General features: G+C 69.7%; 55 protein-coding genes and 2 tRNA genes (2 of these 57 cut by a window edge). 21 read left to right on the top strand and 36 right to left on the bottom strand.

Annotated elements, in window-relative coordinates; genetic code table 11:
* The 4 genes from obgE to ACZ63I_RS14690 all read right to left on the bottom strand — a co-directional run.
* On the bottom strand, positions 1 to 35 hold the 5' portion of the coding sequence (gene obgE, locus ACZ63I_RS14675) for a GTPase ObgE (RefSeq protein WP_469338693.1). It extends 1408 nt beyond the left edge of the window; only the first 35 of its 1443 coding nucleotides appear in the window; it begins with the start codon at positions 33 to 35; its stop codon lies off the left edge, out of view.
* Between the two features lie 139 nt (positions 36 to 174).
* A complete protein-coding gene (rpmA, locus tag ACZ63I_RS14680; protein ID WP_469338695.1) occupies positions 175 to 429 on the bottom strand; it encodes a 50S ribosomal protein L27 in 255 nt (84 codons plus the stop codon).
* 14 nt (positions 430 to 443) lie between these two features.
* Positions 444 to 767, bottom strand: coding sequence for a 50S ribosomal protein L21 (gene rplU / locus ACZ63I_RS14685; RefSeq protein ID WP_469338697.1), 324 nt, complete (start codon positions 765 to 767; stop codon positions 444 to 446).
* A gap of 239 nt (positions 768 to 1006) precedes the next feature.
* Positions 1007 to 1387 (bottom strand): hypothetical protein, encoded by a 381-nt coding sequence (locus ACZ63I_RS14690; RefSeq protein ID WP_469338699.1) that lies wholly within the window; start codon positions 1385 to 1387, stop codon positions 1007 to 1009.
* Between the two features lie 178 nt (positions 1388 to 1565).
* On the opposite strand from ACZ63I_RS14690, the gene ACZ63I_RS14695 reads away from it, so the two are divergent.
* From ACZ63I_RS14695 to ACZ63I_RS14715, 5 genes are all read left to right on the top strand, one after another.
* Positions 1566 to 2078 carry a protein-tyrosine phosphatase family protein gene (locus ACZ63I_RS14695; protein ID WP_469338700.1) on the top strand — a complete coding sequence of 171 codons (513 nt, stop codon included), beginning with the start codon at positions 1566 to 1568 and terminating at the stop codon, positions 2076 to 2078.
* A 157-nt stretch (positions 2079 to 2235) separates the two neighbouring features.
* A complete protein-coding gene (locus tag ACZ63I_RS14700; RefSeq protein WP_469338702.1) occupies positions 2236 to 3057 on the top strand; it encodes a helix-turn-helix domain-containing protein in 822 nt (273 codons plus the stop codon).
* A complete protein-coding gene (locus ACZ63I_RS14705; RefSeq protein WP_469338704.1) occupies positions 3054 to 3242 on the top strand; it encodes a DUF397 domain-containing protein in 189 nt (62 codons plus the stop codon). The genes ACZ63I_RS14700 and ACZ63I_RS14705 overlap by 4 nt, the downstream gene beginning before the upstream one ends.
* A complete protein-coding gene (locus ACZ63I_RS14710; protein WP_469338705.1) occupies positions 3239 to 3427 on the top strand; it encodes a DUF397 domain-containing protein in 189 nt (62 codons plus the stop codon). Before ACZ63I_RS14705 ends, ACZ63I_RS14710 begins: the two co-directional genes overlap by 4 nt.
* Positions 3424 to 3609, top strand: coding sequence for a DUF397 domain-containing protein (locus tag ACZ63I_RS14715; RefSeq protein WP_469338706.1), 186 nt, complete (start codon positions 3424 to 3426; stop codon positions 3607 to 3609). Before ACZ63I_RS14710 ends, ACZ63I_RS14715 begins: the two co-directional genes overlap by 4 nt.
* A gap of 27 nt (positions 3610 to 3636) precedes the next feature.
* On the opposite strand, the gene ACZ63I_RS14720 is transcribed toward ACZ63I_RS14715, so the two are convergent.
* Together ACZ63I_RS14720 and ACZ63I_RS14725 are read right to left on the bottom strand one after the other, a co-directional pair.
* Positions 3637 to 4038, bottom strand: a complete 402-nt coding sequence (locus tag ACZ63I_RS14720) for a hypothetical protein (RefSeq protein ID WP_469338708.1) — start codon at positions 4036 to 4038, stop codon at positions 3637 to 3639.
* Positions 4039 to 4124: 86 nt separating this feature from the next.
* Positions 4125 to 4643 (bottom strand): AAA family ATPase, encoded by a 519-nt coding sequence (locus ACZ63I_RS14725; protein WP_469338709.1) that lies wholly within the window; start codon positions 4641 to 4643, stop codon positions 4125 to 4127.
* A 112-nt stretch (positions 4644 to 4755) separates the two neighbouring features.
* Here ACZ63I_RS14725 and ACZ63I_RS14730 point away from each other — a divergent pair, with 112 nt between their 5' ends.
* Both ACZ63I_RS14730 and ACZ63I_RS14735 read left to right on the top strand, forming a co-directional pair.
* Positions 4756 to 5163 carry a YciI family protein gene (locus ACZ63I_RS14730; protein ID WP_469338711.1) on the top strand — a complete coding sequence of 136 codons (408 nt, stop codon included), beginning with the start codon at positions 4756 to 4758 and terminating at the stop codon, positions 5161 to 5163.
* A gap of 7 nt (positions 5164 to 5170) precedes the next feature.
* Entirely contained in the window at positions 5171 to 6322 is a 1152-nt protein-coding gene (locus tag ACZ63I_RS14735; protein ID WP_469338713.1) for an RNA polymerase sigma factor, read from the top strand.
* Here the strand turns inward: ACZ63I_RS14735 and ACZ63I_RS14740 are convergent.
* From ACZ63I_RS14740 to ACZ63I_RS14760, 5 genes are all read right to left on the bottom strand, one after another.
* A complete protein-coding gene (locus tag ACZ63I_RS14740) occupies positions 6319 to 6588 on the bottom strand; it encodes a hypothetical protein (RefSeq protein WP_469338715.1) in 270 nt (89 codons plus the stop codon). The two genes, ACZ63I_RS14735 and ACZ63I_RS14740, sit on opposite strands and share 4 nt — an antisense overlap.
* Positions 6589 to 6726: 138 nt before the next feature.
* Positions 6727 to 10839: an Rne/Rng family ribonuclease gene (locus ACZ63I_RS14745; protein WP_469338717.1), complete on the bottom strand. Its 4113-nt coding sequence runs from the start codon at positions 10837 to 10839 to the stop codon at positions 6727 to 6729.
* Positions 10840 to 11071: 232 nt separating this feature from the next.
* On the bottom strand, positions 11072 to 11866 hold the full coding sequence (locus ACZ63I_RS14750) for a TIGR03936 family radical SAM-associated protein (protein WP_469338719.1): 795 nt from the start codon (positions 11864 to 11866) through the stop codon (positions 11072 to 11074).
* Between the two features lie 65 nt (positions 11867 to 11931).
* Positions 11932 to 13089 carry a hypothetical protein gene (locus ACZ63I_RS14755; protein WP_469338720.1) on the bottom strand — a complete coding sequence of 386 codons (1158 nt, stop codon included), beginning with the start codon at positions 13087 to 13089 and terminating at the stop codon, positions 11932 to 11934.
* A 16-nt stretch (positions 13090 to 13105) separates the two neighbouring features.
* The gene (locus ACZ63I_RS14760; RefSeq protein WP_469338722.1) at positions 13106 to 13639 is read right to left on the bottom strand and encodes a GNAT family N-acetyltransferase; all 534 of its coding nucleotides are present in this window, start codon (positions 13637 to 13639) and stop codon (positions 13106 to 13108) included.
* Positions 13640 to 13727: 88 nt separating this feature from the next.
* Here ACZ63I_RS14760 and ACZ63I_RS14765 point away from each other — a divergent pair, with 88 nt between their 5' ends.
* Both ACZ63I_RS14765 and ACZ63I_RS14770 read left to right on the top strand, forming a co-directional pair.
* Positions 13728 to 14567: an alpha/beta fold hydrolase gene (locus ACZ63I_RS14765; protein WP_469338724.1), complete on the top strand. Its 840-nt coding sequence runs from the start codon at positions 13728 to 13730 to the stop codon at positions 14565 to 14567.
* Positions 14560 to 15114 (top strand): TetR/AcrR family transcriptional regulator, encoded by a 555-nt coding sequence (locus ACZ63I_RS14770; protein ID WP_469338725.1) that lies wholly within the window; start codon positions 14560 to 14562, stop codon positions 15112 to 15114. The genes ACZ63I_RS14765 and ACZ63I_RS14770 overlap by 8 nt, the downstream gene beginning before the upstream one ends.
* A 40-nt stretch (positions 15115 to 15154) precedes the next feature.
* On the opposite strand, the gene ACZ63I_RS14775 is transcribed toward ACZ63I_RS14770, so the two are convergent.
* From ACZ63I_RS14775 to ACZ63I_RS14785, 3 genes are read right to left on the bottom strand one after another with little or no spacing between them, the layout of a single operon-like run.
* On the bottom strand, positions 15155 to 16006 hold the full coding sequence (locus ACZ63I_RS14775) for a helix-turn-helix domain-containing protein (RefSeq protein WP_469338726.1): 852 nt from the start codon (positions 16004 to 16006) through the stop codon (positions 15155 to 15157).
* A gap of 7 nt (positions 16007 to 16013) precedes the next feature.
* Positions 16014 to 16538: a DUF6879 family protein gene (locus ACZ63I_RS14780; RefSeq protein WP_469338728.1), complete on the bottom strand. Its 525-nt coding sequence runs from the start codon at positions 16536 to 16538 to the stop codon at positions 16014 to 16016.
* On the bottom strand, positions 16498 to 16917 hold the full coding sequence (locus ACZ63I_RS14785) for a hypothetical protein (protein WP_469338729.1): 420 nt from the start codon (positions 16915 to 16917) through the stop codon (positions 16498 to 16500). The genes ACZ63I_RS14780 and ACZ63I_RS14785 overlap by 41 nt, the downstream gene beginning before the upstream one ends.
* A 193-nt stretch (positions 16918 to 17110) precedes the next feature.
* Between ACZ63I_RS14785 and tgmA the strand changes: the two genes are divergently transcribed.
* From tgmA to ACZ63I_RS14810, 5 genes are all read left to right on the top strand, one after another.
* A complete protein-coding gene (gene tgmA / locus ACZ63I_RS14790) occupies positions 17111 to 17395 on the top strand; it encodes a putative ATP-grasp-modified RiPP (RefSeq protein WP_469338731.1) in 285 nt (94 codons plus the stop codon).
* Entirely contained in the window at positions 17395 to 18360 is a 966-nt protein-coding gene (gene tgmB / locus ACZ63I_RS14795) for an ATP-grasp ribosomal peptide maturase (RefSeq protein ID WP_469338732.1), read from the top strand. The genes tgmA and tgmB overlap by 1 nt, the downstream gene beginning before the upstream one ends.
* Positions 18357 to 19535 carry an ATP-grasp peptide maturase system methyltransferase gene (gene tgmC / locus ACZ63I_RS14800; protein ID WP_469338734.1) on the top strand — a complete coding sequence of 393 codons (1179 nt, stop codon included), beginning with the start codon at positions 18357 to 18359 and terminating at the stop codon, positions 19533 to 19535. The genes tgmB and tgmC overlap by 4 nt, the downstream gene beginning before the upstream one ends.
* A gap of 120 nt (positions 19536 to 19655) precedes the next feature.
* Positions 19656 to 20072, top strand: coding sequence for a hypothetical protein (locus ACZ63I_RS14805; protein ID WP_469338735.1), 417 nt, complete (start codon positions 19656 to 19658; stop codon positions 20070 to 20072).
* A complete protein-coding gene (locus ACZ63I_RS14810; RefSeq protein WP_469338737.1) occupies positions 20069 to 22366 on the top strand; it encodes a tetratricopeptide repeat protein in 2298 nt (765 codons plus the stop codon). The genes ACZ63I_RS14805 and ACZ63I_RS14810 overlap by 4 nt, the downstream gene beginning before the upstream one ends.
* Before the next feature lie 31 nt (positions 22367 to 22397).
* Here ACZ63I_RS14810 and ACZ63I_RS14815 read toward each other — a convergent pair whose 3' ends face one another.
* From ACZ63I_RS14815 to ACZ63I_RS14865, 11 genes are all read right to left on the bottom strand, one after another.
* Positions 22398 to 24329, bottom strand: a complete 1932-nt coding sequence (locus ACZ63I_RS14815) for a TIGR03960 family B12-binding radical SAM protein (RefSeq protein WP_469338739.1) — start codon at positions 24327 to 24329, stop codon at positions 22398 to 22400.
* A gap of 65 nt (positions 24330 to 24394) precedes the next feature.
* A complete protein-coding gene (locus tag ACZ63I_RS14820) occupies positions 24395 to 25936 on the bottom strand; it encodes a CYTH and CHAD domain-containing protein (RefSeq protein ID WP_469338741.1) in 1542 nt (513 codons plus the stop codon).
* Between the two features lie 96 nt (positions 25937 to 26032).
* Entirely contained in the window at positions 26033 to 27226 is a 1194-nt protein-coding gene (gene rodA / locus ACZ63I_RS14825) for a rod shape-determining protein RodA (protein WP_469338743.1), read from the bottom strand.
* Positions 27227 to 27229: 3 nt separating this feature from the next.
* Positions 27230 to 29452: a penicillin-binding protein 2 gene (gene mrdA, locus ACZ63I_RS14830; RefSeq protein WP_469338745.1), complete on the bottom strand. Its 2223-nt coding sequence runs from the start codon at positions 29450 to 29452 to the stop codon at positions 27230 to 27232.
* Entirely contained in the window at positions 29449 to 30123 is a 675-nt protein-coding gene (gene mreD, locus ACZ63I_RS14835; RefSeq protein ID WP_041989773.1) for a rod shape-determining protein MreD, read from the bottom strand. Before mreD ends, mrdA begins: the two co-directional genes overlap by 4 nt.
* An 11-nt stretch (positions 30124 to 30134) precedes the next feature.
* The gene (gene mreC / locus ACZ63I_RS14840) at positions 30135 to 31190 is read right to left on the bottom strand and encodes a rod shape-determining protein MreC (RefSeq protein ID WP_469338747.1); all 1056 of its coding nucleotides are present in this window, start codon (positions 31188 to 31190) and stop codon (positions 30135 to 30137) included.
* Between the two features lie 103 nt (positions 31191 to 31293).
* A complete protein-coding gene (locus ACZ63I_RS14845) occupies positions 31294 to 32313 on the bottom strand; it encodes a rod shape-determining protein (RefSeq protein WP_041996374.1) in 1020 nt (339 codons plus the stop codon).
* A 251-nt stretch (positions 32314 to 32564) separates the two neighbouring features.
* Complete coding sequence (ndk, locus tag ACZ63I_RS14850; protein ID WP_469338748.1) at positions 32565 to 32975, bottom strand: nucleoside-diphosphate kinase; 411 nt, start codon at positions 32973 to 32975, stop codon at positions 32565 to 32567.
* Between the two features lie 79 nt (positions 32976 to 33054).
* Entirely contained in the window at positions 33055 to 33438 is a 384-nt protein-coding gene (locus ACZ63I_RS14855; protein ID WP_469338750.1) for a DUF4233 domain-containing protein, read from the bottom strand.
* 5 nt (positions 33439 to 33443) lie between these two features.
* Positions 33444 to 34949, bottom strand: a complete 1506-nt coding sequence (gene folC, locus ACZ63I_RS14860; protein WP_469338751.1) for a bifunctional tetrahydrofolate synthase/dihydrofolate synthase — start codon at positions 34947 to 34949, stop codon at positions 33444 to 33446.
* 82 nt (positions 34950 to 35031) lie between these two features.
* Positions 35032 to 37647 (bottom strand): valine--tRNA ligase, encoded by a 2616-nt coding sequence (locus ACZ63I_RS14865; protein ID WP_469338753.1) that lies wholly within the window; start codon positions 37645 to 37647, stop codon positions 35032 to 35034.
* A 136-nt stretch (positions 37648 to 37783) separates the two neighbouring features.
* On the opposite strand from ACZ63I_RS14865, the gene ACZ63I_RS14870 reads away from it, so the two are divergent.
* Entirely contained in the window at positions 37784 to 38770 is a 987-nt protein-coding gene (locus ACZ63I_RS14870) for a hypothetical protein (RefSeq protein WP_469338755.1), read from the top strand.
* 113 nt (positions 38771 to 38883) lie between these two features.
* On the opposite strand, the gene clpX is transcribed toward ACZ63I_RS14870, so the two are convergent.
* The 5 genes from clpX to ACZ63I_RS14895 all read right to left on the bottom strand — a co-directional run bounded on the left by clpX (position 38884) and on the right by ACZ63I_RS14895 (position 43698).
* Complete coding sequence (gene clpX, locus ACZ63I_RS14875; RefSeq protein WP_041989752.1) at positions 38884 to 40176, bottom strand: ATP-dependent Clp protease ATP-binding subunit ClpX; 1293 nt, start codon at positions 40174 to 40176, stop codon at positions 38884 to 38886.
* 168 nt (positions 40177 to 40344) lie between these two features.
* The gene (locus tag ACZ63I_RS14880; protein WP_041989749.1) at positions 40345 to 41019 is read right to left on the bottom strand and encodes an ATP-dependent Clp protease proteolytic subunit; all 675 of its coding nucleotides are present in this window, start codon (positions 41017 to 41019) and stop codon (positions 40345 to 40347) included.
* Between the two features lie 53 nt (positions 41020 to 41072).
* A complete protein-coding gene (locus ACZ63I_RS14885) occupies positions 41073 to 41678 on the bottom strand; it encodes an ATP-dependent Clp protease proteolytic subunit (RefSeq protein ID WP_031231653.1) in 606 nt (201 codons plus the stop codon).
* A gap of 348 nt (positions 41679 to 42026) precedes the next feature.
* Positions 42027 to 43442 (bottom strand): trigger factor, encoded by a 1416-nt coding sequence (gene tig / locus ACZ63I_RS14890; RefSeq protein ID WP_469338756.1) that lies wholly within the window; start codon positions 43440 to 43442, stop codon positions 42027 to 42029.
* A 179-nt stretch (positions 43443 to 43621) separates the two neighbouring features.
* Positions 43622 to 43698, bottom strand: a tRNA-Pro gene (locus ACZ63I_RS14895).
* A gap of 189 nt (positions 43699 to 43887) precedes the next feature.
* On the opposite strand from ACZ63I_RS14895, the gene ACZ63I_RS14900 reads away from it, so the two are divergent.
* Positions 43888 to 43958: transfer RNA gene (locus ACZ63I_RS14900), tRNA-Gly, on the top strand.
* 89 nt (positions 43959 to 44047) lie between these two features.
* Here ACZ63I_RS14900 and ACZ63I_RS14905 read toward each other — a convergent pair.
* Positions 44048 to 44242, bottom strand: coding sequence for a hypothetical protein (locus ACZ63I_RS14905; protein ID WP_041989743.1), 195 nt, complete (start codon positions 44240 to 44242; stop codon positions 44048 to 44050).
* A gap of 457 nt (positions 44243 to 44699) precedes the next feature.
* Between ACZ63I_RS14905 and ACZ63I_RS14910 the strand changes: the two genes are divergently transcribed.
* Positions 44700 to 45962, top strand: coding sequence for an acyltransferase family protein (locus ACZ63I_RS14910; RefSeq protein ID WP_469338758.1), 1263 nt, complete (start codon positions 44700 to 44702; stop codon positions 45960 to 45962).
* Here ACZ63I_RS14910 and ACZ63I_RS14915 read toward each other — a convergent pair.
* Together ACZ63I_RS14915 and ACZ63I_RS14920 are read right to left on the bottom strand one after the other, a co-directional pair.
* Complete coding sequence (locus ACZ63I_RS14915; protein WP_469338759.1) at positions 45916 to 46359, bottom strand: HD domain-containing protein; 444 nt, start codon at positions 46357 to 46359, stop codon at positions 45916 to 45918. The genes ACZ63I_RS14910 and ACZ63I_RS14915 overlap by 47 nt on opposite strands.
* Before the next feature lie 54 nt (positions 46360 to 46413).
* The gene (locus ACZ63I_RS14920; RefSeq protein ID WP_469338761.1) at positions 46414 to 47223 is read right to left on the bottom strand and encodes an ABC transporter ATP-binding protein; all 810 of its coding nucleotides are present in this window, start codon (positions 47221 to 47223) and stop codon (positions 46414 to 46416) included.
* Between the two features lie 268 nt (positions 47224 to 47491).
* Here ACZ63I_RS14920 and ACZ63I_RS14925 point away from each other — a divergent pair, with 268 nt between their 5' ends.
* Positions 47492 to 48715: a cation:proton antiporter gene (locus ACZ63I_RS14925; RefSeq protein ID WP_469338763.1), complete on the top strand. Its 1224-nt coding sequence runs from the start codon at positions 47492 to 47494 to the stop codon at positions 48713 to 48715.
* Positions 48716 to 48731: 16 nt separating this feature from the next.
* On the opposite strand, the gene ACZ63I_RS14930 is transcribed toward ACZ63I_RS14925, so the two are convergent.
* Positions 48732 to 49877 carry a SpoIIE family protein phosphatase gene (locus ACZ63I_RS14930; protein ID WP_469338765.1) on the bottom strand — a complete coding sequence of 382 codons (1146 nt, stop codon included), beginning with the start codon at positions 49875 to 49877 and terminating at the stop codon, positions 48732 to 48734.
* Positions 49878 to 49984: 107 nt separating this feature from the next.
* On the opposite strand from ACZ63I_RS14930, the gene ACZ63I_RS14935 reads away from it, so the two are divergent.
* Complete coding sequence (locus tag ACZ63I_RS14935) at positions 49985 to 51220, top strand: GNAT family N-acetyltransferase (protein ID WP_469338767.1); 1236 nt, start codon at positions 49985 to 49987, stop codon at positions 51218 to 51220.
* A 224-nt stretch (positions 51221 to 51444) separates the two neighbouring features.
* Entirely contained in the window at positions 51445 to 52239 is a 795-nt protein-coding gene (locus ACZ63I_RS14940) for a putative protein N(5)-glutamine methyltransferase (RefSeq protein ID WP_469338769.1), read from the top strand.
* 4 nt (positions 52240 to 52243) lie between these two features.
* Here the strand turns inward: ACZ63I_RS14940 and ACZ63I_RS14945 are convergent, their stop codons facing one another.
* Together ACZ63I_RS14945 and ACZ63I_RS14950 are read right to left on the bottom strand one after the other, a co-directional pair.
* Entirely contained in the window at positions 52244 to 53077 is an 834-nt protein-coding gene (locus tag ACZ63I_RS14945) for an Fpg/Nei family DNA glycosylase (RefSeq protein WP_469338771.1), read from the bottom strand.
* A gap of 278 nt (positions 53078 to 53355) precedes the next feature.
* The gene (locus ACZ63I_RS14950) at positions 53356 to 53844 is read right to left on the bottom strand and encodes a ribose-5-phosphate isomerase (protein ID WP_469338772.1); all 489 of its coding nucleotides are present in this window, start codon (positions 53842 to 53844) and stop codon (positions 53356 to 53358) included.
* Positions 53845 to 53947: 103 nt separating this feature from the next.
* On the opposite strand from ACZ63I_RS14950, the gene ACZ63I_RS14955 reads away from it, so the two are divergent.
* Positions 53948 to 55058: the 5' portion of an amino acid permease gene (locus tag ACZ63I_RS14955; protein WP_469338774.1), read on the top strand. 443 nt of this gene lie beyond the right edge of the window; 1111 of the gene's 1554 nt are visible here — the first part of the coding sequence; the start codon lies at positions 53948 to 53950; its stop codon lies off the right edge, out of view.

A 55058-nucleotide genomic window follows, 5' to 3' on the forward strand; every position in this document is an offset into this window, starting at 1 on the left:
ACATTCAGCTCGACGCGGTCCACGAAGGTGGTCATGGGGATTGCCTCCAGTACATACGGAAAATCTCATACCGAACAACACGCGAAAGGCGGACCCACTTCCTGTGCAGGAAGTGAGGTCCGCCCCAAGCGCAGAACGTTCCAGCGATACCTGGACCCGGCGTGAGCCGAGTGACTAGGCGACCGGAACGATGTTCACAACTTTGCGACCACGCGCGGTGCCGAACTCGACCGCACCGGGGTTGAGCGCGAACAGCGTGTCGTCGCCGCCGCGGCCGACGCCCGTGCCCGGGTGGAAGTGGGTGCCGCGCTGGCGGACGAGGATCTCACCGGCGTTGACGACCTGACCGCCGAAGCGCTTCACGCCGAGCCGCTGCGCATTCGAGTCGCGCCCGTTACGGGTGGACGATGCGCCCTTCTTGTGTGCCATGTCTCGTCAGTCCCTTACTTCTTCGCGGCGGTGGGGATACCGGTGACCTTGATCGCCGTGTACTGCTGGCGGTGACCCTGGCGACGGCGGTAGCCGGTCTTGTTCTTGTAGCGAAGGATGTCGATCTTGACGCCCTTGTGGTGGTCCACGACCTCGGCCGTGACCTTGATGCCGTCGAGCACCCAAGGGTCGCTGGTGACGGCGTCGCCGTCGACCACGAGCAGAGCGGTGAGCTCGATCGTGTCGCCAACCTTGGCGGTGGGAATCTTGTCAACCTCAACGATTTCGTCGACAGCAACCTTGTGCTGGCGACCACCGCTGCGCACGATGGCGTACACGGAAACTCACTCTCGCTCGATACGGAACCCCTGAAGCCAGCCGCCCGCACGGGCCGGGGCCCGAGACGATCCTGAAAGGGAGAGCGGCCTCCCCCAGAAGGTCCGGAAACCGAGGGCTCCGGAAATCCGGGAGGTAGGTGCTCAGGAGTGGACGTGCGTAGACACGCCGAAGGTTCAGGGTACGGGGCGCCGGTACGGGGGGTCAAACCAGCCCTCGGCGCCCTCGCCTCCCGCTCTTCTCAGCGCACCCAGCCCATGAGCGGCTCGGTGTCCAGCCGGATCCCGACGGGCGCGGGAAGCTCGACGGCCTTGCCGAACGGAACCCGGTCGGACCGCTCGTACCGGACGCCGTCCGGCACGCTGTGCACGATCACCTCGCGGCTATCCCTGTCGATCAGGGCATAGACCGGAATCCCGGTCTCGGCATGTCCCGTGCGGTAGGTCTCGACGCGCAGCCCCTGGTCATGGACCCACAGCTCAGGGCGCGCCTGGATGCAGATCCGGGTCAGCCACTGAATGATCCGCCCGTGATCGCCGTCCGGCACCGGCTTGACTCCCAGTCTTCCGGAGACCAGCTCCGGCCTGAGCTCTTCCGCCTCCCGCGCAAGCGATCGGGCCACGGCTGCGAACTGCTCCGACAGCAGGCGCGGCCGGTCTGCGATCGCGGTCCCGACGCCTCTCTGCTCCTGCGGCTCCGGGAACTCGGTCCGGGTCCCTCCGCTCTTCAGAATCCGGACCGGGAACGGGAACGGCGGATCGTGTCGTTACGTCGATGAGCCGGGCGGCGAAGGAGCATGAGTGAACACGCGCCAGAAGGACCACGTCCCCGCCCCCCGAACCCGCTGGGACGAGATCAGGCCGGGCCTCTGGATGGGCGGCCATGTCTGGACGGACACCACGGGCCTGCTGCGGCCCGTGGTGGTCACGGACGAGTTCGACCTGGTCGTCAGCGCCTTCACCCGCCCGGACCACGGCCCCGACCCGGGCGTGGACCACCTGGTCGGCGAGATCCCCGACGCCTCCCTCACCCCGCCCCAGATCCGCACGGTGCAGACCCTGGCCACGACGACGGCGGACGCGCTGCGCGACGGCAGGACCACCCTCGTCCGCTGCTACTCGGGCTACAACAGGTCGGGCCTGATCGTGGCCCAGACCCTGATGGAACTGGACGGCCTGGAGGCAGAGGAGGCCATCGACCTGATCCGCCGCCGCCGCTCACCGTGGGCGTTCAACAACGGCCTGTTCGAGCACTACCTGACGACGGGCCTGGACATCACGTACGTACTGACGGACCTGGACTTCCCGGACTGACCCCGGCCACCCCCGCCTCGCCCGGCGCGACGGGGCGGGTCACCAGGTAAGACACCAGTACAGCGGCGGCTGTATGGGTTCGGGCGGTGGACCGGGTGGGTAACTCCACGTGATGCTGCGTGTGTCGAGCGTTGCACAGGGACACGTCGGAGGCGGCATGAGCAGTGAACCCGAGATGTCGGACAGCCTCAAGACCTTCGGCGCGGTACTGAAGGCCCTGAGAACGGAAGCGGGCCTGACCCAGGAGGAGTTGGCCCCTCGGGTCCAGTACTCGGCCGCATACGTCGCCAAGATCGAGCAGGGCAAGCGCTACCCGCCGAAGGACCTGGTCGACAGAGCGGGCGAAGCCCTGGGGCCAACGGCGGCCCACGTACTGGAGGCGGCAGCCCGCAGCTTGACGCGAAAGGCGGGGCTGGCGTCGTGGTTCCGGCAGTGGGCGGGGGTGGAGGAGGAGGCGGTGTCGCTGTACGCGTACGAGTGCCGCGTCGTCCCTGGCCTGTTGCAACCGGAGGCGTACCTGCGCGAGGTTTTCGAACGTCGGCTCCCCTTGCTCACCGAGGAACAAATCGAGCGCCAGATGGCCGCCCGTCCGGCCCGACAGCAGCTCCTGGCTGAGCGGCCCAACACGACGTTCAGCTTCATCTTCGAACAGGCGCTCCTGGAGAGGCACTTGGGGGGCGCCGCAGTGTCCGGAGTCCTGCTCGACCACCTGCTTGAACAGGGAAGGCGACGCAACGTCGAGATCCAGATCATGCCCCTGCGGCAAGAGGATCACTCCGGTTTCGAAGGCCCCATGTATCTGGCCGAGACGCCGGACAACCGTTGGGTCGGGTACGTCGAAGGCCACGACACCAGCGCTCTCGTCGCCGACCCGGGAATGGCCGGTTCCATGCTCCAGCGCTATGGCAAGATGCGTTCACAGGCCCTGCGTTGCCAGGACTCGGTGTCCCCGCTGGAGCGGATACGAGGAGCGCTATGAGCACCACCGAACTCGACTGGTTCAAGAGCAGCTACAGCGGCGGCGGCGGCGACAACTGCGTCGAGATCACCACCGCGCCCGACGCCGTCCGCGTCCGCGACTCCAAGGACACCAGCGCGGGACGCCTCACCCTCTCCCCCACCGCCTGGGCAGCCTTCACCAATCACGCCCGAGAAGCGCTATGAGCAGCACTGAACCGCGCTGGTTCAAGAGCAGCTACAGCGGCAGCGGCGGCGACAACTGCGTCGAGATCGCCACCACCCCCGACGCCGTCCACGTCCGCGACACCAAAGACACCAGCGCGGGACGCCTCACCCTCACCCCCACCGCCTGGGCAGCCTTCACCAATCACGCCCGGAAAGCGCTATGAGCAGCTCGGCCGAACTCGACTGGCACAAGAGCAGTCACAGCGGCACCGAAGGCGACAACTGCGTCGAGGTGGCCACCACCCCCGACGCCGTCCACGTCCGCGACACCAAGGACACCAGCGCGGGACGACTCGCCCTCTCCCCCACCGCCTGGGCGGCCTTCACGAACTACGGGCTGGCCTAAGGGCGAAGTAGGAGCGAGGAGCCGGTCTCAGCGCTTATGCAGCCGGTGCCAGACGATCCCGGCGACGACGACACCCGCGGCGATATAGAGCCAGCGCAGTCCGGACGTGTCGGTGCTGTTGAGGGAGGACGCCGAGAGGGCGGCCGTGCTGGCCACAGTTACCGCCAGCGTCCGTGCGGAAACGCGCCGCCGCGTGCCCTGGCGCGTGCGGATGCCCGCGACCAGCGCGTAGGCGCCCAGGGCGAGGGCGAGGCCGATGAAGGGTGCCGTCAGGCCCGGCATGCCGTCATTCGGGGCTTGCAGGGCCACGGCAGCGCCGAACATGACCGCGCACACCGGCGGCGCCCAGAGAGGCAGGGGTGGGCGGGTCGAAGCGTGGTGGAACTGGCGGTCCTGGCCGAGGCTGCTCCCGGTTTGTGCTGCGTCCATGGCGGCCATTGTGGCAGCCGAACCCCTCGAGTGACCTGGGAGGGTGCCGCCAGCAGGTCCGTAACGAGGGACCCAGAGGTGGTCGGTCAGAGCGCCGCCAGCCACGCCGCCGTCTCGTCCGGGTGGCCGAAGCGGTGGACGGCGAGCGGGGCGAAGCGGGGGTCGGCGGCGCGGCGGGCGATTTCGGCGCGGCGCGGGGCGTGTTGGGACCAGGCCCACCACGCCGGGTGTTCGCGGCTCAGCCAGCCCGTCCACGTTTCGCGGTTGCCGCCGAAGATCCGCTCGCGCGTGACCGTACGCCGGAGCGACCGGCGCAGCACGCGGGGCATGATCACGCGCTTCGGGTAGTCCAGCCAGAGCACCGTGTCGGCCCGGTTCCACAGCAGGTCGCGGACCTCCGGGTAGCCGAGGGAGTCGACGATCCAGCGAGGCTCGGCGGTCAGCCGCGACATGTCGTCGGCCAGCGACGCGTTCGTCGCCCAGCCGGGGCCGGTGAAATGCAGCGCGTCCATCTCGTGGTAGGTCACGCCCAGCCGGCTGCCCACGGCGCGGGCGAGCGTGGACTTGCCCGCACCCGTGACACCCACCACCAAGATCCGTTCCACGAGCGCACCCTCAAACTTTCTCGCGCGACCATGTCGAGAACCCGTGGCCCGCTCCGTCCCCGCTGTGAACGTGACCAGAATGGGTCGCACACCGGCACCGAGGAGAACCATCATGGCCAAGTATCTGCTGCTCAAGCACTATCGCGGCGCCCCGGCCCCGGTCAACGACATCCCCATGGAGAAGTGGACGCCGGACGAGGTCGTCGCACACGTCAAGTACATGAACGACTTCGCGGCCCGCCTTGAGAAGACCGGCGAGTTCGTCGACAGCCAGGCGCTCTCCCCCAGGGGGACGTTCGTCCAGTACGGCGGCGAGGGGCGGCCGCCCGTCACCGACGGCCCGTTCGCCGAGACCAAGGACCTCATCGCCGGCTGGATGGTGATCGACGTCGACACCTACGAGCGCGCCGTCGAGCTGGCCGGGGAACTGTCCGCCGCGCCCGGCGCGGGCGGGAGGCCGATCCACGAGTGGCTCGAACTGCGTCCGTTCCTGGGCGCGCCGCCCATCGTCACGGAGTGACCTGCGAGTGAACGAGCTACTGCTCAGGAGCCTCACGCCGAGCGTGCTCGGCATCCTCGTCCGCCGCGGAGCCGACTTCGCGGCGGCCGAGGACGCCGTACAGGACGCCCTGGTCGAGGCGGTACGCGTCTGGCCGGCCGATCCGCCGCGCGACGCGAAGGGCTGGCTGGTCACCGTGGCGTGGCGCCGGTTCCTGGACGCGACGCGGGCGGACACCGCCCGCCGCCGGCGCGAGAGCGTCGTGGACGAGGAGCCGACGCCGGGTCCCGCGCCGACGGTGGACGACACGCTCCAGCTCTACTTCCTGTGCGCCCACCCGTCGCTGACCCCGTCGTCCGCCGTCGCCCTCACCCTGCGCGCCGTCGGCGGGCTCACCACGCGCCAGATCGCCCAGGCGTACCTCGTCCCCGAGGCGACCATGGCGCAGCGCATCAGCCGGGCCAAGCGCACGATCTCCGGCGTACGGTTCGACCAGCCCGGCGACGTGGCGACCGTGCTGCGTGTCCTGTACCTGGTGTTCAACGAGGGCTACTCGGGCGACATCGACCTCGCCGCCGAGGCCATCCGGCTCACCCGGCAGCTCGCGGCGGGGATCGACCACCCCGAGGTGGCGGGGCTGCTCGCCCTGATGCTGCTCCACCACGCCAGACGCGCCGCGCGGACCGCCGCCGACGGCAGCCTGGTGCCGCTGGCCGAGCAGGACCGTATCCGCTGGGACACCAGGTCGATCGCCGAGGGCGTCGAGATCCTGCAGACGGCCCTCGCCCGCGACCGGCTGGGCGAGTTCCAGGCCCAGGCCGCCATCGCGGCGCTGCACGCGGACGCGCAGACGGCTGCGGAGACAGACTGGGTGCAGATCGTCGAGTGGTACGACGAACTCGCCCGCCTGACCGACAGCCCGGTCGTCCGCCTCAACCGCGCGGTCGCGGTAGCCGAGGCCGACGGCCCCCGCGCGGGCCTGACGGCGCTCGCGGCCCTGGACGACACACTCCCCCGCCACACCGCGGTGGCCGCGTACCTCCACGAACGGGACGGCGACCTGACCACGGCGGCAAAGCTCTACGCGGAGGCCGCGAAGAAGGCCCCCAACCTGCCGGAACGCACCCACCTGACCCGCCAGGCAGCCCGCCTCAACTCCCGCCGCTCTGGTCAGGGCTAGGCCGCCATCAGGAAGAGGGCGAGCGATATCAGAAGCACTCCCACGAGCAGAAAAACGACCCCGAAGACGCGCACCTGACTCCGCTTCGGACGGACTTCCGGCGATACCTGCCCCGTCTTCATCGCCAGCTTGTGCCCGAACTCCGCCACCTGTCGGGCCCGCAGGGCAAAGGTGATCCCGGCCACAAGAAATCCCAGACCGCAGATCGCCGTGAACACCGTGGCGGCGACCGGCACTTCAGCGGCCACCACAGCCATGACCTGCATCAATTACCTTCCCTGGCCTGACGGACCGTTCGACCGGGAAACACCGAAAAGCGGCAGTGGTTCGACCTGTCGCCGCAAAGATAAGTGCCCCGCCCTGTATGTGACAGGGCGGGGCACCGGGGAGGTACTGCCGAAGGCTCAGTCCTTGGTGGGGGCTGACACGCTCGGTGACGATGTCTGCTCGGCCGCCGAGGTCTTCTTCGACGCCGACTTGGCCGTCTTCTTGACGGTCGTCTTCTTCGTCGCCGCCTTCTTGGCCGTCGTCGTCTTCTTGGCGGCGGCCTTCTTCGCCGGGGCCTTCTTCGCCGCTGCCTTGCGGGCCGTCTTCTTGGCCGGGACCGCGGCCGGGGCCTCGGACTCGGACTCGAACTCGGCTGCGGGCTCGGGCTCGGCTTCCGGGGTGGGTTCGGTCGGCGCCGCGACCACGACGACTGCCGCTTCCTCGGCGCCCGAAGGCGAGCCGGCGGGGGCGGTGGCCTTGCGGGTTGCGCGGCGGCGGGCCCTCGGCGGGGCTGCGACGGGCGCCTCTTCGGGCTCCGGAGCCGCCAGGGCGGGCTCCTCGGCCACGACCGGGACGACCACCTCGGCGGCCGTCTCGGCGTCCGCGGCCTTCGGCGAACCGGCGGGTGCCGTCGCCTTGCGGGTCGCCCTGCGGCGGCCACGGCCGCGCGGTGCCTGCTCCTCGGCGGGAGCCTCCGGCTCGACGTCCGCCACGGGGGCCACCGGGGCCGGGGGCTCGGTGACGACCTCGGCCTCCACCGGTTCGGCCGTCCTCGGCGAACCGGCCGGGGCCGACGCCTTGCGGGACGCCCTGCGGCGGCCACGGCCGCGCGCCGAGGCCTCCGCCTCGGCCACGCTGTTGAACAGCTCCTCGTCAGGCGCGAACTCGGGCTCGGCGAACGGGACCGGGGTCGCCACCTCGGCGGCCAGCTCGGCCTCGGACTCCGTCTCCAGCTCGGGCTCGGTCAGGACGTCCACGTACTCGTGCTCGTGGTCGTGGTCCGCACCCGAGGCACCGCCGCGGCCGCGCTTCTTGGAGCGCTTGCCGTTGCCGCCGCCACCGGACGCCGTCGGCATCTCCATGTGGACGATGACACCCCGGCCGTTGCAGTGCACGCAGGTCTCGGAGAACGACTCCAGCAGCCCCTGGCCGACCCGCTTGCGGGTCATCTGGACCAGGCCCAGCGAGGTCACCTCGGCGACCTGGTGCTTCGTACGGTCCCTGCCCAGGCATTCGAGCAGCCGGCGCAGCACGAGGTCCCTGTTGGACTCCAGCACCATGTCGATGAAGTCGATGACGACGATGCCGCCGAGGTCGCGCAGCCGGAGCTGGCGGACGATCTCCTCGGCCGCCTCCAGGTTGTTCCTGGTGACGGTCTCTTCGAGGTTGCCGCCCTGCCCGGTGAACTTGCCGGTGTTGACGTCGACCACGACCATCGCCTCGGTCTTGTCGATCACCAGCGAACCACCGCTCGGCAGCCAGACCTTGCGGTCGAGCGCCTTCATGAGCTGCTCGTCGATGCGGTACGTCGCGAAGACGTCCACCTCGCTCGTCCAGCGCGTCAGCCGGTCGGTGAGGTCGGGGGCGACATGCTCGACGTAGCCGTGGATGGTCTCCCACGCCTCGTCGCCGCTGACGATGACCTTGGTGAAGTCCTCGTTGAAGATGTCGCGGACGACCCGGACCGTCATGTCCGGCTCGCCGTAGAGCAGCGTGGGGGCGTTGCCGCCGCCCTTCGTCTTCTTCTTGATCTCTTCCCACTGGCCCTGCAGCCGCTCGACGTCGCGGCGCAGCTCGTCCTCGCTGGCGCCCTCGGCGGCGGTACGGACGATGACGCCCGCGTCCTCGGGGACGATCTTCTTGAGGATGGTCTTGAGCCGGGAACGCTCGGTGTCGGGCAGCTTGCGGCTGATCCCGGTCATCGAGCCCTCGGGCACGTAGACGAGGTAGCGGCCGGGCAGCGACACCTGGCTCGTCAGACGCGCGCCCTTGTGGCCGATCGGGTCCTTCGTCACCTGGACGAGGACCGACTGGCCCGACTTGAGCGCGGTCTCGATACGGCGCGGGCCGTTGGCCATGCCCAGCGCCTCGAAGTTGACCTCACCGGCGTACAGGACGGCGTTGCGCCCCTTGCCGATGTCGACGAAGGCGGCCTCCATGGACGGCAGTACGTTCTGCACCTTGCCCAGGTAGACGTTGCCGACGTAGCTGGTGGCCTGCTCCTTGTTGACGTAGTGCTCCACGAGCACGTTGTCCTCAAGGACGCCGATCTGGGTGCGCTCGCCGTTCTGGCGGACGACCATCACGCGCTCGACGGCCTCGCGGCGCGCGAGGAACTCCGCCTCGGTGATGATCGGCACCCGGCGGCGGCCCTGCTCGCGGCCTTCGCGGCGGCGCTGCTTCTTGGCCTCAAGGCGGGTCGAGCCCTTGATGGACTGCACCTCGTCCGAGCTGGTGCTGTGCTCCCGGTCGCGCTCGCGCTCTTCCTTCTTGCGCGGCTCGCGGACCTTGACGACGGTGCGCTCGGGGTCGTCGGCGCCGTTGCCGCTCTCGGCCTCGCCACCGCCGTCACCGCTGCGGCGCCGGCGCCGGCGCCTGCGCCTGCTGCTGGACGAGCCGCCACCGGACGACTCGGTGTCGTGGTCGTCGTGGTCGTCGTTCTCGTCGTGGTCGTCCGCGTCGTCGGACTGCTCGGCGCGGTCGGAACGTCCGCCGTCGTCGGCGTGGTCCGCGCGGTCCGAGTGGTCCGCGTGGTCGTCCGACTGCTCGTCCTGCGGCTCGTCCGTGTCGGCGGCCTCACCGCGGCGGCGGCGACGGCCACCCCTGCGGCGGCGGCGCGACGGGCGGTCCTCGTACTCGTCGGTGTCGTCAGCGTCAGCGCCGTCGGCGTCGTGGGACTGCTCGCCCTCGTCGACCGCTTCGTCCACGGGCTCCTGCGGCGTCTCCTGGACGGGCTGCGGGGCCTCCGCAGCCTCGGCGGCGGCTTCACCGCGGCGGCGGCGCCTGCTGCGGCGGCCCGAGGGCTCGGCGGCGGGTTCGGGGGTGGCGGCGGCCGGGGTCGGCGCTACCTCGTCGGGCTCATCAGCGGACTCGTCGTCCGAACCACCTGCGGCTGCGGCTGCCGCCGCGGTCTCCGGGGTCTGGAACATCGGCTCGGTGAAGACGGGGGCCTGGAAGACCGCCACCGCGGGCCGGGCGGAGCGCCGGCGCGAGCGCTCGGGCGCCGCCTCGGTCTCCCTGGCGGGCGCGGGCGCTGCCTTGGCCTGCGCCGCTGCGGGCGCCACGGACTGGGCGGACTCGGCGGCGGGCTCGGGGCTGGTCTCGGGGGCCGCTGCCCTGCGGCGCGTACGGCCACGGGTGGCGGCCTTGCCGGCCGCCTCGACCTGCGGCGCGTCGGCGCTGATCTGCGCCACTGCGTCCTCGGGCAGGCTCTCGCCCGCCACCGTGGACTCACTCGCGGCAGGGCTCTCGCCTGCGGCGGCACTCTCCGGCTGCGGCGCACCTGCGGGCGCCGTGGCCCTGCGGGTGGCGCGGCGCCGGGCGCGCGGCGCGGGAGCCGCCTCGTCGGCGCTCTCCTCGACGCTCTCCTCGGCGGCCGGTGCGGGCTCGGCGGTCTCCGCCGTTACCGCGGGCTCCGCCGGTTCGGCGGTCACCTCGGGCGCCGCGGACTTACGGGTGGCACGGCGACGGGCGCGCGGGGCGGGGGCCTCGGCCGGTGCCTCGGCAGCCTGCTCGGGCGCTGCGGTCGTCTCTTCGGCCTGCTCGGCGACGGCGCCGGTGTCGGCAGCGGCAACCTCGGCCGCAGCCGGGGCCGCTGTCTTACGCGTCGCCCGGCGCCGGGCGCGCGGCGCCGGTGCCTCGTCGGCGTTGTCACCGGCGGGCTGCTCGGCGGCGCTCTCCGCCGCTGCGGGCTGGCCGGTCACGGCCTGCTCGGCGGCGGGCTCGGCGACCGGTTCGGGCGCTGCGGCCTTACGGGTGGCCCGGCGGCGGGTACGCGGCGCGGGTGCGTCCTCGGCAGCGGAAGCGTCGGCGAGCTGGTCGCCCGCTGCGAGCGGTACGGTCTCGGACACGCTCGCGCCGGTCGACTCGGCGGCCGAAGCCGGCGCCGAGGCCGTCCCGGACGGCGGTCCCGCCGGGCGGGAAGCCGCGCGGCGCCTGCGCCGAGGCGGCAGCGTGTCGCTCGGGGTGTTGTTGTCGTTCTCGCTGTTCTCGTTCCCGGCGGTACCGGGCGAAGTCGAATCAATGGGCATGCGGGCGGTTCTCCCGTCACGCTCCCGGGCGCCGCGCCTGATTCCGGTCCGGCCGCGGCCCGCGCGATGCGCGGATTGCCGCCGTCCGGGGCGCGGGCGCCGCACGGGAGCTGCTGTGTCTGGCTCGCCGGTTCCCTACGCGGTTACGTACGGCCTGGCGAAAGTCTTCTGGTCTGCGCGCCGCCCGGCCCAGGTGGCTCCCGGATGCCAGGGCTGCGCTACAACGACCGCCCTACGCGGAACCTGCACCTTCCGGCGCCTTCGCGGCGGCGGGTCCGGCGGCCTTGGAAGGGCCGGCCAGGACCGCCTCGCGGTCGGGCGCGAGCGGGTCGGTCACACTGCCGGACTCCTCGTCGAAGAGCCCCTGCGCCAGCCTGGTCACCGCTGCGGGGACCGGCGGCGCCAGGTCGGCCACGGCTCGGAGACCGGACAGGACGTCGTCGGGTCGAACGGCAGGTGTCACGTGCCGAACCACCAGCCGCAGTATCGCACAGGGCGTGTCCTGCGGCCTATCGGCCGGTGCGGTGGCCGACACGTCGACCACTTCGAGTCCTGCCACGGCGCCGCGGGCGTCAAAGGTGCGTACGCCGTTCTTCATCAGCCGGGTCACTTCCACCGTCTCGGCCGCTAGGAAGGCGGACACGGCGTGTCCCGCTTCCTGCGGCGTCACACCGACCAGCCGCAGCTCCCATACGGAAGCGGTCAGCCGGTCGGCGAGGCCCGAGGTACTGGCCTCGACGGCGTCGGTGATGTCCAGGCCCGCCGGCAGTGAAGCGTCCAGCAGGGCCCGCAGCTCTTCGGGGTCGCGACGGTCGGCCAGCGCGATCTCCAGGAACTCGGCCTCGCTGCCCGTGCCGGTGGGTGCGGCATTGGCGTACGAGACCTTGGGGTGCGGAGTGAATCCCGCCGAGTACGCCATCGGCACCTCGGCACGGCGCAGGGCCCGCTCGAAGGCGCGCTGGAAGTCGCGGTGGCTGGTGAACCGGAGGCGACCGCGCTTGGTGTAGCGCAGTCTGATGCGCTGCACCGTCGGTGCGGGCGGCGGGCCTTCGGGCTGTCGCTTGCCCAGTGGTTCTCTCCTCGATGAAGGCGCTAGCCCTGATCGCTCAGGGACACTTCGGGTGCGGGCACCGCGCCGGGGACAGTCGTTGTACTACCCAGAGTACGCGTACGGTCCTCATTCGGTTCCCGAGGTCCCGGCTTCCCGGGCGGTCCGGCGAGTACCCGCCACGCGTCCTTCCGCGCCTGCCGGACCGTCTGCCGCGCGGTACGGAACGTCTCGCGCGCCGCCCGGCCCGCGGCGAGCGACGCCGCCTTCGCCGGGGCGAGGACGCTGCCGCGTATCCAGTGGCCCACCGGCGTGCACCCGTACCGGTACGCCCAGCGCGCAGGCCGGCCGACAACATGCCAGGCCAGCCGGGCGAGAGCGCGTCCCGCCGCGCGTGAGACGTACCCGGCGGCCCGCCAGCCGAAGGCGAGGGCCGCGCCGATCTCGCGCCCCACCGGTGCCAGGATCCTGCGGTACAGCCAGCCGACGGGGGCGACCAGCAGGACGAGTACGAGCCATACGACGGCGGCGCACCCGGCGCGCGCGGTGAACACCAGCCCCCGGCCGATGCCCGTCAGCACCCAGGCGATGCCGTGGCCGACCGGGGTGAGCACGTCGCGGTACGTCCACCCGACGGGCACCACGAGCCCGTAGTACCCCAGCGGTACCAGCACGTACCGCCACAGCGCCACCCACGGCCACACCAGCAGCGCCGTCCCCAGCCACCCCAGTCCGTGTCCGAGCGGTGTGAGCAGCGTCTCGTAGAGCCGGACCAGCGCGCCGCCGACCGCCCGGCCTACCGGGGCGAGCACGTCGCGGCAGATCCACACCACGGGCACCACGAGCCCGTAGGACACCACCGGCACCAGCGCGTACCGCCACACCGCCGCCGTCAGCCACAGCAGCCCGCGCCCGAGCGGTGTCAGCAGCTTCTCGTAGAACCAGGCCAGCGGGATCTCGACCAGTACGTGCCCGAGCGTGCCGAGTGTCCGCCCCAGCAGCCGGGCGCCGGCGGCCAGGACGTCCCAGATCATCCGGACGGGCACGACGAGCACCAGCACCACGATCCGGACCGGGATCCGCACGGCCACGGTCAGACAGCCCTCGCCGCCTTCGTACGGCTCGGGCGGCCGGCGGTCCGTCGGCCGACGGTCCGTCGGCCGACGGTTCGCGCGCGCCGGCGGCGGCTTGTCGGGGTCCATGCCCCCCAAGGACGCCCTAGACGCCCGTTCGGATCCAGAAGCGGAGCTTTCCGGCCCGCTGGTCCTCCAGCACGCCGCCCGCGGCCTCGATCACCCGGCGCGAGGCGATGTTGCCGGTGTCGCAGGTGACCAGCGCCGACTCGATGCCGAGCCGGTACGCGACGGGCAGTGAGCCCCGCAGCATCGCGGTCGCGTGCCCCCTTCTGCGGGCGCTCGGACGTACGGCGTAGCCGATGTGACCGCCGACCTCGGCCAGGAACCGGTTGAGCCGGTGCCGGATGGAGAGCCGGCCTAGGAAGGTGTCGCCCTCGACGTACCAGACCGTGGTCATCGGCACCCATCCCGCGACGCGCGGGGTCTCCTCCAGCGGCTCGGCGTTGAGCCCGGCCACGTACCGCGCGAAGACCTCGGGTCTGTGCCAGGTGTCGGCGTACTCCTCCATCTCGTGGACGAGCAGCGACCGTTCGTCGGCGCCCTCCTCCACGAACTCCTTCATCGCTGCGATGAAGGAGCGGTGGATCCGGACGTCGGGGGCGATGAGGTGCGGCATCGCCTCATTGTGCAGGAAGGGGTGTTGACGCGTCTGGCTAATGCCATTAGCTTTATGGCTACACACCTTAACCAACCAGGGAGTGACCATGACGGAGTTCCTGAAGCTCGACGGCGGACAGCTCGCGTACGACGTGTCCGGAGAGGGCGAGCTGATCGTGCTCGCCCACGGCATGGGCGACAACAGGTCGGCCTTCCGGGCGCTGGCCGACCGGCTCGTGGCGGCCGGCCACCGGGTCGCCTCCTTCGACCAGCGCGGCCACGGCGAGTCCAGCACCGGCTGGGACGCGTACACCCGCACGGACGCGGCGGGCGACATCCTCGCGCTGGTCCGCCACCTCGGCGGCGGCCCTGCCGTGCTCGTGGGCCACTCGTTCGCGGGCGGCGGCGCGACGATCGCGGCGGCCCAGGAGCCGGGCCTGGTGAGCGCGGTCGTGGAGATCGGCCCGTTCACCCGCGCCCAGAAGATCGACCTGGGGGCTTTCGTTTCCAACAGCCGCTACCGCAAGGGCCTGTCGCTGCTCACGGCCACCGGGCTGTTCCGCGGTGTCGGCGCCTGGAAGCGCTACCTCGACCACGCCTACCCGGGCGTCAAACCGGCCGGGTACGCCGAGCACATCGCCTCCGTCGAGGCCGATCTGCGCAGGCCGGGCCGGATGGCCGTGGTCGCCAAGATGGGCATGTCCGCGCCGAAGGACGCGGGCGCCGCGCTCGGCTCCGTCCGGTGCCCGACGCTGATCGTCGAAGGCACCCTCGACCCGGACTGGGCCGACCCGAAGGCCGAGGGCGAGGCCATCGTGGCCGCCCTGCCCGCCGGGCTCGGCAGGCTGACGATGATCGAGGGCGCCGGCCACTACGCCCACGCGCAGTTCCCCGACGCCGTCGCCACCGAGATCCTCACCTTCCTCAAAGAGGGCGCGCGTGCCTAGGGCCTCCCTCTCCGCCGACGCGGTCGTCGAGGTGGCGATGAACCTCCTGGACGAGAAGGGCCCCACGGCCCTGACCCTCTCGGCGGTCGCCGCCCGCGCGGGCGTCTCGACCCCGTCCCTCTACAAGCACGTACGCAGCCTCGCCGAACTGCGCCAGCTCATGTCGGCCCGGATCATGACCGAGATCGCCGACGAGATCGGCCACGCGGTACTCGGCCGCTCGGCCGACGAGGCCACCCGCGCCCTGATGCTCGCCTGGCGCCAGTACGTCGTACGCCACCCGCACCGCTACGCGGCACTCGACCAGGCCCCCGACCCGGCGACCGCCGACGCCGCCATGCGCCTGATCGACATCATGCTGGCCACCCTGCGCGCCTACGGCCTGTCGGACTCGGCCGCCATCCACGCGGTCCGCTGCCTACGCGCCACGGTCCACGGCTTCGCACTCCTGGAAGCCGAGGGCGCCTTCGGCCTCCCGGAGAAGCTGGACGACACCTACGACCTGATGATCCACATGTTCCTCACGGGCCTGCCCACCGCGGAGTGACGCGCTCACTGCCGCGCCGGACCAGAAGTCGCCCGGCCGTTCACCAATGGCCGCGGTCGAAGGACTTCCTCGCGTTGAGGATCAGCGCCCTGGCGGCCTCCCCGTACACCGCCGAACGACGCAGCAGCGCGAACGCCCTGCCGTACAACTCGATTTCACGTGGCTGTGTAACGGACAGCTCAGCGGAAAATGTCTCCACCAGGACACGCTTGTCATCGAACATCGAGAAGGAGTGACCAAGCCATATGGCGGTCTCGGCAGCGTAGGGGATCACGCCGAGACTCACCCTCGGCAAGCCCAACACAGCCATGAGGCGGTCGAGCTGGTCCCTCATGATGTCCGGTCCGCCGAACTTCGAATACAGAGCCTGCTCGCCGAGGAGCACGTTGTAGATCCGCTGCCCCTCGTACAAGTACCGCTGCCGCTCCAGTCGCTTCGCCACCGCGGCTTCCGTGTCGTCGGGGAACTCGTAGAATCCGGCGGCCTGCTGGAACACCTCGGCCGCATACTCCGCGGTCTGGAAGGTGCCCCAGATCATGCTGGGGTTCCAGATCCGGAAGACCTTGGTTCTGGCGTACACGGGGAGCGCCTTCCTCTGCCGGCCCTCCGCGCCGCTGTGCAGTTCCCTGCGCCACTCCAGCCACAGCTCATCGATATGGCGGACCGCCGCGATGAGTTCGGGGATGTGCTCCTCGTGGCCGGTCACCGCACACCAGGCGCGGATATCCTGTTCGCCGGCGTTCTGCTTACCGTTCTCCAGCCGTGAGACTTTCGACTCCTGCCACTCCAGGACACGCGCGAGTGCCCGGCCACTGCCGAATCCGGCGTCCTTCCGGAGTCCACGTAGCCGGGCACCCAGCGCCTCACGTGCTTCCTGCGCCTGCTTACTCACTGATCTGTCAGCTTCCGTACGCGTGATGCGGGACGGCGACGGACCACACCGAGTCGCGAAGAGCGACGGCGGCCGCCACGGCCCCAGGATCCTCGGTCACTTCATGTCCCAGGATCTGTCCGGTGGTGTCGAGGTGTCCCACAGCAAGCAGACGGTCGTCGATGAGCCACCAGTCCCGTCCGCCGAACGGGAGGACAACGCCTCCGGGAAGCAGGTGGCGAGGGAGCCACCGAATATCCTCGCCTGCCTCCACGTTGAGCGCGGCCGTGGCATGCTCCCACTCGATGTACGGGGTGTGGGGCTCAGTCACGACACGAACGCGCCGGACGGTCTTTCCACCCTCGGCCAGCCGCTTCACCATGTGCGTCCACGATTCCATGAAGGAGTGGTCGACCGGTTCGTGGCGGAGCCAACTCTCGAACGGCCCGTCCTCGTCAGGTACCGAGTAGTCGTCCCTGAGTTCCAAATGGAAGGCGTCACGCTCGCACGCCTCAATGAGCTGGTTGCGCCTGACGCCGGAGATCAGCTCCACGCGGCTCCTCCAACAGAGCGGTGATCGCGGCCTTGGGGACCTCGACCACGGTTTCGTAGTCCGGAATCTCCATCTGGGACAGGGCCTCGGAGTCAGTGACCTCCAGTCCCTGGACCACGTACGTACCGGTCGGAGTCAGGATCATGAGGGGGTCTGCCAGACGGCTGAACCGCCCGGCCGGGAGGCCGTCCTTCTCCAAGTGGTCGAACAGCTCGGACGGCACCTCGACCACGGTGTGACCCTTCGCCACGTCGAGTCGCATGAGCAGGTCGTTCGCATAGACCTTCCAGCCCTGCACGAGGTACGAGTCACGGTCGGTGGCGTAGAGGGTCGGGCAGTCGCCCACGTTGGAGTTCTTACCAAGGAACCGTAGCTTCATGGCGTTTCTCCTGTCTGCTGCCTTGCATTGGTTTGCATGACGTATCGATCGTGGTCGCGCTGTCCAGGCCGGTCAACATGCTTGCTGCAAACTCGCGCAATCCGCTTGGGGTGATCCGCTGGTGGGTTCTACGTTCTTCATCGTGCCGAGCAGCGCACCATCCGCTTCACCTCATCGAGTAGGAGCAAGCACGATGACACCTGCTGTCGAGAGTTCACCTCAGACGCCTGGCGAGCACGCGCCAACCGGTCGCCCGTGGGGCGTCGGCCGGCTCGCGCCGTATCCGCACGCCGTCCACCGCCCGCACGCCACGGTCACGGTCGATGGCCGCACGCAGCTCGGTGTGTTCCGTGACCGCACCGGCCGGGTGGTCGAGATGGGCCGGCACGGCACCAGCGCCGCCACCGAGACCTCGACGACCACGAACTCCGACTCCGCGCCGGATCAGGGGCATGACCAGGACAACCAGCAGGACTGATGACAGCGACCGACAAGAGGCCGGTGCTGGTCGCCACCGAGGCGGACGACTGCACGGCCGACATGGTGATCACCGAACTCAACCGGCGACGTGTGCCGGTGGTCAGGTTCAACCCCGCCGACATCGGCGCGGATCTGACCGTCTCGGCTCGGTTCGGCACCGGTCCTGACCCTGTGGTCGGGCGGATGCGTACCCCGTCGAGAACCGTCGATCTCCCCCACGTACGAGCGGTGTACTGGCGCCGGCCCGGCTGGCCCGACTTTCCCCACCTGAGTGACGACGACACGCGCTTCGCCGCCGCACAGGTCCGTTACGGACTCGGCGGCACCCTCTACGCGCTCGACGGACCGCTTTGGGTCAACCACCCGCTGCGGAACGCCGCCGCCGACCACAAGCCCGCCCAACTCGCCCTCGCCCAGCGGCTCGGCCTTACGGTGCCTCCCACGCTCGTGACCAACGATCCGGTCGAAGCAGGGGACTTCATCACCGAGCACGGCCAGGTGATCTACAAGACGTTGCGGTGGACCCCGTACGAGCGGGACGGAGTCCCGGTGACCGGGTGGACGGAGCCGGTCACCGCCGCCGAGATCGACGACAGCGTGCGCGTCGCGCCGCACCTGTTCCAGGTACGGGTGGACAAGGCGGCCGACGTACGGGTGCTGGTGGTCGGCCGGAGCGTGTTCGCTGTCCGTATCGACTCCGGCCTGCTGGACTGGCGTAAGGACTACTCGGCCCTCTCCTACACCGTCGTCGACCTGCCCGACCGGACGGAAAAGGCGCTCCTGGCCTACCTGGAGCACGTCGGGCTGGTGTCCGGAAGCTTCGACCTCGCCGTGGACCGGGCCGGGAACTACTGGTGGCTGGAATTGAATCCGAACGGCCAGTGGGGGTGGCTGGAGGAGAACACCGGACTCGGGATGTCCGCCGCATTCGCCGATCTGCTGACACGAGGAGACACCAGATGACCGATACCGCACCCGAGCGGCGCGCACTCGCGGATCGGCTGGAGAAGGCCGGCGTTCTCACCACTCCCCAGTGGCGCGCGGCCGTTGAGGCTGTACCGCGTGAGCTGTTCTTGAACCCTGGTGTGTTCCTGCCCGAGGAAGGCGGCAGGTGGCGACCGGTCACCGCGGTGGGAACCGAGCCGGCCGCATGGGCGCGGATCGCCTACAGCGACGAGTCGCTGACCACTCAGCTCGACGGCCGTCTCACCGCCGACCAGGTCAGCCACCTTGTGACGGGCTCCCCCACGTCGTCGTCGACCACCCCGGTCACCGTGGTGAACATGATCGAGGCTCTGGAGATGGCGGAAGGCCATCGCGTGCTGGAGATCGGCACAGGCACCGGCTACTCCTCGGCGTTGATGTGCCACCGGCTCGGCGAGGACAACGTAACGACGATCGAGGTGGATCCGGAGGTGTCGGCACGTGCCGACACCGCGCTGGAGACGGCCGGGTTCTCGACGTGGACCGTGACCGGGGACGGACTCCTCGGCCACCCACGGCGCGCCCCTTACGACCGGGTGGTCGCCACCTGCGCGGTCCGGCGCATCCCCTACACCTGGATCAGGCAGACCAAGCCGGGCGGCATTGTCCTGGCCACCGTCGGCGGCTCCTGGCACTACGGCACCGGCCTCGCGAAAGTCACCGTGGGCAAGGACGGCACCGCCGAGGGCAGAATCATCGGCCGCTCCTCATTCATGCAGGCGCGGTCCCAGGCCGTCCCGCCGGTGGCAGGCGACCTTTCCGCCCGGACGGCATACGCCGACGCCGAGCGAACCACAAAGCTCTCGCCCGTCCTACTGGACGAGTGGATGCCCGCCTTCCTCGCCCAACTCGCCGCACCCGGAGCGCAACTCGTACGCGCCGTGACTCTCGACGGCCACCGGCTTCTGTACCTGTTCGACCCCGAGCGCGAGTCCTTCGCCCAGTTCACGGCCAACAGTGACGGCTGGACCGTCCGCCAAGGCGGCCCCGTAGCCCTGTGGGACACCATCGAGCAGGTGCTCACCGTGTGGCGGACAGCGGGCCGCCCCGACATCACCGCCGTACGGCTCCACATCACCGACCGGTCCCACACGTACTGGGTCGAGGACGAGCCGGCGTTCCGTTGGGAGCACCGGCTGGACGCCGCTGCCTGACGACGTGTGCCTCGCGCCTCGGGGCCGGATCTACGCGAAGGCGGAGCAGGGTGGTTCAGGACTCCTTACGCTGATGCTCTCGGGTTTCGGTGTCCGCCAAAGGAGACGGGGGTCGGCGGTATGGAGGTCGTGCAGTGGGTGGCGCAGGCGGGGCCGGCGGTATCGGCCGCGGTGGGCGCTTACGGGGTCGCGGTGCTGACGCGGGCGCAGGACGCGGCTGCTGACGCGACGGTTTCCATGGGGCAGCGGATCGTACAGACGGTGTGGCGGCGGGGAGACGAGACCGAGCGGGCCGAGTTGGAGCGGGCGGTGTCGGAGCATGCCGAGGATCCGGATGATCCGGACACGGCAGCCGAGTTGCGGACGGCGCTGAAGCGAGCGCTTCGGGAGGACGCCGAACTCCGTGCCGAGCTCGCCGAGTTGTTCCCGTCCCCGGCCGCGGGAGCGGTGAACATCACGGCATCCGGCGAGCGGTCGATCGCGGCGCAGCACATCGGGACCGCGATCACCGGCGACGGGCACTCCCCGCAACCATGACACCCCCGGAACAGCCATCCGCTTCGAACAGTGCATCCGGGGAGCGGTCGATCGCCGCGCACTCCATCCAGACCGCGATCACCGGTGATGTGCTGCCCGCTGAATCTCTGTACGCACCGAAGCGGGTCGAGGCGGCACCAGGCACCTCGAACCTCCCGGAGCCGGGGCTCTGTTGGGGGCGCGAGGATGAACTGGCCGAGCTGCGCCACATGCTGACGGCCCAGGGCGAGGGCTCGATCACCCAGAGCGGTGCGGTGCACGGGCTGGGCGGAATCGGCAAGACCACACTCGCCGCGCACTACGCCCACCAGCACTTGCGTCTGGGGGACTACGGTCTTGTCTGGTGGATCAACGCGGTCTCGCCGGACACCATCGAGCAGTCACTGGCCGCGCTGACGCGCCGTCTTGTGCCCGACTGGCCAGGAGGGGCGAGAGGGCCGGCGACGGTGGCGTGGGCGTTGCAGTGGCTGGCCTGGCACCCGGGCTGGCTGCTGGTGTACGACAACGTCGAGGACCCGCAGGACCTCGCCCCCTACACGGGGGCCCTGCGGAGCGGTGATCATCTGGCGACCAGCCGCCGCACTGCGGGCTGGCCCGACAACGCCCCCATCCTGACCCTGGGCAACCTCGAACCCAGCGACGCCGCCGTCCTGTTGTGCCACCTTGCCTTCAAAGGCCGTGAGACAACGGCGAGGGAGCGGGCCGACGCGGCAGCACTGGCCGCAGAGCTCGGCTATCTGCCGCTGGCGTTGAAGCAGGCCGGCGCCTATCTCGCGAGGAACCGCGGCATCACGATCGACTCCTACCTCCGCCGTCTGCCCACCAAGCTGCACAAGGCCGTCCCAGGGATCGAAGCCGAGCGCACCGTGGCCCGCGTGTGGCAGCTCACCCTGAACGCCCTGGAAGCGGAAGATCCGCTCGCGGTATCCGTGCTGTACACGGGCGCGTGGCTGGCCCCCGAAGGCATCCCCCACGCTCTGCTCACGCCGCCCGAGACCGACCCTGATGACATCGCCGAAGCCATCGGCACCCTCGCCTCCTACAGCATGGTCACCGACACCGGCACGACCATGACCATCCACCGCCTCATCCAAACCGTCCTCCGAACCCCCCACACGACGGGCGAACAGCCCCATCACCTCCCCGGACGCGCCGCAGCGGAACAGGCCGTCCTCCAGGCTCTCACCCTGCCTGCTGGTCAGGGTGAGGCAACCGCCGGCCAGTGGGACACCCTCATCCCCCACCTGATCACCCTCGCCGCCACGGCACCCGACCACCACCACAACACCCCCCTCACCGACGCCTACAACACCGCCGCCCGCCGTCTCTACAGACAAGGCCATATTGTCCGCGCCATCCCCCTGTACGAAACAACGCTCGCCCAGCGCAAGCGAGTACTGGGTGACACCCACCCCGACACCCTCACCACCCGCAACAACCTCGCCACCGCCTACCGCGCGGCCGGAAACCTGGATCGCGCCATCCGACTGCACGAGACAACCCTCGCCCAATCCGAGCGGGTGCTCGGTGACACCCACCCCGCCACCCTCACCAGCCGCAACAACCTCGCCAACGCCTACCAGGACGCGGGAGATCTGGACCGCGCCATTCTCCTGTACAAGGCAACCCTCGCCCAATCCGAGCGGGTGCTGGGTGACGCCCACCACGCCACCCTCACCACCCGCAACAACCTCGCCAACGCCTACCAGGACCTGGGAGATCTGGACCGCGCCATCCCCCTCTACGAGGCAACCCTCGCCCAGCGCGAGCAAGTCCTCGGCAACACCCACCCCGACACCTTCGCCAGCCGCAACAACCTGGCCACCGCCTACCAGGACGTGGGAGATCTAGACCGCGCCATCCCCCTCTATGAGGCAATCCTCGCCCAGCGCGAGCAAGTCCTGGGCAACACCCATCCCGCCACCCTCTCCAGCCGCAACAACCTCGCCTACGCCTATCGCGCGGCCGGAGACCTCGACCGCGCCATCCCCCTCTACGAGGCAACCCTCGCCCAGCGCGAGCAAGTCCTCGGCAACACCCATCCCTCCACCCTCACCAGCCGCAACAACCTCGCCTACGCCTATCGCGCGGCCGGAGACCTCGACCGCGCCATCCCCCTGTACGAGGCAACCCTCGCCCAATCCGAGCAGGTCCTCGGTGATACCCATCCCGACACCGTGACCACCCGACACCACCTCGCCGGCGCTTACGAAGCAGCCGACCTCCTCGTACAGCGACGTCGCACAGCCGGCTCCCCACCCGACGGAAGCGTTGACGGCGCCCACGACACGTAGAGGCCGTCGATCACATCAGGTGGGCGTCCGGTCAGGAACCCTGCTTGACCGTCAGCGGCAGCAGCTTCTTGCCCGTCGGGCCGATCTGGATCTCGGTGTCCAACTGGGGGCAGACGCCGCAGTCGAAGCACGGGGTCCAGCGGCAGTCGTCGACCTCTGTTTCGTCCAGCGCGTCCTGCCAGTCCTCCCAGAGCCAGTCCTTGTCGAGGCCGGAGTCCAGGTGGTCCCAGGGCAGGACCTCTTCGTAGGTGCGCTCGCGGGTGGTGTACCAGGCCACGTCCACGCCGAAGTGCGGGAGGGTCTTCTCGGCGCAGGCCATCCAGCGGTCGTAGCTGAAGTGTTCGCGCCAGCCGTCGAAGCGGCCGCCGGCCTCGTAGACCGCGCGGATCACGGCGCCGGTGCGGCGGTCGCCGCGGGAGAGCAGGCCCTCCACGATGCCGGGCTTGCCGTCGTGGTAGCGGAAGCCGATGGAGCGGCCGTACTTCTTGTCGGCGTGGATCTTGTCGCGGAGCTTCTTCAGCCGGGCGTCGGTCTCCTCGGCCGAGAGCTGCGGCGCCCACTGGAACGGGGTGTGCGGCTTGGGTACGAAGCCGCCGATGGAGACCGTGCAGCGGATGTCGTTCTGGCCGGAGACCTGCCGGCCCTCGGCGATGACCTTGACCGCCATGTCGCCGATCTGGAGCACGTCCTCGTCGGTCTCGGTGGGCAGCCCACACATGAAGTAGAGCTTCACCTGGCGCCAGCCGTTGCCGTACGCCGTGGAGACCGTACGGATCAGGTCCTCCTCCGAGACCATCTTGTTGATGACCTTGCGCAGCCGCTCGGAGCCGCCCTCGGGGGCGAAGGTCAGGCCCGACCTGCGGCCGTTCCTGGTCAGCTCGTTGGCCAGGTCGACGTTGAAGGCGTCGACCCGGGTGGAGGGCAGCGAGAGGCCGACCTTGTCCTCCTCGTACCGGTCGGCGAGGCCCTTGGCGATGTCGCCGATCTCGCTGTGGTCGGCCGAGGAGAGCGACAGCAGGCCGACCTCCTCGAAGCCGGTCGCCTTCAGGCCCTTCTCGACCATCTCGCCGATGCCGGTGATGCTGCGCTCGCGCACCGGGCGGGTGATCATGCCGGCCTGGCAGAAGCGGCAGCCGCGCGTGCAGCCGCGGAAGATCTCCACCGACATCCGCTCGTGCACGGTCTCGGCGAGCGGGACGAGCGGCTGCTTCGGGTACGGCCACTCGTCGAGGTCCATGACGGTGTGCTTGGACACCCGCCACGGCACCCCCGACCTGTTCGGTACGACGCGGCCGATGCGCCCGTCGGGCAGGTACTCGACGTCGTAGAAGCCCGGCACGTACACCCCGCCGGTCTTCGCCAGCCGCAGCAGTACGCCCTCGCGCCCGCCGGGGCGGCCCTCCGCCTTCCAGGCGCGGACGATCTCGGTGATCTCCAGGACGGCCTGCTCGCCGTCGCCGATCACGGCGCAGTCGATGAACTCGGCGATCGGCTCGGGGTTGAACGCGGCGTGCCCGCCGGCCAGCACGATCGGGTGGTCCACGGTCCGGTCGGCGGCGTTGAGCGGGATGCCCGCCAGGTCCAGGGCCGTGAGCATGTTCGTGTAGCCCAGCTCGGTGGAGAAGCTGAGGCCGAAGACGTCGAAGGCGCCGACCGGCCGGTGCGAGTCCACGGTGAACTGCGGGACGTGGTGCTCGCGCATCAGCGCTTCGAGGTCGGGCCACACGCTGTACGTGCGCTCGGCGAGCACGCCCTCGCGTTCGTTCAGCACCTCGTAGAGGATCATGACGCCCTGGTTGGGCAGCCCGACCTCGTACGCGTCGGGGTACATCAGTGCCCAGCGGACCTCGCACGAATCCCACGGCTTGACCGTGGAGTTCAGCTCGCCACCGACGTATTGGATCGGCTTCTGCACATGCGGGAGAAGGGCTTCAAGCTGGGGGAAGACCGATTCGGCAGGCATCAGGCAGATCTCTCAGAGCTGGGCGCACGGACTGTCGGGGACGGCCATCCAGACTACCCCGGTGCTCAGCCCGCCAGCGCCGACCGCCATTTCCGGCGGGACGACTCCGCCCAGACCACGGTCAGTTCACGCTCCAGCGCCGCCGACCGCGCCTCCTCCTCGCCGTACAGCAGCCCCCAGGTGAAGGCGGTCTCACCGGCCGCGTGCGCCGCTATACCGATCTCGCGCAGCGTCTGGCGCGCCACGACGCTGTCCTGGTGGTCGCCGAGCGTGCTCTGCACGTCCTTCATGCGCTTGCGGAACCGGTCGGCCGCCGCGCCGAGGGCGGGGGCCGCCGCCTCCGCCGCGTACCTGGCGCGCTTGGCGGCCTTGCGGGCGCTGTGCAGCGCCACGTCGCGCTCCTCGCCCGGTGCGAGCGACAGCGCGTGCTCGGTACGGCGGCCCAGCCGGGCGTAGTCCTTCAGCAGCACCCGCGGCAGCACCTGGCCGGATGCCCGCTCGGCGCGCTTGCGCAGCGGAGGCTCGGAGAGCAGCGCGTCGAGCGCGGTCAGCAGCGTGCGGTACCGCTCGCTGTCGAGTACGCCGAGGGTGCGTTCGCGTGAGCCGGTCCGCCGGGCGACGCTCCAGATCCGCAGGCGGCTCTCGACCGGGCCGAGCAGCAGGGTCCTCGGTACGTCGTCGATGTGGGCGGCGAGCCGCTGGGTCAGCACCTCGTTGTCCCGGTCGACGCCCAGCTCGCCCGCGAGCCAGCGCAGCTCCGTGCCGATCGGGTCGGTGACCGACCGGTCGAGCACCCCCCGGTAGCTGCGGAAGGCGGAGCGCAGCCGGCGGGTGGCGACCCGCATCTGGTGCACGGAGTCGGGCAGGTCGCGGCGGACCGCGGGATCCTGGGTGACGATCGCCTCGATCTGCGCGCGCACATACGCCAGGACGTGGTCGCCCGCGGTCTCGGGCGGCGCTGTGACGTCGCGCGTTGCCGGGGCCGTCTCCCGGAGGGCCCTGCTCAGCTTGGACGGCGTCGCCGACGGGCGCAGGCCCGCCTTGCGGAGCTTCTTCTCGACGGCGTCGAGAACGGCCGGGTCGGCGCCTTCGGCCAGCTCGACCTCGACCTCGGTCCAGGCGGCGGTGGCCGGGTGTCCGGCGACGGCTCCCGCGAGGCGCTCGGCGCGTACGGTGTCGACGCTCACCTCGGCCAGCCGCTCGCCGTCGGCGCCGTACAGCTCGCTGACGTCGCGGGCGGTCCGCAGCCTGACGACGGGGACGAGCGGGGCTCCGAGGGTCCGGGAGCGGGCCAGCGCCAGCAGCTCGTCGGGGACGGTGTCACTCAGCGGCGCCCGCAGTTCGTCGCGTATCCCGGTCGCGACGGGGAATTTGAGATGCCAGCCCGCGTCGCCGCCGCCCTCTCGGCGGCGCAGCGTGAGCCGGCCGGCCGCGAGGCGCAGATCGGCGGTGTCGTAGTAGACGGCGTCGAGTGGCACGACTCCCTGGGCGAGGACGGACGCGACGCCGCGGGCCCGGGTGAGGTCCGGGAGCCCGGCAGGTCCTTCGGCGTCCGGCGTCTCGGGGAGTTCGTACTTCCGTTCGATCTCGCGCTTGGTGTCCGCCATATAGGGAACCTAACCGCGATAACCATGCCTAATCGCCCGCGCCGCCACCGATGACGGTGGCGGCGCGGGCGATTGCGGTGGCGCTGACTCGCGAGGTCAGGCGGACATCGGTCTCTGCACTCTGATCGACTGAAGTAGTCCGACCGCGATCCACACCGCGAACATCGACGAGCCTCCGTACGAGACGAACGGCAGCGGCAGCCCCGCGACCGGCATGATCCCGAGCGTCATCCCGATGTTCTCGAACGCCTGGAAACCGAACCAGGCGATGATTCCGGCGGCGACGACCGTGCCGTACAGCTCCGTCGTCTCGCGGGCGATCCGGCAGGCGCGCCACAGCACGACGCCGAGCAGCAGCAGTATCAGGCCGGCACCGAGGAAGCCCAGTTCCTCACCGGCGACGGTGAAGACGAAGTCCGTCTGCTGCTCGGGCACGAACTGCCCGGTGGTCTGCGAGCCGTGGAACAGGCCCGTACCGGTCAGACCGCCCGAGCCGATCGCGATCCGCGCCTGGTTGGTGTTGTAGCCCACCCCGGCCGGGTCGAGGTCCGGGTTGGCGAAGGCGGCGAACCGGTTGATCTGGTACTCGTCCAGGATCCCGAGCGCCGCGACCAGGAAGGCGCCGAGCACGCCCGCGCCGATCAGCCCGAGCACCCAGCGGTTGGCGGCGCCGGAGGCCAGCAGGCAGCCGAGCACGATCACCGCCATGACCATGACCGAGCCGAGGTCCGGCATCAGCATGATGATCGCCATCGGCAGGATGGCGAGCCCGAGCGCCTTGGCGACCGTGCGGTGGTCCGGGTACGGCTGGTCCCCCGCGTCCACCCGGGACGCCAGCACCATCGCCATGCCCAGCAGGATGGTGATCTTCACGAACTCGGACGGCTGGATCGAGAAGCCGCCGCCGATCACGATCCACGCGTGCGCGCCGTTGATCGTGGCGCCGAGCGGGGTGAGCACGGCGAGGATCAGCACCACGGACAGCCCGTACAGCACCGGCACCGCGCCGCGCAGGGTGCGGTGGCCCAGCCAGACCGTCGCGATCATCAGGCCGAGCCCGATGCCGGTGTTCATGACGTGCCGGATCAGGAAGTAGTACGGGTCGCCGTTGTTGAGCTGGGTGCGGTTGCGTGTCGCCGACCACACCAGCAGCGAACCGATGGCCGACAGCGCGAGGGCCGAGAACAGCAGCGGCCAGTCGAGCCTGCGCACCAGCGAGTCGCGGGCGGCGAGCTTGGCCCACGTGCCGCGCTCGGGACCGTATCCGGAGACGGAGAAGCCACTTGCCATCGCTCAGTCCCTCCGCGCCGGTGCGGGAAGCGCTCCGGCGACCGTCTGCGTACCACCGGGGTCGGTGGGGGCGGCGGGCGCCGACGGCGGCGCCGTCGGGTCGACGGGCTCCTTCTTCTTCGGGAGCCGGTACGGCTTGAGCACGGGCGCGTCGATCGAACCGTCCGACTGGATCTTGGGGAGTGACGTGACCGGCTTGGGCATCAGGGCGTTCTTCGGATTCAGATTGCCGTCGGCGTCGATCCCGTACATCGCCTCGTAGATCTTGCGGACGGCGGGACCCGAGCCGCCGGAGCCGGTGCCGCCCTGCGAGATCGTCATCACGATCGCGTAGTCCTTGGTGTAGGTCGAGAACCAGGACGTGGTCTGCTTGCCCGCGACCTCGGCCGTACCGGTCTTGGCGTGCAGCGTGATCTTGTCCTGCGGCCAGCCGCCGAACTGCCAGGCGGCGGTACCGCTGGTGACCACGCCTTCCAGCGCCTTGTTCATGTACGCCAGGGTCTTCTTGCTGTCGGGCAGCTTGCCCGCCACCTTCGGCTTGATCTCCTGCACCTGCTTGCCGTCGGCGCTGACGACGGCCCGGCCGAGCGACGGCTGGTACATCGTGCCGCCGTTGGCGATGGCGGAGTAGATCACGGCCTCCTGGATCGGGGTCAGGAGCGTGTCGCCCTGGCCGATCGCGTAGTTGACGGAGTCACCGGCGCGCACCCTGTTGCCGTCCACGCAGTTCTCGAACTCGATCTGCTGGACGTAGTTGCCGTCCTTCTTCCCCTGCTTGCACCACAGGGCCTTGTTGGCCTCCCAGTACGCCTGCTTCCACTGGCGGTCGGGCACCCGGCCCTTGACCTCGTTGGGCAGGTCGATCCCGGTCTTCTTGCCGAGCCCGAACTGGTGGGCCGTCTTGAAGAAGTAGTCCTTCGGGTGCTTCGGGTTGTTGCCGCCGTCCTTCTTCCACTGGTCGTAGGCCAGGTAGTAGAAGACGGTGTCGCAGGAGACCTCCAGGGCCCTGCCGATGCTGATGTCCCCGAAGTTCTCGCCCTCGAAGTTCTTGAACTCGCGGTTGCCGATGGTCATCGACGAGGTGCAGGGGTAGCCGCCGTCCGGCGCGTACCCCGCGTTGATCGCCGCGCTGGTCGAGATGACCTTGAAGGTCGATCCCGGGGCCGACTGACCCTGTATGGCGCGGTTCAGCAGCGGGTAGTTGGACGACGCCTTCGTGAGCTTCTTGTAGTTCTTGGCGGAGATGCCGCCGGCCCACACGTTCGGGTCGAACGTCGGCGCGCTGGCCATCGCGATGACCCGCCCGGTGTGCACGTCCATCACGACGGCCGCACCCGAGTCGGCCTTGTAGTAGCTGTTGGTGACCGAGTCCCAGGTCTTGCGCAGGGTCTTCATGGCCGCCGCCAGTTCCTTCTCGGTCAGCGCCTGGATCCGCGAGTCGATGCTCGTGACCAGATTGCTGCCCGGCACCGCCGGTGTCGCGCCCGCCTTGCCGATGACCCGGCCGAGGTTGTCCACCTCGTAGCGGGTCACCCCCGACTTGCCGCGCAACTGCTGGTCGTAGCTGTTCTCCAGGCCCGCCCTGCCGACCGAGTCGGAGCGCAGCAGCGGGTTGTCGGTCTTCTCCGACGTGGCGACCTCGTCGTCCGTGACCGGGCCGAGGTAGCCCAGCTCCTGCGAGGCGTTGGCGCCCGCGGGCGCCGGGTAGCGGCGCAGCGCGGTCGGTTCCGCGGTGACGCCGGGGAAGTCCTCGGTGCGCTCGCGGATCTGCAGCGCCTGCTGGGTGGTGGCCTCGGTGGTGACCGGAATGGGCTGGTAGGGCGAGCCGTTCCAGCAGGGCTGCGGGGTCTTCGCGTCGCAGAGCCTGACCTTCTGGATGACGTCGGCCGGCTTCATCCCGAGGACACCGGCGAGCCGGGTCAGTACGGCCTTGCCGTCGTCCGGCATCTTCATCAGGTCGGTGCGGCTGGCCGACACGACGAGACGGGTCTCGTTGTCGGCGAGGGGCACGCCCTTGTTGTCGAGGATCGAGCCGCGGACGGCCGGCTGGACGACCTGCTGTACGTGGTTGTTCTTGGCCTCGTCCGTGTACTCCTGGCCGTTGCGCACCTGGAGGTACCAGAGCCGGCCGCCGAGGGTGAGCAGCAGGGAGAAGACGAGGACCTGAATGACGATCAGCCGGATCTGCACCCGGGGGGTACGCCCGGTCTCCGGAATGTTGCTCACAGTCGCTTGACCCCCTTGATACGTCCGGCCCGTGCCGCGCGGCTGCGTGCCGTCTTGATCCGCATGCCGCCGCGCTGGCCGCCGATCTTCAGACCGGTGCCGGCGCCGAGCCAGCCGGCCGCCACGTCGGCGCCGCCCCCGCTGTTCTTCTGGCTCTCGGCGAGCGGGTCGTTGTCGGCGCGTCTGGCGAGCCACATGACGAGCGGGACCACGAACGGCGCCAGCAGCAGATCGTAGACAGCGGCGGTGAACAGCAGGCTGCCGAGACCCACATGGCGGGCGGCGGTGTCACCGACGAGCGCGCCGACGCCCGCGTAGAGCAGGGTCGAGCCGACGGCAGCGGCGACGACCGCGGTCATCGGCGCGAGCGCCGATCTGATCTGGCCCTTCTCCGGGCGTACCAGGCCCGCCGCGTAGCCGATCACGCAGAGCACCAGCGCGTAGCGGCCCGCCGCGTGGTCGGCGGGCGGCGCCAGGTCGGTCAGCAGTCCTGCGCCGAAGCCGATGAAGGCGCCGGCCGTGTGCCCGTACACGAAGGCGAGGGCGAGGACGACGAGCAGCATGAGGTCGGGCACCGCGCCGGGCAGATGGAGCCGGGCGAGGACCGACACCTGCACGACGAGGGCGACCACGACCAGTGCGGTCGAGAGCAGAATCCGGTTGATGCGCATGGGGATCAGCTCTATTCCTGCTCGTCGTACGGGCCGTCGTCGCCGCCCGGTGGATCGGCCGCGTTGTTCTGGGGCCGTACGGCGGCGTCGTCGGTGGTCAGATCGGGCGCGTTGCTCTGCACGCCGCCGTTCGGCACGGTGTTCGTCCCGTCGGCGTTGGCCGAGGGGGTGACCGTGACGGTGACGGTGGGCGTCGGGGTCGCGCGCGGCTTCGGCGGCAGCACCGTGTCGCGCGGGTCCGTGCGGGGCGCCTGGACGACGACACCGACGATGTCCAGCTTGGTGAAGCCGACGAAGGGCTGCACCTGGATGGTCCTGGTCAGACCGCCGTTGGACGGGTCGACCCGGACGACCTGGCCGACCGGTACGCCCGGCACGAACGGCTTGTCCTTGCTGGAGCCGAACGTGACGAGCCGGTCGCCCTTCTTGACCTTGGACTTGCCGTTGAGGAGCTGCACGGACAGCGGCCGGTCGCCCTGCCCCGTAGCGAAGCCCAGTTCGTTGCTCTTCTCCATGCGCGTGCCGACGGTGAAGTCGGGGTCGTTGGCGAGCAGGACGGTCGAGGTGCCGGGACCGACGGTGGTGACGCGGCCGACGAGCCCGTCGCCGTTCAGTACCGTCATGTCGCGCTTGATGCCGTCCCTGGCGCCCGCGTCGATGGTCACCGTCCAGGAGAAGCCCTGGGCCGCTCCTATCGCGATGACCTCGGCGCCCTTGATGCCGTACTGTCCCGCGCCGGCCTTCTTCAGCATGCCGTCCAGCTCGCGCACCCGGCTGCGGTTGCGGTCGTCGCTGCCCAGCTTCTGCTTGAGAGCCGCGTTCTGCTGCTCCAGGGCGCTGATGCGGTTGTGGCGCTCGCCGGAGTCCCGTACCGCGCTTATGGCGTTGCCGACCGGGTCGACGCCTGCCGCGACGCCGTCCTCCACCGGACCGAGGACGGTGGCGGCGGCCTGCCGCGCGCCGTCGACCGGGGAATCCTCACCCCCGCGGATGTCGACCGTGATCAGTGCGAACGCGATGGCGATCAGCAGCACCAGGAGCAGACGACTCTCCTTTGTGTCCCTCACGTGCGGCGGCCGTGCCTTCCTCGTAGGAATGGTTGTGCCTGTATATCAACCGTCCGCCGGACGAAGAGAAGCCGGTCGTACGGCGGACAATTCGAGGATTTCGTCACCTGCGGGGCTGAGCGTCCAGTACCTGCTGGAGAGCCTCGAATTCCTCTACGCATTTACCGGACCCGAGTGCGACGGAGTCCAGCGGGTTCTCGGCGATATGGATGGGCATGCCTGTCTCGCGGCGCAGCCGCTCGTCCAGGCCGCGCAGCAGCGCGCCGCCGCCGGTCAGGACGATCCCGCGGTCCATCACGTCGCCGGACAGCTCGGGCGGGCACTTGTCGAGCGTCGTCTTCACGGCGTCGACGATCGCGTTGACCGGCTCCTCGATGGCCTTGCGGACCTCGGCGGCGGAGATGACCACGGTCTTCGGGAGTCCCGACACGAGGTCGCGACCGCGGATCTCGGTGTGCTCGTCCTTGTCCAGGTCGTACGCCGAGCCGATGGTGATCTTGATGCTCTCGGCGGTCCGCTCACCGAGGAGGAGCGAGTACTCCTTCTTGATGTGCTGGATGATCGCGTTGTCCAGCTCGTCGCCGGCGACCCGGATCGACTGGGCCGTGACGATTCCGCCGAGCGAGATGACGGCGACCTCGGTCGTGCCGCCGCCGATGTCCACCACCATGTTGCCGGTGGCCTCGTGGACGGGCAGTCCTGAGCCGATGGCCGCTGCCATGGGCTCCTCGATGATGTGCACCTGGCGGGCGCCGGCCTGGGTCGACGCCTCGATGACCGCACGGCGCTCGACCCCTGTGATGCCCGAGGGCACACAGACGACGACGCGCGGACGGGCCAGGTAGCGGCGCTTGTGGATCTTCAGGATGAAGTACCGCAGCATGCGCTCGGTGATTTCGAAGTCGGCGATCACGCCGTCCTTCAGCGGCCGGACGGCAACGATGTTGCCCGGCGTCCGGCCGATCATCTTCTTCGCTTCGGCGCCGACCGCGAGGATGCCGCCCGTGTTGGTGTTGATGGCGACGACGGACGGCTCGTTGAGTACGATCCCTCGGCCCCTGACGTACACCAGCGTGTTGGCGGTCCCGAGGTCGACAGCCATGTCACGGCCGATGAACGACATGTTGTTCCCCATGAGGATGCGTCTGGCCTTCCCAAATCGAGCGTTGACGGCTTTTCAGGATGGCGAGGTGGGTGGCTGTGGCTTGAGGCTTCATCGTAGTGCCGCCTGTACGCCGACGGCGCGGTGGCCCACCTCAATAATGGTGACGATGTGTTGGTGCGATGCGTTCCCGATGCCGGCTCGCATATGCCCATGGGCGACCGAATTCCTCCGGTCGCCCCAGACCATCAGGCTATTTGGCTGACAGCCAGTCAGGAAAGACCGGGGAAGAAAATCTTCAGTTCCCGAATGGCGGACTCCTCGGAGTCCGAGGCGTGGATGAGGTTCTCCCGGACGATCGTCCCGAAATCCCCCCGGATGGACCCCGGCGCTGCTGCGATCGGGTCAGTCGGACCCGCGAGCGCGCGCACGCCCTCGATGACCCGCTCGCCGTCCACGACGAGCGCGACGACGGGACCCGAGCCCATGAACTCCATCAGCGGCTCGTAGAAAGGCTTGCCCTTGTGCTCGCCGTAGTGCTGCTCCAGCGTCTCCTGGTCCAGCGTGCGCAGTTCGAGCGCGGCGATGGTCCAGCCTGCCTTGCGCTCGATACGGCCGATGACCTCGCCGACGAGGCCGCGGCGGACGGTATCGGGCTTGAGCAGGACGAGCGTACGGCTCACGGTACGGGCTCCTTCTTGTGCGGCTGCGGAATGCGGGATGCACCCGGCTCAGAGGCTACAGGGCATACCACAGCACCGATTACACAGCGTCAGGCTTTACGGAGGGACCGGTCCCGTCCGCCGTCCGCTCGTCCGCCTGCGCCGCCCAGCGGGCCTTCGCCGCGTCGATCGTGCGTCCGTAATGCACCGAAGCCCACCAGAGCGCGGCGAACGCCGCACCCAGGATGAACATCATCGGCACCACGAAACCGCTCGCGATCAGCGCGATCTGCAGCGCCCAGCCGAGCTGCACCCCGCCGGGCCTGCCGAGCATCCCGCAGAGCAGGAGCGACAGCAGCATCGCGACACCGCAGATCGTCCAGACCGTCCCCATCGACAGGTCGTCCGACTTCATCGCCACCAGACCGGCGAAACCGATCACGAAGAACTCGGCCAGCAGTGTGGAGGCACAGAGCATACGCATGGACCTCAGCCCTTTCCCAGGAGTAGCCGGGCCTCGCCGACCGTGATCACGGACCCCGTCACCAGGACACCCGCCCCGGCGAACTCGCTCTCCTCCTCGGCGAGCGTGATCGCCGCCTCAAGAGCGTCGTCGAGACGCGCCTCGACCTGCACCCGGTCGTTGCCGAACACCTCGACGGCGATCCCGGCCAGCTCGTCCACGTCCATCGCGCGATGGCTGGAGTTCTGTGTGACGACCAGTTCCTGGCAGATCGGCTCCAGCGCTTCGAGCACGCCGCGCACGTCCTTGCCCTCGCTCGACCCGACCACGCCGATCAGCCGGCTGAAGCCGAACGACTCGGTCAGCCCGTCGGCCGCCGCGCGGGCACCCGCGGGGTTGTGCGCCGCGTCGAGCACCACCGTCGGCGAGCGCCGTACGACCTCAAGGCGGCCGGGGGACGAGACGGAGGCGAACGCCGCCCTGACCGTGTCCATGTCCAGCCGGCCCGACTGCTCGGCGCCGATCCCGAAGAACGCCTCGACGGCGGCGAGCGCCACCGCCGCGTTGTGCGCCTGGTGCGCGCCGTACAGCGGCAGGAACACCTGCTCGTACTCACCGCCGAGGCCGCGCAGGGTCATGAGCTGGCCGCCGACCGCGATCTCGCGGGCCAGCACCCCGAACTCCATGCCCTCGCGGGCGACTGTCGCCTCGGCCTCGGTGGCCTTCTTCAGCAGCACCTGCGCCGCGTCCACCGGCTGCTGCGCCAGGACGACCGTCGCACCCGGCTTGATGATCCCGGACTTCTCCACGGCGATCTCGCCCGACGTGCCGCCGAGCCGGTCCGTGTGGTCCAGGTCGATCGGCGTCACCACGGCGACCTGCGCGTCGATCACGTTCGTCGCGTCCCACGTACCGCCCATGCCGACCTCGACCACGCCGACGTCCACCGGGGCGTCGGCGAAGGCCGCGTACGCCATGCCGGTCAGCACCTCGAAGAACGAGAGCCGGTACTCCTGCTGCGCGTCGACCAGTTCGACGAACGCCTTGATGTCCTCGTACGTCTCGATGAACCGCTCGGCGGAGATCGGGGCGCCGTCCAGGCTGATCCGCTCCGTGATCGACTGGACGTGCGGGCTGGTGTAGCGCCCGGTACGCAGCTCGAAGGCGCCGAGCAGCGCCTCGATCATGCGCGCGGTCGACGTCTTGCCGTTGGTGCCGGTGATGTGGATGGTCGGGTAGGCGCGCTGGGGGTCGCCCAGGACGTCCACCAGCTTCTCGATCCTGACCAGCGAGGGGTCGAGCTTCGTCTCGCCCCAGCGCCCCGCGAGCTCCTGCTCGACGGCGCGCAGCGCCTTGTCCACCTCGGGGTCGGCGGGCCGGGCCGGCAGGCCCTCGTCCTGCCGCGGCCCCGCCTGGGCCCGCAGGGTGCGGCTGCCCGCCTCGATCACGGCGAGGTCGGGGTCGCGGGTCGTCTCGGCATGGACGATGTCGTCGAATTCTTCGTCGGGCTGGTCGGGCTGGTCGTCGCTCACACGACCAGTCTACGGAGCGGCCGGAGCGCCGGACGCCCCGGCGGGGAGCCGGGGCGTCCGGGTAGGGCGTCAATCGTTCGGGTCAGCTCTGGGGCAGGCCCGCGATCTGGGCCGTGAGGCGGGCGATGTCCGTCTCGGCCTTGGTGAGCCGGCCGCGGATCTTGTCCACGACGTTGTCGGGGGCCTTCGCCATGAACGCCTCGTTGGCGAGCTTCGCCGTCGCCTGCGCCTTCTCCTTCTCCGCCGCGCCGAGGTCCTTCGTCAGCCGCTTGCGCTCGGCCTCGACGTCGATCGTCCCCGACAGGTCGAGGGCCACGGTGGCACCGGCGACCGGCAGGGTCGCCGTCGCGTGGAAGCCCTCGCCCTCGGGCTGGAGGCGCAGCACCTGGCGGATGGCCGGCTCGTGCGCGGCCAGTTCCGTACCGGACAGGTCGAGCCGGGCGGGGACCTTCTGGCCCTGCTGGAGGCCCTGGTCGGCGCGGAAGCGGCGCACCTCCGTGATGACCTGCTGGAGGTTGCCGATCTCGCGCTCGGCCGCTTCGTCGCGGAAGCCGCTGTCGACCGGCCAGTCGGCGATGACGACCGACTCCTTGCCGGTGAGCGTCGTCCACAGCGTCTCGGTGACGAAGGGGACGACCGGATGCAGCAGCCGCAGTGTGACGTCGAGGACTTCGCCGAGGACCCGTCCGGAGACCTTGGCCTGCTCGCCGCCCGCGAAGAAGGTGGTCTTGGACAGCTCGACGTACCAGTCGAAGACCTCGTCCCACGCGAAGTGGAAGAGCGCGTCGCTGAGTTTCGCGAACTGGTAGTCGTCGTAGTACGCGTCGACCTGCGCGACGGTCTTGTTGAGCCGGGACAGGATCCAGCGGTCCGTGGCCGACAGCTCGGTGGGCAGCGGGCCTTCGACCGTGGCGCCGTTCATCAGCGCGAACCGGGTGGCGTTCCAGATCTTGTTGGCGAAGTTGCGCGACGCCTGGACCCAGTCCTCACCGATCGGCACGTCGGCGCCGGGGTTGGCGCCGCGGGCGAGGGTGAAGCGGACGGCATCGGAGCCGTACGCGTCCATCCAGTCGAGCGGGTCGACGGAGTTGGGGTTCGACTTCGACATCTTCTTGCCGAACTCGTCGCGGACCAGGCCGGTCAGCGCGATCGTGTGGAACGGCGGCACGCCGTCCATCGCGTACAGCCCGAACATCATCATTCTGGCGACCCAGAAGAAGATGATGTCGTGGCCGGTGAGCAGGACGTCGGTCGGGTAGAACTTGGCCAGATCCGGGGTCTGTTCGGGCCAGCTTAGCGTCGAGAAGGGCCACAGCCCGGACGAGAACCAGGTGTCGAGGACGTCGGTGTCCTGCGTCCAGCCCTCGCCCGTCGGCGCTGTGTCGTCGGGGCCGACGCAGACCTCTTCGCCGTTCGGGCCGTACCAGATCGGGATCCGGTGGCCCCACCACAACTGGCGCGAGATCGTCCAGTCGTGCATGTTGTCGACCCAGTCGAAGTAGCGCTTCGACATCTCCGGCGGGTGGATCTTGACGCGTCCGTCCCTGACCGCGTCGCCCGCGGCCTTCGCCAGCGGCTTGACGTCGACCCACCACTGGAGCGACAGCCGGGGCTCGATCGTCGTCTTGCAGCGTGAGCAGTGGCCGACGGAGTGGACGTACGGGCGCTTCTCGGCGACGATCCGGCCCTGTTCGCGCAGCGCCTCGACGATCGCTGAGCGCGCCTCGAACCGGTCAAGTCCCTCGAAGGGTCCCGGGACCGTGATCACAGCGCGCTCGTCCATGACAGTGAGGGATTCGAGGTCGTGCCGCCTGCCGATCTCGAAGTCGTTCGGGTCGTGCGCGGGAGTCACCTTGACGGCGCCGGTGCCGAACTCCGGGTCGACATGCGCGTCGGCGACGACCGGGATGGTGCGGTCGGTCAGCGGCAGCTTGATGCGCTTGCCGATGAGATGCGCGTACCGCTCGTCGTCGGGGTGCACGGCGACGGCCGTGTCACCGAGCATCGTCTCGACCCGGGTCGTCGCGACGACGACGGTCTCGTCGCCCTCGCCGTAGCGGAGCGAGACCAACTCGCCCTCGTCGTCCTGGTACTCGACCTCGATGTCGGAGATGGCCGTAAGACAGCGCGGACACCAGTTGATGATCCGCTCGGCGCGGTAGATCAGCCCGTCGTCGTACAGCTTCTTGAAGATCGTCTGGACGGCCTTGGACAGACCCTCGTCCATGGTGAAGCGCTCGCGCGACCAGTCGACGCCGTCGCCGAGCCGGCGCATCTGGCCGAGGATCTTGCCGCCGTACTCTTCCTTCCACTGCCAGACCCGCTCGACGAACGCCTCGCGCCCGATGTCGTGGCGGGACTTGCCCTCCTCGGCGAGCTGCTGCTCGACCTTGTTCTGGGTCGCGATACCGGCGTGGTCCATGCCGGGCAGCCACAGCGACTCGTAGCCCTGCATACGCTTGCGCCGGGTGAGCGCGTCCATCAGCGTGTGCTGGAACGCATGACCCAGGTGCAGCGAGCCCGTCACGTTCGGCGGCGGGATGACGATCGTGTACGGCGGCTTGTCGCTCTTCTCGTCCGCCTCGAAATAACCGCGTTCTACCCAGCGCTCGTACAGCTTCCCCTCCACCTCGGCCGGCGCGTACTGGGTCGGCAGTTCGGGGTTGCTGGCTGGCTGCGCTTGAGAGTTCTCGGTCACGCCGCCCAGTTTAGAGGTGTCACAGCCCTGTACTGAAACGAGATGCTGAGTAACGGTGCGGCACCCGATGCACCGCGTCGCGCGACCTTCCGACAGGATGTTCGGAACACATAAATACACGGAGGGGAAAGCGCACATGAGTAACAACCAGCCGGGCCCGTACGGCGGGCAGCAGCCTCAGCAGCCCAATCCGTACGGCCAGCAGCCGCCGCAGGGCCAGCCGCAGCCCGGCTACGGTTACCCGCAGCAGCCCCCCGGGGTGCCCCCGCAGGGCCAGCCCCCGCAGCCCGGCTACGGCTACCCGCAGCAGCCCGCGGGCGCGCCGAACCCGTACGGGCAGCCGGCCCAGCCCGGTCCGTACGGCCAGCCGCCGCAGCAGCCCCCGTACGGTGCGCCCGGCTACCCGCCGCCGGACGGCCAGCCCAAGAAGAAGAAGACCGGGCTGATCATCGCCGCGGTCGTGGTGGCGCTCGCCGTGATCGGCGGCGGCGCCTACTTCCTGACCTCGGGCGACGACGGCAGCTCGATCGCCGACGACGGCCCGCACAAGCTGGTCACACCGGCGACCGTGCTCAAGGGCGAGTACAAGAAGAGCGATTCGGCCGGCAGCGACAGCGGTATGACGCAGAGCGACCTCAAGGACGCCGAGAAGTGGGGCATCAAGAACCCCAAGGACGTTGACGCGTCCTACCAGTCGGGCAGCGAGGAGGACCCGCTGAGCGCCAAGGCGCTGTCCTTCGGCGGGGTCTACGGTCAGATCGACGACCCGGAGAAGGTCGTCGACGCCATGTTCGCGTACCTGAAGACCCAGTCGGAGAAGGAGCAGAGCTCCGACGACAGCACCGGCGAACTGGTCGGCAGCCCGAAGGCGGTCACGCCGGAGGGTCTGGACGGCGCGGTCATGAAGTGCCAGAACGTGAAGATCAAGGACAACGACCCGTCGGCCACGGCCAAGGGGCCGAAGGAGATCAACGTCCCCGTCTGCATCTGGGGCGACCACAGCACCGTCGCCTTCACCACGGCGGTCGATGTCGCCGGTGCCCTCACCGGCAAGGGCACCGACCTGGACGAAGCGGCCTCCATCGCGGCGAAGCTCCGCAACGACGTGCGCGTCAAGCTCTGACCTCGGGCACACCCCCGACGTACGGCGAAGGCGCCCCACCGGTTCGGTGGGGCGCCTTCGCCGTGTGTCTGGTGCGGAACCCGCGGCGTGTCTGGTGCGGAACCCGCGGCGCGTTACGCCGACTTCTCGTGCCTGCCGTCGTTCTTGACGATCCGCGGCTCGCGCGGGACCAGCGTCGGGTTCACATGCGAGTGGACCACGTCTTCCGTGATGACCACCCGGGCCACGTCCTTGCGGGACGGGACCTCGTACATCACCGACTGGAGGACTTCCTCCATGATGGCGCGCAGCCCGCGCGCCCCGGTGCCGCGCAGGATCGCCTGGTCGGCGATGGCCTCCAGCGCCGGGCGGTCGAACTCCAGCTCCACGCCGTCGAGTTCGAACAGCCGCTGGTACTGCTTCACCAGCGCGTTGCGCGGCTCGACGAGGATCTGCAGCAGCGCCTCGCGGTCCAGGTTGTGCACCGAGGTCAGGACGGGCAGCCGGCCGATGAACTCCGGGATCATCCCGAACTTCACCAGGTCCTCCGGCATGACCTCCTGGAACTGGTCGCTCGCCTCGATCTCGCGCTTCGAGCGGATCGTCGCCCCGAAGCCGATGCCCTTCGCGCCGGCCCGTGACTCGATGATCCGCTCAAGTCCGGAGAAGGCGCCGCCCACGATGAACAGCACGTTCGTCGTGTCGATCTGGATGAACTCCTGGTGCGGATGCTTCCTGCCGCCCTGCGGCGGAACCGAGGCCGTGGTGCCTTCGAGGATCTTCAGCAGGGCCTGCTGCACGCCCTCGCCCGAGACATCGCGGGTGATCGACGGGTTCTCGCTCTTGCGGGCGACCTTGTCGATCTCGTCGATGTAGATGATGCCGGTCTCGGCCTTCTTGACGTCGTAGTCGGCGGCCTGGATCAGCTTCAGCAGGATGTTCTCGACGTCCTCGCCGACGTAGCCGGCCTCGGTGAGGGCCGTGGCGTCCGCGATGGCGAACGGCACATTCAGCATGCGGGCCAGGGTCTGCGCGAGGAGCGTCTTGCCGGAGCCCGTGGGGCCCAGCAGCAGGATGTTGGACTTCGCGAGCTCGATCGCGTCGTCGCGGTTGGCGCCGCCGCCGTTCTCACCGGCCTGGACGCGCTTGTAGTGGTTGTACACCGCTACCGAGAGGGCCTTCTTGGCCGGCTCCTGGCCGACGACGTAGCCCTCGAGGAACTCGTAGATCTCCCGGGGCTTGGGCAGTTCCTCCCAGCGCACCTCGGAGGTCTCGGCCAGTTCCTCCTCGATGATCTCGTTGCAGAGATCGATGCACTCGTCGCAGATGTACACACCGGGACCTGCGATGAGCTTCTTCACCTGCTTCTGGCTCTTGCCGCAGAACGAGCACTTGAGCAGGTCGCCGCCATCACCGATGCGTGCCACGAGGTGCTTCCCCTTCGCCTGGGAGCAGCTTGGTTCAGCGGCTCCTGTGCCTCATATCCGACGGTACCTTGCCCGAGCCCCCGTTCGGGCCCCCCTTGGCACGGTTCACATTCCCGGGCGACGTCGTCGCCGCGATCGGTGCGATCCGCGCCAAGGGCGCCGGGGGCCTCAGGCTGCCGCTGCGGCCGTGGTCTTGCGGGTCGAGACGATCTGGTCGACCAGGCCGTAAGCGAGCGCGTCCTCGGCGGTGAGGATCTTGTCGCGCTCGATGTCGTCGCGGATCTTCTCGATCGGCGTGGTGGAGTGCTTGGCCAGCATCTCCTCCAACTGGGAGCGCATCCGCAGGATCTCGTTGGCGGCGATCTCCAGGTCGGAGAGCTGCTCACGGCCGGTCTGGCTGGACGGCTGGTGGATCAGCACGCGCGCGTTGGGCAGCGCCAGCCGCTTGCCGGCGGTGCCGGCGGCGAGCAGCACGGCGGCGGCGGAGGCCGCCTGGCCCATGCACACGGTCTGGATGTCCGGCTTCACGAACTGCATCGTGTCGTAGATGGCGGTGAGAGCCGTCATCGAGCCGCCGGGGCTGTTGATGTAGATGGAGATGTCGCGGTCCGGGTCCATCGACTCCAGGCAGAGCAACTGCGCCATGACGTCGTTGGCGGACGCGTCGTCGATCTGCACGCCGAGGAAGATCACGCGCTCCTCGAAGAGCTTCGCGTACGGGTCGTACTCGCGCACGCCCTGCGAGGTGCGCTCCACGAAGCGCGGGATGACGTAGCGGTTGTCCACCTGCGGGCCGGTGTAGAGGCCGCTCGCGGAGTAGTCGTTCATGTGGGTGTTCACCATCCTGGTGGCGTTCGCTGGAAGGGGGCCTGGCCGGCTGATCGGGGTGAGCGTGCTCAGGCCCCGGTGCCGCCGCCGCCCGGAACACCCGAAGCAGCGGAGATGATCTCGTCGATGATGCCGTACGACACGGCTTCCTCGGCGGTGAACCAGCGGTCGCGGTCACCGTCGCGGATGATCGTCTCTTCGGTCTGGCCGGTGTGGCGCGCGGTGATCTCGGCCATGCGCTTCTTCGTACGGAGCAACTGCTCGGCCTGGATCTTGATGTCGGACGCGGTGCCGCCGAGGCCGGCCGAGCCCTGGTGCATGAGGATGTCGGTGTTGGGCAGCGCGAAGCGCTTGCCCGCCGTGCCGCCGGTCAGCAGGAACTGGCCCATCGAGGCCGCCATGCCCATACCGATGGTGACCACGTCGTTCGGGATGTACTGCATGGTGTCGTAGACGGCCATGCCGGCCGTGACCGAGCCACCGGGGCTGTTGATGTAGAGGTAGATGTCCTTCTCGGGCTCGGCCGCGAGGAGGAGGAGCTGTGCTGTGATCTTGTTGGCGATGTCGTCGTCGACCTGCTGGCCGAGGAAGATGATCCGCTCGCCGAGCAGTCGGCTGTAGACCTGGTCGCCGAGGCCACCACCGAGGGACGGTTCACCGGCGGCGTAGGGCATCAGATTCGTCACGTATCCACCTGCTCGTCTCTGACGGCTGCGGCCGTCTCAGCGTCTTCGTTCCGAGGGACGGGGAACTCCCCGAGCCTCGTATTCATGGACCCTAACGCGCTGGTGGGCGGGCGCCATCCCGCTTCCGTTGCTGTTCGCTGGGAGCGCAAGGTAGTTGGGGCTCCGTACGGCCCTGAGCGCCCCGCTGCGGGCCTTCGGGTCCTCCCCCGCCGCCAGGACCCCTGGGACGCCTTCCGACGCCTGTGCGAGGCCGCTGGGCGGGATCAGGGGGGTGAACGGGGCGGGCCCCGGACGCGTGTCGCGTCCGGGGCCCGTCACCGCGGGAGCGGGGCCGGCTCAGGCCTCGGTCTTGTCGGACTTCTCGGCACCGTCGGTGTCGGCGGCGGGAGCGTCGGCAGCCGCTTCGGCGGCCGGGGTCTCCTCGTCGCCGGCGTCCTCATCGTCGTCGTCCAGCTCGACCGGCTCACCGTTCGTGTCGACGACCTTCGCCGCCTCCACGACCACGGCGAGCGCCTTGCCGCGGGCGACCTCGCCGACGAGCATCGGCACCTGGCCGCCTTCGACGACCGCCTGGGCGAACTGGTCGGGCGCCATGCCGGAGGACTGCGCGCGCCGCATGAGGTGCTCGGTGAGCTCCTCCTGGTTGACGTTCAGCTTCTCCTTGTTGACCAGCTCGTCGAGGATGAACTGGGTCTTGATGCCCTTGACCGCCTGCTCCTTGGTCTCGGCCTCCCACTCCTCCTCGGTCTGCCCCTGGATCTCCAGGTACTTCGCGAGGTCGAGGCCCATCTGACCGAGCTGGTGGTGCTCCAGGTTGTGCTTGCGGGTGTTGATCTCGTCCTCGAGGAGCTTCTCGGGGATCGGCACCTCGGCCAGCTTCAGCAGCTCGTCCAGGACGCGCTCCTGGGCCTGCGTCGCCTGGTCGTACTGCTTCATGGACTCAAGGCGCTTGCGGCTGTCGGCCTTCATCTCGTCCAGCGTGTCGAACTCGCTGGCGAGCTGGGCGAAGTCGTCGTCCAGCGCGGGCAGCTCGCGCGCGGCGACCGCGGTGACCTTGACGGTGACCTCGGCGGTCTTGCCCTCGGCCGCGCCGCCCTTCAGCTCGGAGGAGAAGGTGGCCTCGCCGCCGGCCTCAAGGCCGGTGACGGCCTCGTCGATGCCGTCGAGCAGCTCGCCGGAACCGATCGTGTACTCGACGGCGTTGGCCACGCCGTCCTCCAGGACCTCACCGTCGATCTTCGCTTCGAGGTCGATCGTCACGACGTCGCCCTCGGCGGCGGGGCGCTCGACGGGGTTGGTGGAGGCGAAGCGGTCGCGGAGCTGCTCGACCGACTTGTCCACGTCCTCGTCGGTGACCTCGACGGAGTCGACGGTGACCTCGATGCCCGAGTAGTCGGGGATCTCGATCTCCGGGCGGATGTCCACCTCGGCGGTGAAGGACAGCAGCTCGCCGTCCTTCAGCTCCTTGATGTCGACGTCGGGCTGGCCCAGGACATTGAGCTCACCCTCGTTGACGGCCTCGGTGTAGAACTTCGGGAGGGCGTCGTTGACGGCCTCCTCCAGCACAGCACCACGGCCGAACCGCTGGTCGATGACCCGGGCCGGGATCTTGCCCTTGCGGAAGCCCTTCACCGTGACCTGCTGGTTGATCTTCTTGTACGCCGCGTCGAGGCTGTCCTTGAGCTCCTCGAAGGGCACCTCGACTGTGAGCCGAACCCGAGTCGGGTTCAGGGTCTCCACGGCGCTCTTCACGGTTCGGTCTCCTTGGTGGCTGATTCTTGGGTTCTGCTGTGTCCGCCGCACTGCGGCGGCCCAGCGGATTCGGCCCGGTTCCTCAGAGACTCTTCAGACACACGGGCACGCAGCTTGCATAGTAACCGCAAGGAGGAAGGGCCCCACAACGCGATCTTGAAGTGATGTGACTGATCTGATGGTCGGGGTGGCCGGATTCGAACCGACGACCTTCCGCTCCCAAAGCGGACGCGCTACCAAGCTGCGCCACACCCCGTCGGTGCGACACGTAGGGTACATGCCGGGCGCACGGCGCCGGACCGCTTTTCCAGGCGCGCGGCGGATTTCCCGGACGCGTGGCGCGCGAGCACAACCAGTGTGCGGCGAACGCCCCGGAACCGCTACGATGCTCTCCGTACCGCGGTCGCCCGGACGGGCTGTTGAACGTCCGTGACCTGCGGTGCACGCGGGCGTAGCTCAATGGTAGAGCCCTAGTCTTCCAAACTAGCTACGCGGGTTCGATTCCCGTCGCCCGCTCAGAGTCTGTATGGAACGGCCCGATCAGGTGAGCACCTCACCGGTCGGGCCGTCGTCGTTCCCGGCGCCGACCGGGGGCCGGCGCGGGCTCAGAAGTTGATCTGGTTGATCGTGTCGGCTATCGAGTTCAGGAACCGGTTCACCGACGGGGCCATGTCGGTGGAGGCCAGGAAGAACCCGAAGAGGATCGCGACGATCGCTGGTCCGGCCTTGATCGATCCCCCGCGGATGAGCACCACGAGGATGATCGCCAACAGCAGCACCACAGACAGTGAAATGGCCACAACTGATCACACCCTCGGTCGGTCCGCCTTGCCGGCCGCGGGACAGCATCACGTCGCACACCCCGCTGCGACCATCGTGCCACCAACCTCCCCCTGGTTGTTGCCTCGTGACGAATCATCGCCGTCGCGTTCACGCCATTCGAACGCCCCGCGCGTCGCGGGCGCCGCGCCTGCGGCGCGCGGGCGCGCGGCGCGGCCGCCATAAAAGCGCATACGAATTCGAGATCATCGTTTCGATGTACACACAGGTTATTCACAGACGTTTCGACCGGGCGCCCGACCGGCCGGGTGAGGTAATTCACCCATAGTCCCACTCCCGTACGCGGGTTGCCGATATGCCCCGGTTAATGAGTGTTAAATGGTGCATATCGTCAGGTCGTTGTCGGTGTCAGATTTCACCGACCGGGCCCCGCGCGATGTTTTACGAATTGCATTCGGCGCCGCTAGTGTGCGTCAGATGGTTCAGGCTCCAAACGGATTTGAGAGGGCTCCGCTTCCCCCGACGAGGGAGGTCAGGTCCGGCCAGGACGGCTCTGACACGGCGCTTTCGGCGCCCTCGGAGGTGGCCGACACGCGCACGGTGACCGGTCGGCGATCCACAGAAACGACCGCGCGCCGCCGCCCCGCGTCCACCAAGCGAGACGCGTTCTTCGACAACGCGAAGTATCTGGCGATCGTGCTGGTGGCCGTGGCGCACTCGTGGGAGCCGGTCATGGACGGCAGCCGCGCCACGAAGGCGCTCTACATGGTCGTCTACAGCTTCCACATGCCGGCCTTCATCATCATCTCCGGCTACTTCTCCCGGAGTTTCACCGCCCGGCCGCACCAGATCAGACGGCTGGTCACCGGCGTCGCCGTGCCGTACATCGTCTTCGAGACCGGCTACTCGCTGCTCAAGTGGGCGGCGCGGGAGCCCCACAAGCTGTCGATAAGCCTCACCGACCCCTGGTTCCTGACCTGGTTCCTGGTCGCGCTGTTCGTATGGCGGCTGACCACCCCGCTCTGGCGTGCGATCCGCCATCCGCTGCCGGTCGCCCTGGTGGTCGCCGCGCTCGCCTCGTTCTCCCCCGGCATCGGCGACGACCTGGACCTGCAGCGGGTGTTCCAGTTCCTGCCGTACTTCGTGCTGGGGCTGTGCCTCAAGCCCGAGCACTTCCAACTGGTGCGGCGGCGCGAGGTCCGGCTGCTCGCGCTGCCGCTCTTCCCTGCCGCCGTCGTGTTCGCGTACTGGATCGCGCCGAGGATGCAGAACGGCTGGCTCTACCACAACACCAGCGCACAAGGGCTGGATCACGTGTGGTGGACGGGGCCGCTGATGACGGCGGGGCTGTTCTGCTGCTCACTGCTGCTGACGGCGGGCTTCCTGGCATGGGTGCCGCGCCGCACGATGTGGTTCACGGTGCTCGGCACCGGCACGATCTGCGGGTATCTGCTGCACGGCTTCCTGATCAAGGGAGCGGGGTTCGCGGGCGTGTTCGACACGTACACCTGGCTGAGCGACCCGGCGGGCGAGGCGCTGCTGTCGGTGCTGGCCGCCGCGGCCGTGACGCTGCTGTGCACACCGCCGGTGCGGCGGCTGTTCCGGTTCGCCACGGAGCCGAAGATGACATGGGGGTTCCGGCGGGATCTGGATCCCGCCACGCCTGTCGCACCCGCCGCGCCTGTCGCACCGACTACGGCGCGGCCAGCAGCCGGCGCATCGTCGCGTACTTCTCGGTGAGCCGGCGCCTGGTCGGCTCGTCCAGGACGGCGAGGCGTGCGGGATCCGCGTTGTGCGCCAGGTCGGACTCCTTGATCAGGAGCGCGCCTGGCGTGGCGACTATGCGCCGGCTGTAGGCGGCCAGGTCCTCGCCCTCCCTCTTGGTCAGGGCGAGGACCATCTCCTTGACGGGGCCGGGCAGTTCGACCGCTTCGAGCCAGCCGAGGGAGAGCGCTCCGTCCTCGATCGCGTCGTGCAGCCAGGCGGCGGCGATCTGCTCGTCCGTACCGCCGCGCGCGGCCACGCCCTCGGCGACGGCCTGAAGATGCTCGGTGTACGGGCGGCCCGCCTTGTCGGTCTGGGCGGCGTGGGCCTTGCGGGCGGTGGCTTCCACCTCGCCGAGGGTCAGATAGGTCATGGCCAGAACTTTAGGCAGCACACCCGGCATTCGGGTACGGGGCTGCCGTACGGGCTATGCGGCGGCGAACGCCGGTGCGGTCAGGGCCGTCATCCGCGCCGCGATCCGCGCGGCGTCGGCGCGCGGCAGGCTGTCCGCGATCGAGCCGTCGGCGAGGAAGAGCACCCGGTCCGCGTACGCGGCGGCGGCCGGGTCGTGGGTGACCATGACGACCGTCGCGCGCAGGGTGTCCACGGCGTCCCTGAGCAGGGTGAGCGTCTCGGCGGCCGTGGTGGTGTCGAGCGCCCCGGTCGGCTCGTCGGCGAAGAGCACGTCGGGCCGGGCGACGAGCGCGCGGGCGATGGCGACGCGCTGCTGCTGGCCGCCGGAGAGTTCCGAGGGGCGGCGGTGCGCCTTGTCGGCGAGGCCGACCTGGGCCAGCACCTCCGAGGTGCGGCGCCGGTCGGGGCGGTGCCCTGACAGCCGTACGGGCAGGTCGACGTTCTCCTGCACGGTGAGCGCGGGCAGCAGGTTGAAGGCCTGGAAGACGAAGCCGAGCCGGGTGCGGCGGAGCACGGTCAGTTCGTTCTCGCTCATGCCTGTGATGTCGGTGCCGCCGAGCCGTACGGATCCGCCGGTGGGCCGGTCGAGCCCGGCCGCGCACTGCAGGAACGTGGACTTGCCGGAGCCCGAGGGGCCCATGACGGCGGTGAACGAGCCGCGCGGCAGGGCGAGGTCGATGCCGCGCAGGGCGTGCACGGCGTTGGCGCCTTTGCCGTACTGCCGCCGTACGCCGACGAGTTCGACCGCCGGGGCGTGCCGGGCGTCGGGGGTGCCGTGCTGCTGTTCCGAGCCGGTGCCGGTACGTGCGCGCCGCAGTCCCATGGTGGTGGTCCGCCTTCTCTCGCTGGTTTGTCTCGGCCGGCTTCGCTTCGCCGGTTCCGTGTGCCTTCGACGCTAGAGAACGCGCAGGTCCGCGGCCATGGAGTCCCCCGGCGGACCCGGGGTGGGGCTATCCCCAGGTCGGGCCTCCAGAGTTGCGGAGTAAATCCTTTGGTAAACTAACCTTTGGCGTAGACTTGACCATCCATTGACCTTGCATGCCCTGTACGGGAGGATTGAGCCCATCGGACACGCAGAGACACTCATAGCCATGGGCGGCGCCTTCCTCGCTGCCGCCCTGCTCGCCCGCCTCGGCAGCCGTATCGAACTGCCCACCATCCCGCTGTTCATCCTGGCCGGGATCCTCCTCGGTCCGCACACCCCCGGCATCGTGCTGGTCTCCGACCCGCACGACCTCGAAATGCTCTCGGCCCTCGGCCTGGTGCTGCTGCTCTTCTACCTCGGTCTTGAGTTCCATATGGACGATCTCAAGACCGGCGGGCGCAAGATGGCGCTCGCCGGAGGCACCTATCTCGCGCTGAACGTCGGCGCGGGTCTCGGTTTCGGCTTCGCCCTCGGCTGGGGCGTGTCGGAGGCGCTGGTGCTCGCGGGAGTGCTCGGCATCTCGTCGTCCGCCATCGTGACCAAGGTGCTGGTCGACCTCGGCCGGATCGGCAATCCGGAGACCAAGCCGATCCTCGGCATCATCGTCGTCGAGGACATCTTCCTGGCGCTCTATCTCGCCGCGCTCCAGCCGATCCTGTCCGGCGCGACGAACTTGCAGGCCGCGCTCATGGACGGCGGGAAGGCGTTCGGCTTCCTGGTGCTGCTGGCGCTGGCGGCCCGGTTCGGTACGAAGGTCATCGGCCGGCTCATCAACACCAAGGACGACGAACTGCTCGTCATCTCCTTCCTGGGGGCCGCGGTGTTCGTCGCGGGGGTCTCCGAGTGGTTCGGGGTCGCCGACGCCATCGGCGCCTTCATGGTCGGTCTGATGCTCGGCAGTACGACGTCGGGCGAGCGGATCCGCAAGCTCGTGCACCCCCTGCGGGACGCGTTCGGCGCGATCTTCTTCTTCGGCTTCGGGCTCTCGATCAACCCGGGGGATCTGCCGAGCGTGCTCTGGCCGGTGCTGGCGGCGGTCGGGGTGACCCTGGCGATGAACGTGTTCGCGGGACTCGCCGCCGCGCGGGTCTACCGCTTCGGTCCCGGCCAAGCGGCGAACATCTCGACGACGCTGCTGGCGCGCGGCGAATTCGCCCTGATCCTCGCCACGATGGCAGCGGCGGCGGGCCTGGACCGCCGGCTGGCGCCGTTCATCGCGGGATACGTCCTGGTCCTGGCCGTCCTCGGTCCACCGGCCGCCGGCCGAGCGGACTGGCTGGCCCGGATCCTGCCGGGCTCCGCCGTCAGCCGCGCGGAGTTGGAGTGGGAGTCGGCGTCGGCCCCCACGCCGACCCCGCCGACCCGGGAGACCTCCCGGCAGTCGGGATGAGCGGGGCCGGCCCCGCTCAGGCCTCGCGGCAGATCAGCAAAAGGGCTCGGTCGTCGTTCACGTTCTTCGCGACCGCCTCGATCAGATGCCAGGCCGCGCCCTCGAAGCCCGCCGTCACATAGCGGTCGGCCTCGCCCGTGAGGCGGTCCACGCCTTCGGAGAGGTCGCGGCCGGGGATCTCCACCAGGCCGTCGGTGAACAGCATCAGTACGTCGCCGTGGGCCAACGAGCCCTTGACGGCGTCGAACTGGGCTCCGGCGTAGACGCCCAGCAGCGGGCCCTCGCCCGACTTCTCCTCCCAGCGGCCGCTTCCCGCGTGCAGTTGCAGGGCCGGCAGATGTCCCGCCGAGAGCAGTTCGTAGTCCCCCGAGTCGAGGTCGAGCACGAGATGGATGGAGGTGGCGAAGCCCTCGTCCCAGTCCTGCCGGAGCAGATAGCCGTTGGCAGCGGGCAGGAAGCCGTGCGGGGGGAGCGAGCCGAGCAGGCCGCCGAAGGCGCCCGACAGGAGCAGCGCGCGGGAGCCCGCGTCCATGCCCTTGCCCGAGACGTCGGTCAGGACGACTTCGAGCGTCCGGCCGCCGTTGGTGCGGGCGGCGACCACGAAGTCGCCGGAGAAGGACTGGCCGCCGGCCGGGCGCAGCGCCATCTCGCGGTGCCAGCCCTGCGGCAGCCGGGGCAGCGCGCTCTGTACGCGGATACGTTCCCGCAGGTCGAAGAGCATCGTTCCGCCGCGCCGCCACGGCACCCCGACCCTGGCCCTGAACTGGGCGATGAGGAGCCCGAAGAGACCGCAGGCGGCGACCACGAGGACCGTGCCGGGGGTGACGCGTGAGGGGCCTTCGTCGTACGGGCCGAGGACTATCGATTCGACGATGAGCGCCACGGCGGACGCCGCGTACAGCGCGAGCAGGCTCGCCGGGCGCAGCAGCAGCCCGCCGGCCACGATGGGCAGGACCAGCGCGGCGGGTGCGCACCAGACGGGCACGGCGAGGGTCGTGGTGGTGATGATCGGGATGAAGATCAGCAGTCCGATGAAGGCGATCCAGTCGGAGCCGTCACCGCGGAAGTAGTCGACGCCGGATTTGCGCACCACGTTGCGGACCCGGTGCAGTCGCCTGCGCATCCGGGCCGAAAACGAGTCCGCTCCCGCGACACCGGCCATTGTGGTGGACCCTATCGATCCGGTCGCCCGTCGTGCAGGGGGACCCCCATGACATTGTGTTCGAAATCGGGTCGCCTTGTCACCGTAACCCCTGGTACTGATGGCATATGACCAAAGAGCTGCGGGTGCTGGGCACCTCGGAATGGGACCGCTGGTACGAGGCGTTTCTGCTCGCGTTCGGTGGGGCCGGTGAGTCCGCCGAGGAGCAGGCGCTGTGGGCCGGTCTGGCCGAGCACGACCGCTTCATCGGCGTCTGGGACGGCGACGAATGCGTGGGTACGGCAGGGGCGTTCAGCTTCCGGTTGAGCGTGCCCGGCGGCGCGCTGGTGCCCACCGCCGGCGTGACGATGGTGAGCGTGGGGGCGACGCACCGCCGGCAGGGGGTGCTCAGGTCGATGATGCGCCGGCAGCTCGACGACGTACGGGAGTGGGGCGAACCGCTCGCGGTGCTGACCGCTTCGGAGCCGCCGATCTACGGGCGGTTCGGCTACGGGGCCGCGACGCAGAAGCTCTCGCTGGAGATCGACTCCTCGCGGGTGCGGATCGACGTACCGCAGGGGACCGACGGCGTACGGCTGCGCCGCGCGCGGCCCACCGACCCGGCGGTGCAGCGCGTCTGCGAGGAGTTGTACGCGGCGGATGTCGCGGTCCGGCCCGGTATGATTGCCCGCCCGGCCGGGTGGGAGCGGGTGCAGTTCTTCGACCCGGCGGACGACCGGCACGGCAAGTCGCCGTCGCAGTGCGTGCTGGCCGAACGGGACGGCGAGAGCGTCGGGTTCGTGCTGTTCCAGACCAAGCCGGAGTACGACGCCAGGGGGCCCAAGGGCACGGTCCACCTCCACCACCTGCACGCCCAGGACCCGGCGGCGTACGCGGCGCTGTGGCGCTTCCTCTGCGACATCGACCTGACGTCGACGGTCAGCGTGAACAACCGCCCGGTGGACGACGCGATCCAGCATCTGGTCTCCGACGTGCGGCGCAGCAGCATGCTCCTGCGGGACGGGCTGTATGTGCGGGTCGTCGAGGTGGGTGCGGCGCTCGAAGCCCGTACGTACCAGGCGCCGGTGGATGTGGTGATCGAGGTCGAGGACAGCTTCTGCCCCTGGAACGAGGGGCGTTGGCGGCTCTCCGGCGACGCGAAGGGCGCGTCCTGCGAGCGCACGGCCGATCCGGCGGAGCTGTCCCTTTCGGCGCGGGAGCTGGGCTCCGCCTATCTGGGCGGGATCACGCTGTCGTCGCTGGCGCGCGCGGGCCGGGTGCGGGAGCTGCGGGAGGGCGCGCTGGCCGCCGCGTCGCCCGCTTTCGCATCGGACATCGCGCCCTGGCTGCCGCACGGCTTCTGAGCGTGGTTCCGGGCATTCCGGGCGGCGGGCGGCGGGGGCCGCTCGGGTAGAGTGAGGGCGTCTTCGGACACGCACGACCTCAGACATATACGACCGAGGAGGTGGGACCCATTACCGCTGGCGCAGGGCGGGTGTCCCTCTCCCACGGCAGCGCGGTACGTCCGGCGTAGCCGGGCCGCGCACCGGGGCCGAGGGAGCGCTCGCAGGCTTCCCGAAAGGCTTCCATGTCGACCTCACCGTCATCTCTTCCGCTCTCCGCCGTCGTCACCCGGCTGCGTGCCGCAGGCTGCGTCTTCGCCGAGGACGAGGCGGAGTTGATCCTCTCCACCGCCGCTTCTCCCGCCGATGCCACCGCGATGGTGGAGCGGCGGGCCGCCGGACTCCCCCTCGAACATGTCCTCGGCTGGGCCGAGTTCTGCGGGTTGCGGATCGCCGTCGACCCCGGTGTCTTCGTACCGCGCCGACGTACCGAGTTCCTGGTCCAGCAGGCGGCCGAACTCGCAGGTCCCGGCTCCGTGATCGTCGATCTGTGCTGCGGTTCGGGGGCGCTCGGTGCCGCGCTCGCCGCGCGCCCCGAGCAGCGTGCGGCGGAGCTGTACGCCGCCGACATCGACCCCGTCGCCGTGCGGTGCGCGCGGCGCAATGTCGCGGCGGCCGGCGGGTCGGTCTACGAGGGCGATCTGTACGGGCCGCTGCCCGCGTCGCTCAGGGGCCGGGTCGACGTCCTGCTGGCCAACGTGCCGTACGTGCCCACCGAGGAGATCGAACTGCTGCCGCAGGAGGCCCGGGTGCATGAGGCGCGGGTGGCGCTCGACGGCGGCGCGGACGGGCTGGACGTACTGCGCCGGGTGACGGCCGACGCCGCGCGCTGGCTGGCGCCGGGCGGGCATCTGCTGTTCGAGACGAGCGAGCGGCAGACGGCGCGTGCGGTGGCCACGGTCGCGCGCGACGGCCTCAAGCCGCGGGTGGCGGGCTCCGAGGAGCTGTTCGCCACCGTCGTCATCGGTACCCGGCCCTGATTCCTCAGCTCTTCTGGCAGGTGGGACACCAGAAGAGGTTCCGGGCGGCGAGGGGCGCCGTCCGGATCTCGGTGCCGCACAGCAGGCAGGGCAGCAGCGCCCTGCGGTAGACGTAGACCTCGCCGCCGTGGTCGTCGACGCGGGGCGGGCGGCCCATCGCCTCGGGGGTGTGCTCGGGGCGGACGGTGTCGATGCGGTTGTGCCGTACGCCTTCGCGCATCAGGCCGATCAGATCGGCCCAGACGGCCCGCCACTCGTCGTGGCTGAGGTCCTTGCCCGCGCGGTACGGGTCGATGCCGTGCCGGAAGAGGACCTCGGCGCGGTAGACGTTGCCGACGCCCGCGATGACCTTCTGGTCCATCAGGAGCGCGGCGACGGTCACCCGGGAGCGGGAGATCCGCTCCCACGCCGTGGCGCCGTACGCCTCGGCCGCTTCGGGGTCGTCGGCGGCGGCGCGCAGCGGGTCGGGGCCGAGCCGGTCGTGTATCGCCTGCTTCTCGGGCTCGGTGATCAGGGCGCAGGTGGTGGGGCCGCGCAGGTCCATGTACGCCGTGTCGTCGGCGATGCGCAGCCGGACGGTGTCCGTGGGCGGCGGGAGCGGCGGGGCGCCGAAGCGCACCTTGCCGAAGAGGCCGAGATGGACATGGACCCAGCCGGCGCCGCCGAAGCCGAGGAAGAGATGTTTCCCGTGGGCGTCGGCGCTCTCCATGACCCGCCCGTCGAGCAGCGCCGCGCTGTCGGAGAACTTGCCCTGCGGGCTGCTGACCCGGACCGGCCGGCCGCCGAAGCGGTCGAGATGGTCCGCGGCGAGGCGGTGGATCGTATGCCCTTCCGGCACGAAGACTCCTGAGCGACGGCGAACTGACGGTGCCGCCGGGCGCACGGCCCGGCGGCACGGTGGGACTGGGTGGGGCGGGGGCGCGGACGCGACCTAGGGCCTGTCGTGTGGATCAGGCCGGATCAGGGAGCGCCCGCCGCGGCAGCGGCTGGTGTCGCGTTGGTGCCGTGGATCGCAAGGCGGAGGAGGAAGGCGACGCGGAGCGTCGCCGACCGACGACAACGCCGCGAGGCGCGGTGCCAGGGCACGCGAGCCCGGCAAGATCCACACGACAGGCCCTAGCCCTGCTGCGGGTGGTGGGCCGGGATCGGGGGGAGTTCGCCCGTCGACTCGTACCTCTCCAGCATCTCGATCCGGCGCGCGTGGCGTTCGGCGCCCGAGTACGGGGTCTTGAGAAAGACCTCGACGAACGCGGTCGCCTCGTCCAGGCTGTGCATCCGGCTGCCGACCGCCATCACGTTCGCGTTGTTGTGCTCGCGGCCCAGCTCGGCGGTCTCCTCGCTCCAGGCCAGCGCGGCCCGGACGCCCTTGACCTTGTTGGCGGCGATCTGCTCGCCGTTGCCCGAGCCGCCGATCACGATGCCGAGGCTGCCCGGGTCGGCGGCCGTGCGCTCCGCCGTGCGCAGGCAGAACGGCGGGTAGTCGTCCTGGGCGTCATAGATGTGGGGTCCGCAGTCGACGGGCTCATGGCCGTGGGCCGTGAGCCAGGCGACGAGGTGGGCCTTGAGTTCGAAGCCGGCATGGTCGGAGCCGAGGTACACGCGCATGAGGCGAGTGTGGCATGCGCGACGTTGGGTAGCGCTACGGGGTGCCCGGCGCCACTGCGGTGTCGGTATTGTCATGTACTGCTCTGGAATAAGGAAATCTCATATGGCTCCCCTGCCTACCCCCACGAAGGAAGGCGGAGACCCCACCCAACCTGGGAATCCGCAATCGCCCGACGGCCTGCGGGCCGGCCTCAAGAACCGCCATCTGTCGATGATCGCGATCGGCGGGGTGATCGGCGCGGGGCTGTTCGTCGGCTCGGGCTCCGGCATCGCCGCGGCCGGACCCGCCATCCTCCTGTCGTACGCGCTCGTCGGCACGATGGTCGTGCTCGTCATGCGGATGCTGGGCGAGATGGCCGCCGCGCAGCCCACGTCGGGGTCCTTCTCCGCCTACGCCGACCGCGCGCTCGGCCGCTGGGCCGGCTTCTCGATCGGCTGGCTCTACTGGTTCTTCTGGGTCGTGGTACTGGCCGTCGAGGCGACGGCCGGTGCCGTGATCCTGGAGGGCTGGGTGCCCGCCGTGCCGCAGTGGGCCTGGGCGCTGATCGTCATGGTCGTACTGACCGCGTCGAACCTCGCGTCGGTCGCCTCCTACGGCGAGTTCGAGTTCTGGTTCGCCGGCATCAAGGTCGTGGCGATCGGGGCGTTCGTCGTCATCGGGCTGCTGGCGGTCTTCGGTGTGCTGCCCGGCTCGCACAACGCGGGCGCCGGCTTCAGCCATCTCACCGACACCGGCGGGTTCCTGCCCAAGGGGCCCGGCGCGATCCTGACCGGGGTGCTGCTGGTCGTCTTCTCCTTCATGGGCAGCGAGATCGTCACGCTGGCGGCGGGTGAGTCGGCCGATCCCCGGGGCGCGGTGTCGAAGGCGACGAACAGCGTGATCTGGCGTATCGCGATCTTCTACCTCGGGTCGATCTTCGTCGTGCTGACGCTGGTCCCGTGGAACGACAAGTCCATCGAGAAGGACGGCTCGTACGTGGCCGCCCTCAACTCGATCGGGCTGCCGCACGCGGGCGACATCATGAACGTCATCGTGCTGACGGCCGTGCTGTCCTGTCTCAACTCCGGTCTCTACACGGCGTCCCGGATGGCGTTCTCGCTGGGACGGCGCAAGGACGCGCCCACGGCCTTCGCCCGGATCAACAAGCGCGGGGTGCCGCAGGTGGCGATCCTGTCGTCCGTGCTCTTCGGCTTCCTCGCCGTCTGGTTCAACT

The sequence above is a fragment of the Streptomyces sp. NPDC087906 genome, assembly GCF_055584925.1.

What these genes read in the sequence shown, in the direction of transcription:
- rpmA (WP_469338695.1), bottom strand. Translation starts at nt 429, where the DNA reads ATGGCACACAAGAAGGGCGCATCGTCCACCCGTAACGGGCGCGACTCG.
- ACZ63I_RS14700 (WP_469338702.1), top strand. Translation starts at nt 2,236, where the DNA reads ATGAGCAGTGAACCCGAGATGTCGGACAGCCTCAAGACCTTCGGCGCG.
- ACZ63I_RS14705 (WP_469338704.1), top strand. Translation starts at nt 3,054, where the DNA reads ATGAGCACCACCGAACTCGACTGGTTCAAGAGCAGCTACAGCGGCGGC.
- ACZ63I_RS14710 (WP_469338705.1), top strand. Translation starts at nt 3,239, where the DNA reads ATGAGCAGCACTGAACCGCGCTGGTTCAAGAGCAGCTACAGCGGCAGC.
- ACZ63I_RS14715 (WP_469338706.1), top strand. Translation starts at nt 3,424, where the DNA reads ATGAGCAGCTCGGCCGAACTCGACTGGCACAAGAGCAGTCACAGCGGC.
- ACZ63I_RS14720 (WP_469338708.1), bottom strand. Translation starts at nt 4,038, where the DNA reads ATGGACGCAGCACAAACCGGGAGCAGCCTCGGCCAGGACCGCCAGTTC.
- ACZ63I_RS14730 (WP_469338711.1), top strand. Translation starts at nt 4,756, where the DNA reads ATGGCCAAGTATCTGCTGCTCAAGCACTATCGCGGCGCCCCGGCCCCG.
- ACZ63I_RS14740 (WP_469338715.1), bottom strand. Translation starts at nt 6,588, where the DNA reads ATGCAGGTCATGGCTGTGGTGGCCGCTGAAGTGCCGGTCGCCGCCACG.
- ACZ63I_RS14745 (WP_469338717.1), bottom strand. Translation starts at nt 10,839, where the DNA reads ATGCCCATTGATTCGACTTCGCCCGGTACCGCCGGGAACGAGAACAGC.
- ACZ63I_RS14755 (WP_469338720.1), bottom strand. Translation starts at nt 13,089, where the DNA reads ATGGACCCCGACAAGCCGCCGCCGGCGCGCGCGAACCGTCGGCCGACG.
- ACZ63I_RS14760 (WP_469338722.1), bottom strand. Translation starts at nt 13,639, where the DNA reads ATGCCGCACCTCATCGCCCCCGACGTCCGGATCCACCGCTCCTTCATC.
- ACZ63I_RS14765 (WP_469338724.1), top strand. Translation starts at nt 13,728, where the DNA reads ATGACGGAGTTCCTGAAGCTCGACGGCGGACAGCTCGCGTACGACGTG.
- ACZ63I_RS14785 (WP_469338729.1), bottom strand. Translation starts at nt 16,917, where the DNA reads ATGAAGCTACGGTTCCTTGGTAAGAACTCCAACGTGGGCGACTGCCCG.
- tgmA (WP_469338731.1), top strand. Translation starts at nt 17,111, where the DNA reads ATGACACCTGCTGTCGAGAGTTCACCTCAGACGCCTGGCGAGCACGCG.
- tgmB (WP_469338732.1), top strand. Translation starts at nt 17,395, where the DNA reads ATGACAGCGACCGACAAGAGGCCGGTGCTGGTCGCCACCGAGGCGGAC.
- tgmC (WP_469338734.1), top strand. Translation starts at nt 18,357, where the DNA reads ATGACCGATACCGCACCCGAGCGGCGCGCACTCGCGGATCGGCTGGAG.
- ACZ63I_RS14805 (WP_469338735.1), top strand. Translation starts at nt 19,656, where the DNA reads ATGGAGGTCGTGCAGTGGGTGGCGCAGGCGGGGCCGGCGGTATCGGCC.
- ACZ63I_RS14810 (WP_469338737.1), top strand. Translation starts at nt 20,069, where the DNA reads ATGACACCCCCGGAACAGCCATCCGCTTCGAACAGTGCATCCGGGGAG.
- ACZ63I_RS14815 (WP_469338739.1), bottom strand. Translation starts at nt 24,329, where the DNA reads ATGCCTGCCGAATCGGTCTTCCCCCAGCTTGAAGCCCTTCTCCCGCAT.
- ACZ63I_RS14820 (WP_469338741.1), bottom strand. Translation starts at nt 25,936, where the DNA reads ATGGCGGACACCAAGCGCGAGATCGAACGGAAGTACGAACTCCCCGAG.
- rodA (WP_469338743.1), bottom strand. Translation starts at nt 27,226, where the DNA reads ATGGCAAGTGGCTTCTCCGTCTCCGGATACGGTCCCGAGCGCGGCACG.
- mreD (WP_041989773.1), bottom strand. Translation starts at nt 30,123, where the DNA reads ATGCGCATCAACCGGATTCTGCTCTCGACCGCACTGGTCGTGGTCGCC.
- ACZ63I_RS14845 (WP_041996374.1), bottom strand. Translation starts at nt 32,313, where the DNA reads ATGTCGTTCATCGGCCGTGACATGGCTGTCGACCTCGGGACCGCCAAC.
- ACZ63I_RS14855 (WP_469338750.1), bottom strand. Translation starts at nt 33,438, where the DNA reads ATGCGTATGCTCTGTGCCTCCACACTGCTGGCCGAGTTCTTCGTGATC.
- ACZ63I_RS14870 (WP_469338755.1), top strand. Translation starts at nt 37,784, where the DNA reads ATGAGTAACAACCAGCCGGGCCCGTACGGCGGGCAGCAGCCTCAGCAG.
- ACZ63I_RS14880 (WP_041989749.1), bottom strand. Translation starts at nt 41,019, where the DNA reads ATGGTGAACACCCACATGAACGACTACTCCGCGAGCGGCCTCTACACC.
- ACZ63I_RS14885 (WP_031231653.1), bottom strand. Translation starts at nt 41,678, where the DNA reads ATGCCCTACGCCGCCGGTGAACCGTCCCTCGGTGGTGGCCTCGGCGAC.
- ACZ63I_RS14910 (WP_469338758.1), top strand. Translation starts at nt 44,700, where the DNA reads ATGGTTCAGGCTCCAAACGGATTTGAGAGGGCTCCGCTTCCCCCGACG.
- ACZ63I_RS14915 (WP_469338759.1), bottom strand. Translation starts at nt 46,359, where the DNA reads ATGACCTATCTGACCCTCGGCGAGGTGGAAGCCACCGCCCGCAAGGCC.
- ACZ63I_RS14920 (WP_469338761.1), bottom strand. Translation starts at nt 47,223, where the DNA reads ATGGGACTGCGGCGCGCACGTACCGGCACCGGCTCGGAACAGCAGCAC.
- ACZ63I_RS14925 (WP_469338763.1), top strand. Translation starts at nt 47,492, where the DNA reads ATGGGCGGCGCCTTCCTCGCTGCCGCCCTGCTCGCCCGCCTCGGCAGC.
- ACZ63I_RS14930 (WP_469338765.1), bottom strand. Translation starts at nt 49,877, where the DNA reads ATGGCCGGTGTCGCGGGAGCGGACTCGTTTTCGGCCCGGATGCGCAGG.
- ACZ63I_RS14935 (WP_469338767.1), top strand. Translation starts at nt 49,985, where the DNA reads ATGACCAAAGAGCTGCGGGTGCTGGGCACCTCGGAATGGGACCGCTGG.
- ACZ63I_RS14940 (WP_469338769.1), top strand. Translation starts at nt 51,445, where the DNA reads ATGTCGACCTCACCGTCATCTCTTCCGCTCTCCGCCGTCGTCACCCGG.
- ACZ63I_RS14950 (WP_469338772.1), bottom strand. Translation starts at nt 53,844, where the DNA reads ATGCGCGTGTACCTCGGCTCCGACCATGCCGGCTTCGAACTCAAGGCC.